The sequence below is a fragment of the Corynebacterium dentalis genome, from assembly GCF_900232865.1.
Lineage (GTDB): Bacteria > Actinomycetota > Actinomycetes > Mycobacteriales > Mycobacteriaceae > Corynebacterium > Corynebacterium dentalis.
Genome location: NZ_OCTS01000005.1, coordinates 173014 through 230684, shown reverse-complemented (window position 1 = coordinate 230684; position 57671 = coordinate 173014). Strand labels below are relative to the sequence as shown.

The 57671-nt window shown below is 60.2% G+C and carries 53 protein-coding genes and 1 tRNA gene (2 of these 54 only partly in view); 21 read left to right on the top strand and 33 right to left on the bottom strand.

The window, feature by feature from the left end:
* The 9 genes from tatC to CS919_RS06985 all read right to left on the bottom strand — a co-directional run.
* Positions 1-238, bottom strand: the 5' end (the start) of a protein-coding gene (gene tatC / locus CS919_RS07025) for a twin-arginine translocase subunit TatC (RefSeq protein ID WP_099298848.1). Its footprint begins 890 nt before the window's first position; 238 of the gene's 1128 nt are visible here — the first part of the coding sequence; it begins with the start codon at positions 236-238; the stop codon falls past the left edge of the window.
* A gap of 153 nt (positions 239-391) precedes the next feature.
* Positions 392-712, bottom strand: a complete 321-nt coding sequence (gene tatA, locus CS919_RS07020) for a Sec-independent protein translocase subunit TatA (protein ID WP_099298767.1) — start codon at positions 710-712, stop codon at positions 392-394.
* A gap of 78 nt (positions 713-790) precedes the next feature.
* Complete coding sequence (locus CS919_RS07015) at positions 791-1834, bottom strand: helix-turn-helix transcriptional regulator (RefSeq protein WP_099298766.1); 1044 nt, start codon at positions 1832-1834, stop codon at positions 791-793.
* Positions 1831-2826, bottom strand: a complete 996-nt coding sequence (locus CS919_RS07010) for a helix-turn-helix transcriptional regulator (protein ID WP_099298765.1) — start codon at positions 2824-2826, stop codon at positions 1831-1833. The genes CS919_RS07015 and CS919_RS07010 overlap by 4 nt, the downstream gene beginning before the upstream one ends.
* Positions 2827-2829: 3 nt before the next feature.
* Positions 2830-4245, bottom strand: coding sequence for a Pup--protein ligase (gene pafA, locus CS919_RS07005; protein WP_099298847.1), 1416 nt, complete (start codon positions 4243-4245; stop codon positions 2830-2832).
* Positions 4246-4310: 65 nt separating this feature from the next.
* Entirely contained in the window at positions 4311-4511 is a 201-nt protein-coding gene (locus CS919_RS07000) for a ubiquitin-like protein Pup (protein WP_099298764.1), read from the bottom strand.
* 54 nt (positions 4512-4565) lie between these two features.
* Positions 4566-6110, bottom strand: coding sequence for a depupylase/deamidase Dop (dop, locus tag CS919_RS06995; protein WP_099298763.1), 1545 nt, complete (start codon positions 6108-6110; stop codon positions 4566-4568).
* A gap of 68 nt (positions 6111-6178) precedes the next feature.
* Positions 6179-7777: a proteasome ATPase gene (gene arc, locus CS919_RS06990; protein WP_099298762.1), complete on the bottom strand. Its 1599-nt coding sequence runs from the start codon at positions 7775-7777 to the stop codon at positions 6179-6181.
* Positions 7778-7870: 93 nt separating this feature from the next.
* Positions 7871-8704 carry a tRNA (adenine-N1)-methyltransferase gene (locus CS919_RS06985; protein WP_099298761.1) on the bottom strand — a complete coding sequence of 278 codons (834 nt, stop codon included), beginning with the start codon at positions 8702-8704 and terminating at the stop codon, positions 7871-7873.
* 82 nt (positions 8705-8786) lie between these two features.
* Between CS919_RS06985 and CS919_RS06980 the strand changes: the two genes are divergently transcribed.
* Positions 8787-9605: a RecB family exonuclease gene (locus tag CS919_RS06980; protein ID WP_099298760.1), complete on the top strand. Its 819-nt coding sequence runs from the start codon at positions 8787-8789 to the stop codon at positions 9603-9605.
* 18 nt (positions 9606-9623) lie between these two features.
* Here the strand turns inward: CS919_RS06980 and aspA are convergent, their stop codons facing one another.
* The 4 genes from aspA to CS919_RS06960 all read right to left on the bottom strand — a co-directional run bounded on the left by aspA (position 9624) and on the right by CS919_RS06960 (position 13161).
* Positions 9624-11156: an aspartate ammonia-lyase gene (gene aspA / locus CS919_RS06975; protein ID WP_099298759.1), complete on the bottom strand. Its 1533-nt coding sequence runs from the start codon at positions 11154-11156 to the stop codon at positions 9624-9626.
* A 137-nt stretch (positions 11157-11293) separates the two neighbouring features.
* A complete protein-coding gene (hisG, locus tag CS919_RS06970; RefSeq protein ID WP_099298758.1) occupies positions 11294-12139 on the bottom strand; it encodes an ATP phosphoribosyltransferase in 846 nt (281 codons plus the stop codon).
* Positions 12140-12156: 17 nt separating this feature from the next.
* Positions 12157-12438: a phosphoribosyl-ATP diphosphatase gene (locus CS919_RS06965; protein ID WP_099298757.1), complete on the bottom strand. Its 282-nt coding sequence runs from the start codon at positions 12436-12438 to the stop codon at positions 12157-12159.
* A gap of 9 nt (positions 12439-12447) precedes the next feature.
* Complete coding sequence (locus tag CS919_RS06960; protein WP_099298756.1) at positions 12448-13161, bottom strand: HAD family hydrolase; 714 nt, start codon at positions 13159-13161, stop codon at positions 12448-12450.
* 78 nt (positions 13162-13239) lie between these two features.
* On the opposite strand from CS919_RS06960, the gene CS919_RS06955 reads away from it, so the two are divergent.
* Positions 13240-14148: a thioesterase family protein gene (locus tag CS919_RS06955; RefSeq protein WP_099298755.1), complete on the top strand. Its 909-nt coding sequence runs from the start codon at positions 13240-13242 to the stop codon at positions 14146-14148.
* 18 nt (positions 14149-14166) lie between these two features.
* Here the strand turns inward: CS919_RS06955 and metH are convergent, their stop codons facing one another.
* The 4 genes from metH to CS919_RS06935 are packed head-to-tail and all read right to left on the bottom strand — an operon-like array spanning position 14167 to position 20504.
* Entirely contained in the window at positions 14167-17799 is a 3633-nt protein-coding gene (gene metH, locus CS919_RS06950) for a methionine synthase (RefSeq protein ID WP_099298754.1), read from the bottom strand.
* Positions 17800-17840: 41 nt separating this feature from the next.
* Positions 17841-18308: a hypothetical protein gene (locus tag CS919_RS06945; protein WP_099298753.1), complete on the bottom strand. Its 468-nt coding sequence runs from the start codon at positions 18306-18308 to the stop codon at positions 17841-17843.
* A gap of 10 nt (positions 18309-18318) precedes the next feature.
* Positions 18319-19608, bottom strand: coding sequence for a cysteine--1-D-myo-inosityl 2-amino-2-deoxy-alpha-D-glucopyranoside ligase (gene mshC / locus CS919_RS06940; protein WP_099298752.1), 1290 nt, complete (start codon positions 19606-19608; stop codon positions 18319-18321).
* 59 nt (positions 19609-19667) lie between these two features.
* Complete coding sequence (locus CS919_RS06935; protein ID WP_099298751.1) at positions 19668-20504, bottom strand: undecaprenyl-diphosphate phosphatase; 837 nt, start codon at positions 20502-20504, stop codon at positions 19668-19670.
* Positions 20505-20639: 135 nt separating this feature from the next.
* On the opposite strand from CS919_RS06935, the gene CS919_RS06930 reads away from it, so the two are divergent.
* Together CS919_RS06930 and CS919_RS06925 are read left to right on the top strand one after the other, a co-directional pair.
* On the top strand, positions 20640-21752 hold the full coding sequence (locus CS919_RS06930) for a YncE family protein (RefSeq protein WP_099298750.1): 1113 nt from the start codon (positions 20640-20642) through the stop codon (positions 21750-21752).
* A gap of 70 nt (positions 21753-21822) precedes the next feature.
* On the top strand, positions 21823-22932 hold the full coding sequence (locus tag CS919_RS06925) for a quinone-dependent dihydroorotate dehydrogenase (RefSeq protein ID WP_099298749.1): 1110 nt from the start codon (positions 21823-21825) through the stop codon (positions 22930-22932).
* A gap of 25 nt (positions 22933-22957) precedes the next feature.
* Here the strand turns inward: CS919_RS06925 and CS919_RS06920 are convergent, their stop codons facing one another.
* Positions 22958-23509, bottom strand: a complete 552-nt coding sequence (locus tag CS919_RS06920; RefSeq protein WP_099298748.1) for a YbhB/YbcL family Raf kinase inhibitor-like protein — start codon at positions 23507-23509, stop codon at positions 22958-22960.
* Between the two features lie 152 nt (positions 23510-23661).
* Between CS919_RS06920 and CS919_RS06915 the strand changes: the two genes are divergently transcribed.
* The 3 genes from CS919_RS06915 to CS919_RS06905 all read left to right on the top strand — a co-directional run bounded on the left by CS919_RS06915 (position 23662) and on the right by CS919_RS06905 (position 25245).
* Positions 23662-23747, top strand: a tRNA-Leu gene (locus CS919_RS06915).
* A 4-nt stretch (positions 23748-23751) separates the two neighbouring features.
* Entirely contained in the window at positions 23752-24534 is a 783-nt protein-coding gene (locus CS919_RS06910) for a TVP38/TMEM64 family protein (protein WP_099298747.1), read from the top strand.
* Between the two features lie 6 nt (positions 24535-24540).
* Entirely contained in the window at positions 24541-25245 is a 705-nt protein-coding gene (locus CS919_RS06905; RefSeq protein WP_099298746.1) for a DNA-binding protein, read from the top strand.
* Here CS919_RS06905 and CS919_RS06900 read toward each other — a convergent pair.
* Genes CS919_RS06900 through CS919_RS06890 form a run of 3 tightly spaced genes read right to left on the bottom strand, consistent with a single transcriptional unit; the run spans position 25142 to position 27792 of the window.
* Entirely contained in the window at positions 25142-26461 is a 1320-nt protein-coding gene (locus CS919_RS06900) for an SPFH domain-containing protein (RefSeq protein WP_099298745.1), read from the bottom strand. The two genes, CS919_RS06905 and CS919_RS06900, sit on opposite strands and share 104 nt — an antisense overlap.
* 7 nt (positions 26462-26468) lie before the next feature.
* Positions 26469-26909 (bottom strand): NfeD family protein, encoded by a 441-nt coding sequence (locus CS919_RS06895; RefSeq protein WP_099298744.1) that lies wholly within the window; start codon positions 26907-26909, stop codon positions 26469-26471.
* Between the two features lie 28 nt (positions 26910-26937).
* Positions 26938-27792 carry a DUF3097 domain-containing protein gene (locus CS919_RS06890; RefSeq protein WP_099298743.1) on the bottom strand — a complete coding sequence of 285 codons (855 nt, stop codon included), beginning with the start codon at positions 27790-27792 and terminating at the stop codon, positions 26938-26940.
* Between the two features lie 82 nt (positions 27793-27874).
* On the opposite strand from CS919_RS06890, the gene CS919_RS06885 reads away from it, so the two are divergent.
* Entirely contained in the window at positions 27875-28729 is an 855-nt protein-coding gene (locus tag CS919_RS06885; RefSeq protein ID WP_099298742.1) for an Rv1486c family protein, read from the top strand.
* 21 nt (positions 28730-28750) lie between these two features.
* Here CS919_RS06885 and CS919_RS06880 read toward each other — a convergent pair whose 3' ends face one another.
* Both CS919_RS06880 and CS919_RS06875 read right to left on the bottom strand, forming a co-directional pair.
* Complete coding sequence (locus CS919_RS06880) at positions 28751-30601, bottom strand: DIP1281 family NlpC/P60 protein (protein WP_370551567.1); 1851 nt, start codon at positions 30599-30601, stop codon at positions 28751-28753.
* Positions 30602-31056: 455 nt separating this feature from the next.
* Entirely contained in the window at positions 31057-31572 is a 516-nt protein-coding gene (locus CS919_RS06875) for an Rv1476 family membrane protein (RefSeq protein ID WP_099298740.1), read from the bottom strand.
* A 285-nt stretch (positions 31573-31857) separates the two neighbouring features.
* Here CS919_RS06875 and CS919_RS06870 point away from each other — a divergent pair, with 285 nt between their 5' ends.
* Positions 31858-34665: an aconitate hydratase gene (locus tag CS919_RS06870; RefSeq protein ID WP_099298739.1), complete on the top strand. Its 2808-nt coding sequence runs from the start codon at positions 31858-31860 to the stop codon at positions 34663-34665.
* A gap of 192 nt (positions 34666-34857) precedes the next feature.
* Positions 34858-35427, top strand: a complete 570-nt coding sequence (locus CS919_RS06865; protein ID WP_370551573.1) for a TetR/AcrR family transcriptional regulator — start codon at positions 34858-34860, stop codon at positions 35425-35427.
* Here the strand turns inward: CS919_RS06865 and CS919_RS06860 are convergent.
* On the bottom strand, positions 35424-35960 hold the full coding sequence (locus CS919_RS06860; protein ID WP_099298738.1) for a DUF1990 domain-containing protein: 537 nt from the start codon (positions 35958-35960) through the stop codon (positions 35424-35426). The genes CS919_RS06865 and CS919_RS06860 overlap by 4 nt on opposite strands.
* Positions 35961-36019: 59 nt before the next feature.
* On the opposite strand from CS919_RS06860, the gene CS919_RS06855 reads away from it, so the two are divergent.
* From CS919_RS06855 to CS919_RS06835, 5 genes are all read left to right on the top strand, one after another.
* Positions 36020-36289, top strand: coding sequence for an ACT domain-containing protein (locus CS919_RS06855; protein WP_099298737.1), 270 nt, complete (start codon positions 36020-36022; stop codon positions 36287-36289).
* A 3-nt stretch (positions 36290-36292) separates the two neighbouring features.
* Positions 36293-37657 (top strand): PFL family protein, encoded by a 1365-nt coding sequence (locus CS919_RS06850; RefSeq protein WP_099298736.1) that lies wholly within the window; start codon positions 36293-36295, stop codon positions 37655-37657.
* 15 nt (positions 37658-37672) lie between these two features.
* Positions 37673-38506 carry a hypothetical protein gene (locus CS919_RS06845; RefSeq protein ID WP_228073523.1) on the top strand — a complete coding sequence of 278 codons (834 nt, stop codon included), beginning with the start codon at positions 37673-37675 and terminating at the stop codon, positions 38504-38506.
* A 50-nt stretch (positions 38507-38556) separates the two neighbouring features.
* Positions 38557-39291 carry a glutamine amidotransferase gene (locus CS919_RS06840; RefSeq protein ID WP_099298734.1) on the top strand — a complete coding sequence of 245 codons (735 nt, stop codon included), beginning with the start codon at positions 38557-38559 and terminating at the stop codon, positions 39289-39291.
* 85 nt (positions 39292-39376) lie between these two features.
* The gene (locus CS919_RS06835) at positions 39377-40324 is read left to right on the top strand and encodes a CE1 family esterase (protein WP_143341766.1); all 948 of its coding nucleotides are present in this window, start codon (positions 39377-39379) and stop codon (positions 40322-40324) included.
* A 27-nt stretch (positions 40325-40351) separates the two neighbouring features.
* On the opposite strand, the gene CS919_RS06830 is transcribed toward CS919_RS06835, so the two are convergent.
* Complete coding sequence (locus CS919_RS06830; protein WP_099298845.1) at positions 40352-41983, bottom strand: ABC-F family ATP-binding cassette domain-containing protein; 1632 nt, start codon at positions 41981-41983, stop codon at positions 40352-40354.
* A gap of 80 nt (positions 41984-42063) precedes the next feature.
* Here CS919_RS06830 and CS919_RS06825 point away from each other — a divergent pair, with 80 nt between their 5' ends.
* Entirely contained in the window at positions 42064-43260 is a 1197-nt protein-coding gene (locus CS919_RS06825; RefSeq protein WP_099298732.1) for a lycopene cyclase family protein, read from the top strand.
* A gap of 6 nt (positions 43261-43266) precedes the next feature.
* Here the strand turns inward: CS919_RS06825 and CS919_RS06820 are convergent, their stop codons facing one another.
* The 7 genes from CS919_RS06820 to CS919_RS06790 form a co-directional block, all read right to left on the bottom strand.
* On the bottom strand, positions 43267-43677 hold the full coding sequence (locus tag CS919_RS06820; protein ID WP_099298731.1) for a metal-sulfur cluster assembly factor: 411 nt from the start codon (positions 43675-43677) through the stop codon (positions 43267-43269).
* Between the two features lie 36 nt (positions 43678-43713).
* Entirely contained in the window at positions 43714-44172 is a 459-nt protein-coding gene (gene sufU, locus CS919_RS06815; RefSeq protein ID WP_099298730.1) for a Fe-S cluster assembly sulfur transfer protein SufU, read from the bottom strand.
* Between the two features lie 25 nt (positions 44173-44197).
* Positions 44198-45451, bottom strand: a complete 1254-nt coding sequence (locus CS919_RS06810) for a cysteine desulfurase (RefSeq protein ID WP_099298729.1) — start codon at positions 45449-45451, stop codon at positions 44198-44200.
* A gap of 37 nt (positions 45452-45488) precedes the next feature.
* The gene (sufC, locus tag CS919_RS06805; protein WP_099298728.1) at positions 45489-46244 is read right to left on the bottom strand and encodes a Fe-S cluster assembly ATPase SufC; all 756 of its coding nucleotides are present in this window, start codon (positions 46242-46244) and stop codon (positions 45489-45491) included.
* Positions 46245-46323: 79 nt separating this feature from the next.
* Positions 46324-47526 (bottom strand): Fe-S cluster assembly protein SufD, encoded by a 1203-nt coding sequence (gene sufD, locus CS919_RS06800; RefSeq protein ID WP_099298727.1) that lies wholly within the window; start codon positions 47524-47526, stop codon positions 46324-46326.
* Between the two features lie 5 nt (positions 47527-47531).
* Positions 47532-48962, bottom strand: coding sequence for a Fe-S cluster assembly protein SufB (sufB, locus tag CS919_RS06795; protein ID WP_099298726.1), 1431 nt, complete (start codon positions 48960-48962; stop codon positions 47532-47534).
* 3 nt (positions 48963-48965) lie between these two features.
* Positions 48966-49664: a helix-turn-helix transcriptional regulator gene (locus CS919_RS06790; RefSeq protein WP_099298844.1), complete on the bottom strand. Its 699-nt coding sequence runs from the start codon at positions 49662-49664 to the stop codon at positions 48966-48968.
* A gap of 322 nt (positions 49665-49986) precedes the next feature.
* Between CS919_RS06790 and mptB the strand changes: the two genes are divergently transcribed.
* The 4 genes from mptB (at position 49987) to CS919_RS06770 (ending at position 54761) form a co-directional block, all read left to right on the top strand.
* The gene (gene mptB / locus CS919_RS06785) at positions 49987-51735 is read left to right on the top strand and encodes a polyprenol phosphomannose-dependent alpha 1,6 mannosyltransferase MptB (protein ID WP_200818354.1); all 1749 of its coding nucleotides are present in this window, start codon (positions 49987-49989) and stop codon (positions 51733-51735) included.
* A 6-nt stretch (positions 51736-51741) separates the two neighbouring features.
* The gene (locus CS919_RS06780; protein WP_370737754.1) at positions 51742-52740 is read left to right on the top strand and encodes an ABC transporter ATP-binding protein; all 999 of its coding nucleotides are present in this window, start codon (positions 51742-51744) and stop codon (positions 52738-52740) included.
* Entirely contained in the window at positions 52740-53543 is an 804-nt protein-coding gene (locus CS919_RS06775) for an ABC transporter permease (protein WP_099298725.1), read from the top strand. Before CS919_RS06780 ends, CS919_RS06775 begins: the two co-directional genes overlap by 1 nt.
* Positions 53544-53687: 144 nt before the next feature.
* On the top strand, positions 53688-54761 hold the full coding sequence (locus CS919_RS06770; RefSeq protein WP_099298724.1) for a COX15/CtaA family protein: 1074 nt from the start codon (positions 53688-53690) through the stop codon (positions 54759-54761).
* A 120-nt stretch (positions 54762-54881) separates the two neighbouring features.
* Here the strand turns inward: CS919_RS06770 and CS919_RS06765 are convergent, their stop codons facing one another.
* A complete protein-coding gene (locus CS919_RS06765; protein WP_099298723.1) occupies positions 54882-55850 on the bottom strand; it encodes a heme o synthase in 969 nt (322 codons plus the stop codon).
* Positions 55851-56019: 169 nt separating this feature from the next.
* Between CS919_RS06765 and tkt the strand changes: the two genes are divergently transcribed.
* A protein-coding gene (gene tkt / locus CS919_RS06760; protein ID WP_099298722.1) for a transketolase crosses the window boundary here: on the top strand, positions 56020-57671 show its 5' portion. 433 nt of this gene lie beyond the right edge of the window; the window shows 1652 of its 2085 coding nt (coding positions 1-1652); it begins with the start codon at positions 56020-56022; its stop codon lies beyond the right edge, outside the window.

The following is a 57671-nucleotide window of genomic DNA, read 5'->3' as shown; positions in this document are numbered from 1 at the left end:
GAAGAAGGAACATCTCAAATGGGCCGGTGGCGAGAAGGCGACATTCTCCAGAAGAACCGCCGAATCGCTGATCAGCTGGCAAGGAACAGTATGGGGCTCTGAGGATCTCACCCAGTGACGGGATCGGTCCGATATTAGTTCCGTACCAGATGTAACCAATAATGGTTCCCGCAGCGATTGCTAGCACCGCGATGAGTACGCGACGTCGGAGCTCTTGAATGTGCTCGACGATGCTCATCGTTCCGTCGACGGACTTCTGCTTGCGCGGTTTCCGTGCTTTGAGTGAGCGTCGCTTCGCGGACTTCGCCGCGGGCTGCGCGGAGCCTGCAGCGGATGCGGAGTGAGGTGTGGTCATCGGCGATCTTCCCGGCCTGTGATCCTGCGTTGGTGCTTAGTTCTGCTGACCTGGGTTCTGCTGTGGCTGCTGAACTGGCTGAGCAACGCCCTGCTGCTGTGGCTGCTGAACCGGCTGCTCCTGCGGAGCCTGTCCGAAGTTCTGCACCTGGTTCTGCATCGGATCCTGCTGCTGGATTGCCTGCTGCTCCGTGTCAGCGTTCTTCCCACCCTTTTCGGTCTTCATTTCATCCATCTCGGACTTGAAGATGCGCATGGAACGACCCAAGGAACGTGCAGCGCTAGGAAGTCGGGTTGCTCCGAAGAGGAGGAACACAACGAGAGCGATGAGGAGAATTTCTGGCCAGCCGAGGTTCATGCGGCACCTTTCGTGTTTAGTCCAGCACCGTGTGCACGAGTTTCTGTGCGAACGATCGGTACTGGGTCCTGCGGGTATCTATTTATTGTAAGCCCGAAGCCCTCGTTGGGCTCGGTGACGCACTCTCTCCTGCAGCCCCTCTGGGTCCACGACGGAAATGTGCTGCCCATAAGCGATACAGAAGCGCTCGAGCCAAGCCCCCGTATCGGGGATGGTGACAAGCGGTGTCTCTTTATCTTCTACCAGCCACATTGGGTAGTACTCCAGCATCCAAACCAATTCTGGGGATAGTCGCAGGGTGCTCCAATATTCGGCGTTTTCGAATTGGAATGGGTCGTCTTCTTGCAGCTGTGGTGCCTGCGCTGCTCCGGGGGCACTCCCCGGTTCGCCGACCTGCACGTTGTCCATGCGCTCCAGGGCATAGGTGCGCTGTTCGCGTCCCTCTTCCCTGCCCCACAGGTAGGCCTGGCCGCTGACAATTGCCAGGTGATCCGGATTTATGGTTCGGCGGGTTGTGGAGTCGCTGCTCAGCGAGCGGTAGTCGGCGGTCACCAGTTGTCGCTCGCGCACAGCCATGTTGATCTGTTGTAGCAGCTCATTGGCCGCTTCTTCCTGTTCAGGCAGCGGGGTGTGTTGGGTTTCTTTTTCCGACGTCAACCCCGCGCCATCCAACTTTTCGTCCAGAGAGCTGCGATCCCGTGCCGTGGCGAGCAGGGCGCGAATCTTGTCTGACGCGGATCTCACAGGAGCTTGCTGGTCTGCAGGCAGGGTGCTGCGCAGCGCTTCCAAGTTGAACAGCAGCACCCCGGCTTCCATCGGAGTCAGCGCCAGTGGCCGGTCCAGGCCAGCGGAAAACCTCACCTGAGCCGAGGTTTTATCCAGTGAGACTTCCACGAGTGAGCCGGGGAAATAACCCGGTAGGCCGCACATCGATAGCTGGGTGAGCTCGTGCTTGATCTGTGCCACAGGAATACCCAGCTGCTCGGATGCCTGCATGAAAGTGCCCGTGGGATGCGCACGGAACCAGTTGAGCACGTTCATACTCTGCGCGAACTGCTCGCCCGCGCGGGTGCTGGCGGCTCCATCGTTGCTGATGGCCGCGGAATTCTGCGTGGGGTTCACTGGTCGGTGCCTCCTGGCTCGTTGGCTACTGCGTGGAGCAGGGAGATGATGTCGTCGACAAGATCCGAAGGTTCCTCAACGACCACCTCAGGCGCATACGCTGCCGCTGTGCGCAGCAACCAGCTCCGGTCCACTGGGCCGATCTGACCACTCGCATCGGTCAGGGCGCGCAGTTCCTCGGCGCCGGAATTCGAGGTAAAGCGCAGGCGCGCGGTGATGCGGGAACCAGCGGATTCCAGGCCGCGGAGGATCAACTGCTCGGCGGGTAGATTCGGCGCGGGGTGGGTGGTGAACTCCGGCAGGGCCTGCATGTCCGCGATGCGGGATAGGCGGAAGGTGCGCTGCTGCTCACGGTCGAGATCGAAGCCCGTGAGGTAGATCTTTCCGTCCACGGCGCCGTAGGCCCACGGCTCAACAGTGCGGCGCGTGGGCACGTGCAGCAGTGAGGGGTAGTAATCGAAGCTCAGGCGCAGGCTCTTGTCCAGCGCACGGAAGATGGCCTCCACGGAGGCTTGATCCAGTTCCGTATGGTCCGGGACGGAGGAAACCACTGATTCGCCCAACCCACGTTGCAGGCCCGCGGCCGCGAGCTTGTGATAGGCACTCTTCGCAGCTCCAGACAGCGATTCCGATTGGTTCCACCGGGCTGCTGCGGCCAGAGCGTCGGCTTCCTCTTGGCTCAAGTCCAGCTCCGGGAGGAACAGCTCTTGGGAATCCAGGCTCCACGCTTCCGTTGTTTGCGCGCCTGCAGCCTCGCCGGTGCTCTTGCGAAGAACCACCCCGAACGCCTGCAAAGAGGCGCGGTCGCGGTGGAAACGCTTGCGGTTGGTGGCAGATGAGCCTGCGTCATAACCTGCTACGTTCGCGATGATCCAGTCCACCGAACGCGGAGAGGACGAGTTGATCAGCGCGATCACCAGGTTGAACAGCCGGGAGGTGTTCTCATCCCAGCTGACGTCCACGGGTTGATTGCGGTGCGACGCTGCGGTCATGGCCTACACCAGACTTTCCATGAGCTCGAGCATGGAGTCCACGCGCTCGTCGACCTCGGAGAACGGATCCCCCAGCACGGTTTCCATCCCGAGCTCGCCGTTGATTTTCAGGCGCATCCAGTCCACGTTGATGGACAGATCGCGCTGGCGGGCGGCCACGAGGAACTTCCCGCGCAGGGCGGCGCGCGTGGTGGCGGGTGCGTGGAAACAAGCGTGCTCGATCTCCTCGGCCGTGACCAAAGACTTCGCGTATCCGCGCTGCTCCAGGACATTAAACAGTCCGCGCTGCGGGTGGATGTCGTGATAGGTCAAGTCCACCTGCGCTAAGCGAGGGTCATTCAGGCTCAAGTTGCCGCGCTGAGCCATGCGATCCATCAGCGTCTTCTTGATCACCCAGTCGATCTCTGTGGACACTGGTGAGAAATCGCCCGTGTCGAAGCAATCCAAGACCCTGCCCCACAATTCCACGACGGGCTCCAGCTGCTCCTTCGGAGTGCCGCGGTAGCCCTTCTCATCGCGGGCGGTTTCCGGTCGGCTGGCCTCCAGCCACTGCTTGGCCGCAGCGTGGAACGCACGTTGGATCTCCAGCGGCGAAGCCTGCTTACCACTGCGGAGCCGCAGTGGTACAGTGCCGGTGAAATCGCGGGCGATAGCGCGGATGGAACGAATCTCATTAGCGATCTCAAAGTCTGGCAGATCCCACCCGGCCTCGATGAGTTCCAGCACCAGCAGCGTAGACCCTACCTTCAGTGCCGTGGAAACTTCCGACATGTTGGAATCTCCCACGATGACGTGCAGGCGGCGATATTTCGTGGAGTCTGCGTGTGGCTCATCGCGCGTGTTGATGATCGGGCGCGAGCGCGTGGTCGCGCTGGATACGCCCTCCCATACGTGGTCAGCGCGCTGACTCATCACAAAGCCCGCCTCGAAGTTTTCATTCGGTGCGCCCGCCGTGGGGATGGAGATCTTGCCCGCGCCGCAAATGAGCTGACGAGTGACCAAGAACGGCAGCAGCTGCTTGCTCAGCGCCTTGAGGGGCACGTCGCGGCCGATGAGGTAGTTCTCGTGGCAGCCGTAGGAGTTGCCCAGTGAATCGGTGTTGTTCTTCAGCAGGTAGACCTGCCCGCCGATCCCCCTTCGAGCCAGGCGCTGTTCGGCATCTACGGCCATGTGGTGCAGGGTGACATCGCCGGCGCGGTCGTAGGCGATCAGCTGGTGCAGCGAATCGCACTCCGCCGTGGCAATCTCCGGGTGCGCGCCCACATCCAGGTACAAGCGGGAGGCATTGTCCGTGTAGATGTTGGAGCTGCGGAATTCCCGCGTGATGGGTTCAAACAGCTCGCGGGAGATCTCGTCTGGGCCGAGCCTGCGGGCGGAATCGAGCACGTTGGTGATGCCGTATTCGGTTTCCAAGCCCATGATTCTGCGGACGTTGACCTGCTCCGAGAGCCTGCGTGTGGATTCGCCGGTGGTTGCTGCAGGGGTCACTGTCCGCCCTTTTGCACGTAGGACTTCACAAATTCCTCCGCATTGGATTCCAGCAGGCCGTCGATCTCATCCAGCAGGTCATCCGTGCCGGTGACGTGTACCTGTTCCTGGCCGGATTGGGTGGGCTGTCCGTCGAAGTCGTTTGCCTCGTTATCGCCGCGTCCGCCGCCGGCGTTGATCTGTCCACCTGTGGTCATGGGGTTCCTCGATTCGTTGTTGATCTGTACTTTAACGTCTTTGTTTCGTCGTTTTTACCCGACGCCACCTACCGCGCCTGGGCTTATTTCCTCCAGTTTGCGGATGAGCTGCTCGAGGCTGAGTGCATCAGGTTGCTCTCCCCCGACTTCGCCGAGAACCTCGGCGCGGGTGAACTGGCTGGGCTCGTCCATGCGGATCCGGGTGGCTGCGTGCTCGTGATAAGGGACATCCAGGATGATGCTGTCCCAATTGGCAGCCAAGATCTTCTCCGAGTAATTGCTGACCAAGTGGCCACGCAGCCAGGCCCGAGTGTCCGCGGGTGCGCGCTGGGCTGCTTCCTGGATGTCTGCCGGATCGACGAGAGTGCGCATCCGGCCACGCTTGACGAGCGCGTGGTACAGACTGCGCTGCGGATCGATGTCCGTGTATTGGATATCCAGCACGGCCAAGCGAGGATCGGACCATTCGATGCCACGAGCACGGTAGCCGTTGATCAAGCTCAGTTTTGCGGTCCAATCCAGCCGATCCGCGGTGCTCAGCGGGTCCGTGGCCAGCGCGTCGAGGATGCTTGCCCATTCCGTCAGTACGCGTTGATCATCCGCAGAGAGAACGTTCGTGCCCTCGAGGGTGTTCACCACGCGCGTGCGGATTTCCTGCTGTACCTCAATGGCCGGGAGTTCGCGGTTACCGTAGAACCTCAGCTTCTTAGTGCAGCTCAGATCGCGGGAGACGTGGCGCACTGCCTGGACTGGCTCGAGCAGCTGCAGGTCGCTGAAGTCTGCGCCGTGCTCCACGGCTTTCAGTACCAACGCCGTGGTGCCAAACTTCAGGTAGTTCGCGGTCTCGCTCATGTTCGCATCACCAATGATCACGTGCAAGCGCCGCCACCGATCTGCCGTGGAGTGAGGCTCATCGCGCGTGTTGATGATTCCGCGGTTCAGCGTGGTCTCCAGGGAGATGGTGGTCTCGATGTAATCCGCACGCTGCGAGATCTGGAAACTGGGCTCCTGCCCGGTCTGCCCCAAGCCCACGCGGCCAGATCCGGTAAAGACTTGCCGGGTGACAAAGTGCGGAATCAGCGCCTGCTGTACGGCCTCAACGTCCAGCTGGCGCGGATACAAGTAATTCTCGTGCGTGCCGTAGCTAGCGCCTTTACCGTCCACGTTGTTCTTATAGATCTTTAGCTGTGGTTGGTCTTCCACCTCTCCGGAGGCCACGGCCGCCCGGTGCATGACCACGTCCCCAGCCTTGTCCCACACCAGCGCGTCCCAGGCAGACGTGGTTTCTGGAGAGGAATACTCCGGGTGCGCGTGATCCACGTAGAAGCGCGCGCCGGACGACGTGATGACGTTGGCTGCACCCAAGGCATTGGGATCGAGCGAGGGCGCAGAGCCCGAGCGATAGCGGCGCAGATCGAACCCGCGAATGTCGCGCAGCGGGGACTCGTTTTCATAGTCCCAGCGCGTGCGGCGGTTGATACCCAGCCCGCTGGCTTCTGCGTATGCGACGACTGCTTGCGTCGAGGTCACGATGGGACTGACCTCCGGGTCATCCACCGCAACGATGCCGTACTCGATCTCCGTGCCGATGATGTGCATGTCCAGTGTCCTCGTCTGTGGGTTGGAAGGGGGTCAGTGGCGATGGCGGCAGATGGCTGCCACGCGGGCTAGTGCACCGTGATGTCCACGACCCGCTTGTTGGTGTGACCGTAAATGCGGGCCCACTCGGATGGATTCGTGGTGTCTGGCAGATCCTCGTTGTCCCGCGCCTCCTCGGCTACCGCATCGGAAACGTGCTGCAAGGTCAGGCCTGAAGGCTGACCCGCCTCGGACTTCAGCGCATCCTTGATGGCCGCAGTCTTCGCGCGGTCAACAATGTTGGCCAACATTGCACCAGAGACGAAGTCAGACCAGTACAAGTCCTGGGTGGAGCCATCTCCGAAGTGCATGGTGACGTAGCGCTTGGAATCCTCCCGGGAGAAGATCTGCTCCACGATGTGGGCGCGCAAGGATGCCGCGGCTTGGTCCGCAGATCCGGCCTTCGCCACCAGCTCGGGATGCAGAGGAATGCTGCTGGCCAAGTACTTGGACAAGATATCGGCGCTGCCGGAGGCATCAGGGCGCTCCACGCGGATCTTCACGTCCAAGCGGCCGGGGCGCAGCACGGCGGGATCGATGAGTTCCTCGCGATTGGAGGCACCGATGACGATCACGTTTTCCACGGACTCCACACCGTCCAGCTCCGCCAGCAACTGCGGCACCACGGTGGATTCCATATCGCTGCTCACGCCGGTGCCGCGCGTACGGAAGATAGCCTCCATCTCGTCGAAGAAGACAATCACAGGCTTGCCGGAGCTGGCCACGCGGCGGGCTTGCTCGAAGATCTGGCGGATCTGGCGCTCGGTCTCACCCACGAACTTGTTTAGAAGCTCAGGCCCCTTGATGTTCAGGAAGTACGAGGTTGCCTTTTTTTGGGTTTCCCCATCTGTAGCGTTGTTCATCTGCTGCGCCAGCGAGTTCGCCACGGCCTTGGCGATCAGCGTCTTGCCGTTGCCCGGAGGGCCGTACAGCAGCACACCCTTGGGTGGGCGCAGGCCATACTCTTCGTAGACCTCGGGGTGCAGGAACGGCAGCTCCACCGCATCGCGGATCTGCTCGATCTGCCGGCTCAACCCACCGATATCGGCGTAGGACACATCGGGAACTTCTTCCAGCACCAAGTTGGAGACCTCGGTGCGAGGTACGGCCTCGAACGCCCAACCGGAGCGGCGATCCACAATGACCGAATCTCCTGGGGTGATGTCATTGGCCAGTACCGCCTCGCGCAGCGGCCCGGCAGCTTTGACCACGGTTTCTTCGCCCACCTTATCGGCGACGATGACGCGCTCCCCCACGATCTCCACAACCTGGGCAATGTCACCAGAATCCTCCACTCCGGTGACTTCCACGACCTGCTGCCCCTCGGCCAAACGAACTGTCGCGCCGGGCTGCATCGCGGAGCGATCCACCAGTGGGGACACCGGCACACGCATCCGGCGGTTGGCGGTGAACACCTCAGCCTCTAAGCCTTCGGCGCCCACTGCGAGCAAAGTGCCATAGGTGCTCGGTGGCTCCGCGAGAGCTTCGAGGCGACCGTTGATCTCCTCCAGCTTGTTGCGGCTGGCCTGAAGCATAGAAACCAACTTGGCATTACGTGCACCGAGAGTGCGGTTAGCTAACTGCAGCTCGCGGTAAGATTCCGTTCCGGATTCAGTATTGCCAGTCATGCCTTACAAGTTTACGCACCACCGCAGGCACTCTGGGTAAGGGGTGCCTTAGTCCGCGCATATGGCCGAGCTGGGCTCGGCAGTCGTCCCCGATTATCGTCGCGCGCGGCGCTGTGGACGAGGCGCCACCACGCCATCGGTGAGACGGCGAGCGGAGATAAGAAACGCGGTGTGCGCATTCATGCGGTGCTCCGGGCGGGTCGCCAGACCCTCCACCTTCCACTCGCGTACGAGGGATTCCCACGCCTTGGGCTCGGTAAAGGCCTTCGTCTCGCGAATGCCCTCCATCACCTTCATCAGCTGCGGAACCGTGGCCACGTAGGTGAGGAACACACCGCCGGGAAGCAGTACGTCCTTGACAGTGTCCAGCATCTCCCACGGAGAGAGCATGTCTAGTAGCACGCGGTCAACCATGCCGATCTCCTCCTTGCTGGCCTCGTTGAGGTCACCCAAGCGGAGATCCCAGTTGTCCGGGTGTCCGCCCATGTAATCAGCGACGTTATCCTGCGCGTACTCCAGGTGGTCTTCGCGGATTTCGTAGCTGATCAGCTTGCCCTGCTCCCCCACAGCGCGCAGCAGCCACATGCTCATGGCGCCGGAGCCAGCGCCGGCCTCCAGCACGGTCGCGCCGGGGAAAATATCGCCTTCGACCAGGATCTGCGCCGCATCCTTGGGATAGATCACCGCAGCACCACGTGGCATGGACAGAACGTGATCCACCAAAAGGTGACGGAAGATCAGGTACTCACCAGCGCCAGAGGACTTCACCACGATGCCCTCATCCTTGCCGATGATGTCATCGTGCTTAATCTCGCCCTTGTGCGTGAAGAAGCTCTTCCCGGACTCCAGCGTGATGGTGAAATGCCTGCGCTTCGCGTCCGTCAGTTGTACGCGGTCGCCAGCTGTGAAAGGTCCCGAATAAGCCATGCGTGAATACTAGCCGTTGTGCTTCGACTTCCCCACCGTAGGGCTTCTACACTGTAGACCTCGGACTATAAGAAAGGCTTCCGTGACCTCCTCTCCCGCACCCCTGAAACTGGCTCTGTCTCCCTCGCGCGCTGGTGATTACAAGCAGTGCCCTCTGCTGTATCGCTTCCGGGCGATCGACAAGCTGCCGGAGCCCAAGACCATCGCCCAGGTCAAGGGCACATTGGTGCATGCCGTGTTGGAGAACCTCCACAAGCTTGAGCGCACCGAACGGACGTATCCGCGCGCCGTGAAGATGCTCAAGCCAGAGTGGGAAAAGATGGTCGCCGAGGATGCGGAGCTGGGCGAGTTGGTGCCAGAGGAATCCACTATGGACTTCCTGGTGGAGTCCCGCGAGCTGGTCAAGAGCTATTTCACCATGGAAAACCCCGAGGGCTTCGACGCCCACAAATGCGAGATGTACGTGGATACCGTCCTGCCCAACGGCGTGCCCGTGCGTGGTTTCATCGACCGCGTGGATGTGGCACCCACCGGCGAGGTGCGCGTGGTGGATTACAAGACCGGCAAGAAGCCCATCCCCCGATTCTCCGAGCAGGCACGCTTCCAAATGCTGTTTTATGCGCTGGTGTGGTGGCGGATGTTTGATCACATCCCCGCGCAGTTGCGTTTGATGTACCTCAAAGTTGCCGACGACATGGTTCTGGCGCCCGGACCTAGTGAACTCAACTACTTTGAGCGGGATTTGGGTGAACTGTGGAGCAAAATCCTCCGCGACGTGCGCAGCGGGGATTTCCAGCCGCGCACCTCCAAGCTCTGCGATTGGTGCCAGCACCAGTCCATTTGCCCCGCCTTTGGCGGAACGCCCCCGGAGTATCCCCGGGAGCGCGTGGCTGGAATCTAGTGGGCAGGGCGCGAGCCGCTACTTGTGCAGCTCGCCCTGGAACGTCGGGTGCAGCAGGTTTTCTGCGGAGAGCACCTTGTCCACGGTCTCCTCATCCAGCAGCCCCTTTTCCAAGACCAAATCACGCACGGACTTACCGGTCTTCGCGGCTTCCTTGCCGATGAGGTCACCGTTGTGGTGGCCGATCAGCGGGTTCAAGTACGTGATGATGCCGATGGAGTTGTTCACATAGCCCTTGGTCACGTCCTCGTTGGCGGTGACGCCGACCACGCACAGCGTGCGCAACGTGCTACAGGCGCGAGCCAGGAATCGCACGGACTCAAAGACGCACTGAGCGATCACGGGTTCCATCACATTGAGCTGCAGCTGACCGGCTTCTGCGGCCATGGCAACGGTGACGTCGTTTCCAAAAACCTTGAAACAGATCTGGTTGACCACTTCAGGAATCACCGGGTTGACCTTGGCGGGCATGATCGAAGAACCGGCCTGACGAGGAGGCAAGTTGATCTCATTGAGGCCAGCGCGCGGGCCGGAGGACAGCAGGCGCAGATCGTTGCTGATCTTGGACAGCTTCATCGCAACGCGCTTAACCGCCGCGTGCGCTGTCACATAGGCACCACAGTCGCTGGTGGCTTCGATCAAGTCGCGGGCGGGCAGGATCTCCAATCCGGACACCTGGCTGAGCGCGCGGATGACAGCCTCCTGGTATCCGGGAGGGGTGTTCAAACCCGTGCCGATTGCCGTGCCTCCGATGTTAATCTCTCGCAGGGCATCCTGGGCGCGCTCCAGCTGGAGACGCTCCTCGGCGATGTTGTGGGCAAAGGCTGTGAACTCCTGTCCCAGGGACATCGGCACAGCGTCCTGCAGCTGCGTACGGCCCATCTTCAGGATATTCTTGAACTCCTTGCCCTTGGCCTCAAAGGCGCGCTCTAGGGCATCCAAGTGTTTGATCAGCTGATCCAGCGCGAAGTGCAGACCCAGACGGAATCCCGTGGGATAGGCATCATTGGTGGACTGGGACATGTTCACGTCATCGTTGGGGTTGATCACGTCATAGTGACCCTTGGGGTACCCCAACTTTTCCAACGCCAGGTTGGCGATGACCTCGTTGGCGTTCATGTTGGTCGAGGTCCCCGCACCACCCTGGAACACATCGATCGGGAACTGATCCATGGCCCGGTGATTGTTCAGCATTTCATCGCAGGCCCAGATGATGGCATCTGCCTTGTCCTGCTCCAAGGCACCGATCTCTGCATTGGCCAGAGCTGCGGCCTTCTTCACCATCACCAAGCCACGAATGAACTCCGGGATCTGGTTAATGCTGGTACGCGAGATTTGGAAGTTGTCCACTGCGCGCAGAGTGTGCACGCCGTAATAAGCATCTTGTGGAACTTCCATTACGCCCAGCAGGTCCTCTTCCTTACGGAAGCTGGACGCCTCGCGGGCGCGGAGGGAGTGAGTCTCGGCGTTAGTGATGATGTCCGTCGAGGTAACGACGTGACCAGTAGCTGCGGATTCTGACTGAGGGGACGGCTGGGGGGCGTTAACCATGGGTGATGGAACTTCCTTTAAGCATCGCGAAGGGTGTACGAGCATGACATGACGTCAACCCACCCTAACCAAAACCGCGAGAGGCAGCCGAGGATTTCAATTACGCTCCCCGAAGCGGGCCCAACTGCCTCGCTCAGTTAGATGCGAGCGATACGAATATCGCTGGCCAAGATGGCTTCCGCGCCCAGTGCAGACAAGCTATCCATCAGTGAGTTCGCATCCTTGCGTGGCACCATCGCGCGCACAGCCACCCAGCCCTCATTGGCCAAAGGAGACACAGTAGGCGCGGACAAACCAGGGGTCTGTGCGGCGCAGGCATCGAAGTTGTCCCGAGAGACGTTGTAATCCAGCATCACGTAGTTGCGGGCGTGCAGAATGCCCTCGATGCGCTTGATCAGAACCAACTGCTCCTGCGTGACCTCATGATCAACGCGGCCCACGATGACCGCCTCGGAAGAGATCAACGGCTCGCCAAAAGGTTCCAGCCCCTGCTGGCGCAGCGTGCGACCGGTGGAGACCACGTCTGCGATGGCGTCGGCTACTCCCAAACGAATCGAGATCTCCACCGCACCATCCAAACGAATCACCTCCGCATCGATGCCGCGCTGCTGCAAATCCCGACGCACCAGGTTGGGGTAACTGGTGGCAATCCGCTTGCCTTCAAGCGCCGCAATGGACCACTGCTGATCGTTCGGAGCGGCGTAGCGGAACGTGGAATCACCGAATCCCAGCTCTAGCAGCTCCTGGACCTGTTCCCGGGTATCCGCCGCGAGGTCGCGTCCCGTGATGCCCATATCCAGGTGACCAGAGGCCACGTAGATGGCGATGTCCTTGGGGCGCAGGAAATAAAACTCCACACCATTCGCTGAATCTCGCACCGTCAGTGACTTGGAGTCACCACGGGTGGCATAACCAGCTTCCTTAAGGATCTCGGTGGCGGTTTCAGACAGTGAACCCTTATTGGGTACGGCTACTCGGAGCATGGAAGTTGATCCTTTTCCTACAGGCGCTTGTAGATATCGTCCGGGGTGAGGCCACGGCCCACCATGACCACCTGCAGCCAATAAATCAGCTGGGAGATTTCTCCGGCCAGTTCGTCATCAGATTCGTACTCTGCGGCTAGCCAGACTTCGCCAGCTTCTTCGACGATCTTCTTACCTTGGTAATGCACACCGGCATCAAGGGCCTCGACGGTTCCAGAACCAGCAGGGCGCTGCTCGGCCTTCTGCTTCAGCTCGGCAAACAGGGAATCGAAATTCTTGGGCTCACTCACGTGGTTCATTATCTCACGTCAGCCCTCGTTCAGTGGACTCCGCCCCAGCTCTTTATAGAACTGCTGCATGTCCGCCAGGCTCATATGGTTCAAGTTGATGGTGTGCGGGCGAAGCGTGGATAGCGCGGTCACCTCCTCTGGAACCACCGTGCCGGATTCCACGGGGATGCCCAACACGCGGCAGCCAGCGGTGATGGCAGCTGTCATCCCCGCCGCGGAATCCTCCACCACCAGGCACTCATCGGGTTGCAGGCTCAGGCGGCGGGCGGCCTCTTCGTAGATATCGGGGGCGGGTTTACCCTCTGGAACCTCATCGCCACACAAGGTGAACTGAAACGCATCCTCGCCGATGGTGCGGTACATAGAACGCAGGGCGATATCGGTGAGGTGGCGAGTGGTGTTGGTGACCAAGGCCATGGGGATGTTGTTCTGCTTGGCCTCGGCGATGATATCCACCACGCCAGGACGGAAATCGAGATCGCCACTCAGGTAGTTCTCCATGGTGCGGATCATCCACCGCTTCCACGCGGCAATCATGTCCTCATTGACGGGGATTCCAGCGAAGTTCGCGCAGATGCGGATGGTGCCCGCCATCGTCCCGCCGATGGTGAGTGCGCGAACCTCTGGGGTGAGCTCACGTCCCATCGCCTCTGCCATCCCATATGTGGCGCGTCCCCACAGATGCTCGGTATTGACGAGAGTGCCATCCATATCCCACAGAATTGCTTTCATGATGTGGCTAACCCTAAGGCACCGAAACCATCCTCGCAGTGAAGCCCTCACCCGTACAGTGTGGGAAAGGAGGAAAGTATGACGCAGAACACATCTCGCCACAATGACAACGCGCAAGATTCGCCGGAAAGCTACTTCACGCTGGATCACGTGGAGACCGTAACCGAGGGGGACAACTCCACGAAGGAATACCGCTTCACGGCCACGGAGTTGACGGCGAGCCCATGGGGCCAGGGTTTCCAGCACGGCTCTCCCCCAGCCGCACTCATTGCCTACTTGCTGGAGGTGGGTGCCCACGATGCGGGGTTGAGTACGCACGACGGGCGTTATGCCCGCATGTCCGTCGACCTCCTCGGTGCGGTTCCTCTGAGAACCTTGTTCGGACGCATTACTGTGATTCGCCCCGGCAGGCGCATTAGCTTGCTGGAGGCCGTTGTCAGCGATGCTCAAGGTAGGCAATGCATTCGTGGCCGGGGCTGGTGGTTGACTGACAGAGACACTACTGAGGTGGAGCGATCCGTGGCGCGGCGTATCCCCGGACCCGAACAGGGCACTCCCGCCACACAATGGCTCCAGCACTGGAGCAGCGGATACATCGATTCGATCGACGCAATCCAAGTGGAGCTCCCAGACAACAGTTCACAAAAGCACGATGATTTCGCGCCGGGCAATGCCTATGCCTATTGGGCACGCAGCTCCTACCCCACTGTTGCTGGTAGTCCTGAGACCCCGTGGACGCAGCTGATGAAAGTGGTGGACATCGCCAACGGACTCAATCCCGAGCTGTTGAGCGTAAAGGAGTGGACCTACATGAACGTGGACATGTCTGTCTACCTACACCGCATGCCGGTGGGCGAATGGACGGGCATCCTCGCCGAGGCCAACTATGGGCCAGACGGCATCGGCACCACCGTCGCGCGGATCTACGACACCTCTGGACCCATCGGCTCGGTGAATCAAGCGATCATGCTGGCACCGGTTTTTTAAGGCGCCAGCCGCCTCCACCTAGACGTTGAAGTACTTCGCCTCTGGGTGGTAGAGCACGAACGCGTCCGTGGATTGCTCCGGGTGCAGCTGCAGCTCCTCGGATAGCTCCACACCAATGCGCTCTGGCTCCAGCAACTTCACCAGCTTGATGCGGTCTTCCATATCCGGGCAGGAACCATAGCCGAAGCTGAAACGCGCGCCACGGTACTTTAAGTCGAAGAATTCCTCCGTGTTGTCAGAATCCTCAGCGCTGACCTTCTGGCCCTTTGCGTCGCCCTCATCAAGAACCAATTCCGCACGCACACGCGCGTGCCAGTACTCCGCCAGCGCTTCCGTCAGCTGCACGCCCACGCCGTGCACCTCGAGGTACTCACGATAAGCATCCTTGGCAAACAGCTCGTTGGCATACTCGGCAATGGGATTGCCCATGGTGACCAGCTGGAACGGCAGCACGTCTACCTGTCCCTTTTTCACAGCTAGTTCGCGGGAACGAATGAAGTCCGCGATGTTCAGGAACCGGCCACGCTGCTGGCGCGGGAAGGTGAAACTCATCACCGGCTCAGCGGATGGATCCGGCTGCTCGCCAGGCTGTGGGGTGGGCAGAACGTGCACCGTGTCGCCCTCGGAGACAGCCGGGAAGTAGCCGTAAACCACTGCCGCGTGATCCAGCACGCCGCGTGCCTTCAGCGTATCCAGTAGCGCGCGCAGACGTGGGCGGCCTTCGGTTTCCACGAGCTCCTCGTACGTTGGTCCCTCGGCCCCGCGGGTGCCTTGCAAGCCCCACTGGCCGCGGAACAGTGCGCGCTCGTCGAGGGTCGGCAGGTAGTCCTGCAAGCTGATGCCCTTGACGATGCGCGAGCCCCAGAACGGCGGGGTGGCCACAGGCACGTCAGCAGCTACGTCCGAACGCTCGGGAACGTCCACCGGCTCTGCCTCGGACTTGCGCTTTTCCGCGATGGCCTTGGAACGCTCGCGGCGGGCACGGCGCTTCTCCCGCTTCTCTACGGCAGCTGCGGATTCCTCGGTGTGTTCGCCGCGGAGGCTGGCCATCACCACATCCAAGGTGGACAGTGCCTCGAAGGCGTCCTTGGAGTAGTACACATCGCCCTCATAGACCTCACTGAGGTCATCTTCCACATACGGCCTGGTCAGCGCCGCGCCGCCCAGCATCACCGGGATGTGGGACTTGCCCAAGCGGTTCATCTCCTGGAGGTTTTCCTTCATGACCACCGTGGATTTCACTAGAAGCCCGGACATGCCAATGACGTCCGCGTTATGCTCGTCGGCTGCGTCCAAAATGTTGCTGATCGGTTGCTTGATGCCGATGTTGACCACTTCGTAGCCGTTGTTAGACAGGATGATGTCCACGAGGTTTTTGCCGATATCGTGCACGTCGCCCTTGACCGTGGCGATGACCATCTTGCCCTTGGAGTTCGACGAACCGTCCGCCTGCGCTTCCATGTGTGGTTCCAGGTGAGCCACGGCAGCCTTCATCGTCTCTGCGGATTGCAGCACGAACGGCAGCTGCATTTGTCCGGAGCCGAACAGGTCGCCCACGGTCTTCATGCCGGCCAGCAGGTCCTGGTTGATGATGGCAACCGGGTCCTTTTCCTTCATCGCCTCGTCGAGGTCATCTGTCAGTCCGTTGCGGTCGCCGTCGATGATTCGTTGTGCCAGGCGTTCGAGCAACGGCATCGCCGCCAGCTTTTCTGCGCGCTCGTCCTTTGCCGACGCCGCGCTCACACCTTCGAACAGCTGCATGAAAGTCTGCAGCGGATCATAGCCTTCACGTCGACGGTCGTAGACCATGTCCAGTGCGACCTCACGCTGCTCATCATCGATCCGGTTCATCGGCACGATCTTCGAGCTGTGTGCGATGGCAGTGTCCAGCCCGGCCTCTACGCACTCGTTGAGGAACACGGAGTTCAGCACCTGACGAGCTGCCGGGTTCAGGCCGAAGGAGATGTTGGACAGCCCCAGCGTGGTGTGGATCTTCGGGTGGCGCCTCTTCAGCTCGCGGATGGCGTTGATGGTCTCGATGCCATCTCGGCGAGTCTCCTCCTGACCAGTAGAGATGGGGAAAGTGAGGCAGTCGACGATAATGTCTTCCTCGAGCACTCCCCAGCTGCCGGTGATGTCCTCGATGAGGCGCTCGGCGATCTCCACTTTCTTGTCCGCGGTGCGGGCCTGACCTTCTTCATCGATGGTCAGAGCCACCACGGCTGCGCCGTGTTCTTTCACCAGGCGCATGATGCGTTGGTAGCGGGAATCCGGGCCGTCACCATCTTCAAAGTTCACGGAGTTCACGGCACTGCGTCCGCCGAGGTGCTCCAGGCCGGTGCGAATCACGTCTGGCTCAGTGGAGTCGATCATCACCGGCAGCGTGGAGTTGGTGGCCATGAGTGCTGCGAGTTGAGCCATGTCCTCCACGCCGTCGCGGCCCACGTAGTCGATACACAGATCCACCAGGTGCGCGCCATCGCGTACCTGGTCCTTGGCGATCTCCAGACACTTTTCCAGGTCTCCAGCGAGCATCGCCTCGCGGAAGGCCTTAGAACCGTTGGCGTTCGTGCGCTCACCGATCATGGTGATGCCGGTTTCTTGGGTCAGCGGCATGGATTGGTACAGCGAGGCCACGTCATTGTTGTGCTGTGGATGGCGCTCGGCCTGGACGGCAGGTTCGAAATCATTGCCACCTAGTACGGCATCGCGAACTGCGGAAATGTGCTCTGGCGTGGTGCCACAGCAGCCGCCTACCATGGACAGTCCGTGCTCCTGCACAAAGCCGCGCAGCGCGATGCCCAGCTCTGGTGCCTGCAACGGGTATTCCGCGCCGTTGGCGCCCAGCACTGGCAGGCCAGCGTTTGGCATCACGGAAACAGGCAGCGTGGTGTTCTGCGAGAGGTAGCGCAGGTGCTCGTTCATCTCGTCTGGGCCGGTGGCACAGTTCATGCCGATCATGTCGATGCCCAGCGGCTCCAGCGCGGTCAGTGCCGCGCCGATCTCCGAGCCCATCAGCATGGTGCCCGTGGTTTCCACGGTGACGTGAACGATGATGGGAATTGCTGTGCCTAGCTGCTCAAAGGCCATCTTCGCGCCCAGCACGGCAGCCTTAACCTGCAGCAAGTCCTGACACGTCTCGATCAGCAACGCATCGGCACCGGCCTTGACCATGCCCAAGGCACATTCCACGTAGGCATCGCGCAGATCTTGGTAAGGCGCGTGCCCCAAGGACGGAAGCTTGGTACCTGGTCCGATCGAACCCACCACAAAGCGTGGCGTGCCATCTTCGGATGGTCCCATCTCGTCGGCGACCTCGCGGGCGATCTTGGTTCCCTTGTAGGCCAGCTCTTCGATGCGATCAGCGATGTCGTAATCCGCCAAGTTGGGCAGGTTACAACCAAACGTATTGGTCTCTACGAGGTCTGCCCCGGCTTCGAAGTAGCGACGATGAATGTCGCGCAGAACATCCGGGCGGGTGTCATTGAGGATCTCATTGCAACCCTCGAGGCCCAGAAAGTCCTCGTCGAGGTCCAGCTCGACATCCTGCAGCTGGGTGCCCATGGCGCCATCGCCGATGAGAACGCGACGGCGCATGGCCGCGAGGAATGGGTGATTAGCGGAAACCTGGGGCAAAGCGTGAGTAGTCATTAACTAGACAGCTTAGTACAGAGCTACTCGGGTCCGAGCCACTAGTTGCCGTAACTGTCCACGAGCTGATCGACGTGCGCCACCACAGCATCCTCATCAGCGCCGACCTTGCGGGACAGAGCGCGGATCAGCTCATTGAGATCAGAAACCTCTTCATCCTCCAGCATTGCGCCATCGTGCTTTTCAGACAGCGCAAGCAACGGATTGACGTGGCGATTAACCACGGAAATCATCGCGAGCGTTTCCACCGAGGTGATCGTGCCGGCATCCTCATCGCCAGCTTCTCCCCCGGTTTCAGCGGCCTGCTGGAAATCGTGAGGCGCCACGACAGACGCATTGTTGGCGTCGGAAATAAGATCATCCAAGATGAGGCGTGCCTCGCTGACTACGGACTCGGGGTACGGAGCTTCCCAAAATTCCTTGTCCTCCTCACGGAGGTAGCTTCCGGTGGCCATGGAGTGCAGATTGTCAAGGAAGTTATCGCGGGCTTGCGTGATCTCGTTGCTCATGGCCCCCATCCTAACGCGAGAGTCGAACGCCCAGCAGGGCGAACAAGGCATCTTCGATCGTCGACGCCACAGCCGTGGACTTCCCGGTGTTCACGCTATGTGCCCACGAATCCATCACCCGCAGCGCCTCTGGGGTGTCCAGATCCTGGGACAACGCAGTGCGTAGATCGAAGATCAGCTGCTCGGTGGTATCCGGCACGGCTGCGCCGGCTTCCGCAGACGCCTGCGGAGAACCACTGAGCGATTCCCATGCGGAACGCCACAGCTCCAAGCGCTGCTCCGCCTCGGCGAGGATCTGCTCAGACCAGTCGCGGTCATCGCGGTAGTGAGAAGCGAACAGGCCCACGCGGATTGCCGAAGGATCGTGACCCTGCTCCACCAACTTGTGAACAAAGACCAAGTTGCCCAGCGACTTGCTCATCTTGGTGCCATCCAGACCGATCATGCCGGAGTGCACATAATGATGAGCCATCCGTGGACAACCACTGGCGGCCTCCGCGTGCGCTGCAGAGAACTCATGGTGCGGGAAACGTAGGTCAGATCCGCCGCCCTGGATTGCAAAAGGCGTGCCCAGACGGTTTAAGGCGATGGCCGAACACTCGATATGCCAACCAGGGCGACCTGCGCCGAACGGTGCTTCCCACTCAGGTTCACCGTCCCGGTGCGCCCGCCACAGCAGCGCGTCGAGAGGATGGCGCTTGCCGGGGCGCTCGGGGTCTCCGCCACGCTCGGCGAATAGCTCGTCCATCGTCTCCTTGTCATACCGAGACTCGTAGCCAAACTGTGAAGTGAAGGTGTAATCCGCGTACACATCCGCGTATTCATCATCCTCCAGCTGATAAGCAGCGCCTACCTCCAGAAGACGAGTGACCAAGTCAACGACCTCATCGATGGACTCCATCGCGCCAATGTAATGCCGTGGCGGAACCACCGAGAGCTGTTCCATATCAGAGCGGAACAGATCCACCTGGCTAGTGCCCAGCTCACGCCAATCCACACCATCGCGCTCCGCCCGCTCGAACAGGGGATCATCCACATCGGTGATGTTCTGTACGTAGTGCACCCCGATTCCCCCGCTCATGAGATAGCGGTTGATCAGGTCAAACGTCAGATACGTGGCTGCATGGCCGAGGTGAGTGGAATCATAAGGCGTGATTCCACAAACATAAATCCCTACGTCCGCAGAAGGATCTGCGGGACGTTCAACGGGCTTAATGGAATCATCCGCCGTGTCGTACAGAGCGAGAGCGGGAACTTCGCCCTCGAGAACCGGGATGGAAGGGTTCGGCCATGAATGCATGATCCCTACTGTAACTATCTACCGGACTAGGCAAGTAGGTGAGGTATCCATCAAGCGGGTCAGGCCTGCAAGACACCCGCTGCCAGAAGCGCCATCACCAGCAAGCCCACGGGGATGCGCCAGGCCGCGAACCACGCGAACGAGTGGTGCGCCACAAAGCGGAGCAACCAGGCGATGGAGGCATAGCCCACCGCGAAGGCGATCGCAGTACCCACGAAAAGCTGCAGGCCGGAGGCAGCCTGGCCGGCTTCGGGGCTGAAGGCGTCGGGCAAAGAAAACAGACCGGAAGCCAACACGGCGGGGATCGCCAACAAGAAGGAAAAGCGAGTGGCGACCTCGCGGTCCAGCCCCAAGAACAAACCGGCAGAGACCGTGCCGCCAGAGCGGGACACACCAGGAATGAGCGCCAGACACTGCGCCAGACCCATCCACAGTGCATCGCGCATGGTCAGCTGGTCGAAACTACGCTCGCGGCGCCCCATGCGCTCCGCGATGATGAACACGAAAGAAAACAGCACCAGCATGGCTGCGGTGATCCACAGGTTGCGGAGATTCTCGCGGATGAAGTCCTTGCCCAAAAAGCCCAGTAGGCCCACCGGGATGGTTCCGAAAATAACCATCCACCCCATGCGGTAATCGAAGTTGCGCTTGGACTTATCTGCTAGACCTGCGAACCATGCCAGCAGAATCCGCCAGATGTCCTTAGCGAAGTAGACCAACACGGCGGCCTCAGTACCCAACTGCACCACCGCGGTGAATGACGCGCCGGCATCTTCGCCCCAGAAGAGCGTGGAAATGATGCGCAAATGGCCAGAGGAAGAAACGGGAAGAAACTCGGTCAAACCCTGAACCAGTGAGAGAACGATGACCTGTAGCCACGACATGTCTGTTGCCATGAAAAGTGACCATACACCCCACCACAGTGGATACTTTGATTCAAAACCGGGACTGGTAGCGTTGAATCTGTGAAAACGCTCGTGAATACCATTGCCACTCGGTCACCAAAAAACCCTCGCACGAGGAAATATGCAGTGGGCGCAGTACTGATTGCCAGCGGACTGATTTTGGCAGGATGTACACAGCAAATGCTGGGAAATTCCGAGGATGGCGCAGAAGAACAATCGGACCGTCCGCTCGCGGGTGACCCATCCCGGCCGGATGCCTCCCCCGCTGCCAAGGACAACCTGCCAGGAACTCAAAGCAGCACTCCCGGCGGCATCCTCGATGTGGCCTCCGTGGAGCTGAGTGGAGAGGAAAATTCCGTTGCTGTGCTGCGGGAGGGCTCGCTGCTGATCGGCACGGCCGAAGATGTTTCGGCCAACGGTGGCACCAAGGCGGACGTGGATCCGAGCTGCCACAACGTGAGCACCTCTGCAGATGGCGTGGCTGTGGCCTGTCAGGACAAGCTGCTGAACTATGGTCCAGATGGCAAGAAGCTGCGCGAAGTGGCCCTGGAGGGTCTGGTCAGCTCCGGCACGTTCGCTGCGTCCGGCACGGCCGTGGCGGGAGTGAAGGGCAGCGAGAAGGTCAACTTCTACAATGCGGACGGCTCCAAGACCGGTGATGCCGTGGTCACCTCCAACACGGATGAGACCCTGCTGATCAACCCCGGAGAGGGGCAGGATCAGCGCGCTGCCGTGATCGACCGCAGTCAGACCACCATCAGTGATGTCTCCCTCGCAGATGAAGCCAACAACGCTGCGCTGCGCATCGGCCAAGGTGTGGGCGAAGCAGCTCAGGGCAACGGGGATGACGGCGTGATCGTCGCCTCCGACCACCGGCAGCAGCAGGTACAGATCTTCACGATGCGCGACGTGGTTCGCCTGCACCAAGAGGCGCCCGTGGGTCCTTCCCCATGGGCGGTTCGTTGGGATGCGGATCGGCAGATCGCGTGGGTGTCCACCACTGGCGATAACAAGCTCACCGGTTTCCGTATTGATTCCGGCACCCCAGTTCCCGTGGCGCAGTTCGATACGATCGCCGATGTTCGTAACGTCATCGACGGAGCTGACGGGCAACTGCTGTTGATCAGCGAAGATGGCCAGTGGCAGAGCTTGACTTCCGAGGACGTGGACAAGGGGCTGCAGCAGGGCGTGGACGCGAAGGAGACCTTCGGCTCGGAAATCCTGGGCGGGCAGAACTAGCGCCCAGGCGCTCAACGCCCACTAAACAACTCGACAAAGCAGCACAGACTCAACACGAAAGAGCACGGCTATGAACGCTATTGATTCCTTCCGCAGCGCGGCCTACAACGTGGCGCTCAAGCAGATGTTCCGCATTCCCCCCGAGCGAATCCACGGCCTGATGTCCCGCGGGTTGGAGTGTGTCAGCAGCTCCGAAGCCGCGCAGGCCGTACTGCGCAAGCTATTCGTGGTGGACGAGCCCTCGCTGGCACAAGACATCGCCGGAATCCACTTCCCTCGCCCGCTGGGCCTAGCGGCTGGCTTCGATAAGGACGCCAAGGAGCTCAATGCCTGGGGTCCACTTGGGTTCGGCTATGCCGAGGTGGGCACTTTGACCTCCATTAACCAACCGGGTAACCCCACCCCGCGGCTGTTCCGCCTGCCTGCAGACCGCGCGATCCTCAACCGCATGGGCTTTAACAACGAGGGCATCACTGCCGCCACACAGCGCTTGCGCATCCGCACCACCCCGGAGCCCATAGGCGTGAACCTCGGCAAGTGGAAGCGCACGGATGCCGCGGTGGCACACAACGATTACCGCAACTCCGCGCAGACAGTCGGTGATGCCGCGGATTACCTGGTCATCAACGTTTCTTCCCCCAACACCCCGGGCTTGCGCGACCTCCAAGCAGTGGAGACTCTGCGCCCCATCGTCGAGTCCGTTCAGGCGGTCAACGATCGACCACTGTTCGTGAAGATTGCCCCCGATCTTTCCGACGCAGACATCCTCGCCGTCACCGATCTAGCCATCGAGCTGGGGATTACCGGCCTGATCGCGACCAACACCACTATCTCTCGGGACGGGTTGGCTACCGATTCCACGTACGTGGCTGCCCTGGGCGCGGGCGGAGTATCCGGCGCCCCGGTTGCCGCTCGTTCGCTGGAGGTGCTGCGGCTGATCGCTGAGCGCGCTGGGAACAAGCTGGTTTTGGTCAGCGTGGGAGGAATTGAAACCTCTGAGCAAGCGTGGGAGCGCATCACTGCTGGTGCGAGCCTCATTCAGGGCTACACGCCATTCATTTACGGTGGCCCGGACTGGGTGCGGGACATTCACCGAGGCATCGCAGGACAGCTGAAAGCCCACGGCCTCGCATCAATCAGCGAAGCCGTGGGCAGCAAGCTCGAGTGGAAGCGGAACTAGCTTTCCTAACTAGTTCCCATGTGGGCTAGTTCTCGGCCCAACCCCAGATGATGCCACGCGCAGTGGCTTTGAAGTTCAAGTTGAATCCGAGCACCGTGGCGGTGGAACGGTCGTCGATATCCAAGTTCTCGCTAACTGCGTGGACCGCGTACAGGTAACGGTGAGGCCCGTGTCCCTCTGGAGGCATCGCACCGTAGTAACCGCGGGAGCCGGAATCGCCGCGGAGCGCCGTGGCACCGTCAGGCAGGCCCGCAAGTTCCTTATCGCCTGCGCCGACCTTGAGTGAAGTCACGTCCGCAGGGATGTTGAACACTGCCCAGTGCCAGAAACCGGAAGCCGTAGGCGCATCTGGATCAAACACGGTGACGGCATAAGACTCGGTGCCCTCAGGGCCTGGCTCCCACGTCAACTCGGGAGAAACATCGTTGCCTCCCAGCTGATCCTCGGGCAGCTTATCGCCATCGGAAAAGGACTCGCTGGTCACCTTCAGCGGAGGTAGATCCGGCAGCGGCGCATAAGGGTCCGGTCCGGGAAAACGGTCATCAACGTACGTCGGTTGGTGATTGCTATTGCTCATGAGACCAACCTAGCGAAAAGCAGGATGGCCTGCACAGACATTTATGATGTTATAGCAGGTCGCTACCTGCGTGTTTGGAATTGCAGGACGCGAGCGCTAGAGTAATTTCTCGTGCATACGGTGCGGCATATGCTGCGCTGGATGTGCACCCTGTCCGGGTGGCGGAATGGCAGACGCGCTAGCTTGAGGTGCTAGTGTCCTATTAACGGACGTGGGGGTTCAAGTCCCCCTCCGGACACAAAATGTCACAGGCACACAGCCTTTCTTCCCGCGTGAAGCAGCGCTCCATCGCAGTATGGATTCGCCTCAACGCACTGAGCACCACGTCCAAGATCTTGGGCGCGGTGCTTTTCGCTGCGTTTGTCGCTTTTTTCCTGCTGGTACCCGTCCCCACCACTGGCCAGATCCGTGACTGGGTGCAATCCAGTGGACACTGGGCGCCCGCCACCTACCTGCTGCTCATGATCAGTTTCACCCAGCTTCCCATCCCCCGCACAGTGTGGACGATTGCCGCCGGAGTGCTTTTCGGGGCAGTTCAAGGAAGCGTCCTAGCACTCACCGGGCTGGCGATCTCGGCCTTGATTTCATTGACCTTGGTGCGCATCTTCGGAAGGCCGTGGGTGGAGAAAAAGAGCGAAGGCGATCCGCGTCTGGCTCTGCTGGGAAAGATCGTTGCTGAGCGAGGCTGGGTGGCAGTGCTGGGCATGCGGATGGTTCCCGCCATTCCGTATTCCCTGCTCAACTATGCGTGTGGCCTATCCACCATCCCAGTTCTCCCCTATCTTCTGGTGACCGTGGGCGGATCAGCACCGAATACCATTGCCACGGTCATGGCCACCGATGCCCTAGCCACAGGAAGTAATCCCTGGATTCTGCTGGTCTCCGTGGTCGTGGTGCTCAGCGGATTTGCTTTGTCCGCACGCGAATTCGCGCAATGGCGCAGCATGCTGAAAAAGACTGGACGCGCTCAAGACAACGGCACCGATGGGTCTGAATCAAAGCCATCCGGCGGAGAGGTAAGGTAAAACTTCATGTTTGCAATTCGCGCGTCCTACCGTGGCCGCTCACGCCGGCGGGGATCCTATGTGCGAGATGTCGCAGAAGCGCTAGGGAACTCCCCCGCCGTGCTCTCGGAAGAAGTTTTCGGCATTGAGGACTTCGTGTGCGTGGTGCCCGGACCAGAAGAGGCCGGCGGCGTGGTGATGAGCCTGCTCCAAGCAGGAGATTTCGCCATTGGAATTGGGGCGATCGCGGATCAGTCAGCGGTGGCGTCGGAAAAAGAAACAGGGCACACAAGACACGTCGCAAGCGCTCAAGAACTTGATCACGAGGATCTAGACGCAGATGTCTACAGCGCCGAAATACAAAAAGAATGCATGGGAGCCGCCAACCGTGCGCTGGGCGAAAAACAGCGCGCCAACATGGTCAGCGTGCGCATCGAAAAGCCCGGCCCCGGCGGCGTGATGGCACCAGGCAAGGCAGCGGAAATCGGCGAGGATATCGCCGCGGCATTCACCTTGCTGGCGCACGTGCTCTCCCGCCGCACCAAAGAAGGACGGGAGGCCACAGCCATGCTGCGTGCCGGTCACCTACAGTCCGAGGCGGCCGAGCTGGTGGGAATCACCAAGCAGGCTATGAGTCAGCGTTTGGCTGCTGCGGGTTGGCAGGCTGAGCAGGCTGGTTGGAACCTGGCTGTCCATATGCTCGCCCGTATTGATGAGCTGCCTGCTGAGTAATCTCCGGGGTGTGCTGCTCTAGGCCTGCGGGGGTGGCATCGGCTTGGGGCTCTTCAGCGCGAGTCGAGCTCGAGCGCTTTGCACCGGAGCGATTCATTCCAGAGCGATTCATGCCGGGATCTTCATCGTCAACAGGCTTCTGCGCCTGTGCGTTGGCCTCTGCAACTGCCCGAGCAATCTCCGGAGCGGACTGCGTGTTGAACCAATCCGAGGCATCTGTTTCCGTGGCCATCTGCTTGGTTTCCTCGTCCACGTCTGCCGGCTGGTAGCGGAACACACCGTCCGCATCCTGATTGCCCAGCGCCTTAGCGAAGCCCTCCAGGGAATCGCCAAACTGCATTGGGATGAGCCACGTCTTGTTGGACGAACCCTTGGCCATCTCCGGCAACTTCTCAAGGTACTGGTAGGCCAGCACATCTGGGGTGATCTGCGCGGCCTTGATGGCGGCGTTGATCTTCTGGATGGCCTTGGCATCACCCTGAGCCTCCAGGTACTTTGCCGCGCGCTCACCTTCGGCGCGCAGGATGGTGGCCTGACGCTCGGCCTCTGCGGCCAGAATCTGCGCGTGCTTGTCACCTTCCGCGGAAAGGATGCGAGCCTGCTTGGCACCTTCGGCAGTCTTGATATCTGATTCGCGGCGACCCTCCGCGGTCAAAATGGTGGCGCGCTTCTCGCGCTCTGCCTTCATCTGCAGCTCCATGGACTGCTGGATGGATGGTGGCGGATCGATGGCCTTCAGCTCCACGCGGGAAATGCGCAAGCCCCACTTGGTGGTGGCAGAATCCAATTCGCCTCGCAGGCGGCGATTAATCACGTCGCGGGAGGTCAGGCACTCCTCCAGCGTCATGCCACCCACCACGTCACGCAGCGTGGCCACAGAAATCTGCTCCACACCCACGATGTAGTTGTTCACGCCATAGATGGCACGGGCGGGATCATTGATTTGGAACGTCACCACAATATCGATGGCCACAGTCAGGTTGTCCTGCGTGATCACGGCCTGCGGTGGGAAGCTCACCACCTGTTCACGCGAATCAATGCGCTCGCGCACTTTATCGATGAACGGAACTAGCAGAGTGAGCTGTCCGGATACGGTGCGCTGCCAGCGCCCCAGTCGCTCGATGACTGCGGCTTCACCCTGCGGGATCAGGGCAACGGATTTGATGACCAGAATCACCACCAAAACCGCGAGAATTCCTAAGACTATAGCGGGCATTTGTGAGCTAGATTCCCTTCCACACCACTGCGGTGGCGCCTTCGATTTTCAACACTTGCACGGCATCTCCAGGAATGAATTTCTCTCCTGGGTATGCTGCCCGGGCGCTCCACAGCTCTCCGTCGATCTTGACCATTCCCCCGTCTGCGGAGCCGTTAGAAACTGGCTCGATGACCATGGCCGAGCGCCCCTCCAACTCCTTGGCGGAGAAGTCACTATCGCTGACGGACTTAGCCAGGGTTTTGCGGAGGATGGGGCGCAGCAGCGCCAGGCTGAGCATGGAGGAGACAGCGAACACCGCGACCTCCGCCCAGAGAGGGATGTCAGCAACAGTCACGCCTGCGGTGATAAGAGCGGCCAGCGCAAGCATGAGCAGGCTGAAGTCCATGATCGCGAATTCTGCGATCGCCAGACCTATGGCAATGGCTAACCAAATGAGAGCACCCATGGCTCCCACTCTATGGAAAAATCGGACGCTAGTCTTCCGGGGGCACGGTCACGAAGTCAATGAGGCGTTCCACCGCGCCAATCAAGGTGGAATCGATATCGCGGAATGAGTTCACGGAACGGTAGACGCGGCGCCATCCGTCTTGAGGCGTGCCCCATCCCAATCGCTGACACGTGCCTGTCTTCCAGTCTTCGCCGCGAGGCACGTGCGGCCAATGATCTATCTTGACGCTGGATGGCTTTACGGCTTCCCAAATATCGATGTACGGGTGGCCGGTAACCATCACGTGGGGCCCGAGGTTGGCGGTCATCCTTGCCTCTTTGGTTCCCTCCACGAGGTGGTCTGCCAGTACGCCGACTCGACGCTCCGCGGTGGGCTGGAATTCCCGGAGCTTGTCCTCCAGGTTGTCCAGCCCTTCCAGGTATTCCACCACCACGCCTTCCACGCGCAGATCGTGTCCCCACACCTTTTCCACGATGGCGGCATCATGCACGCCTTCTACCCAGATCCGGGACGGAGCTGCGACCTTTGCGGTGACTCCTTCGACGCGTCGCGATCCGGAGTTGGAGCGTTCTGGCTTGGCAGGCAGGATCCTGGGATCTATGTAGCGAGTCAAGGTAATACGCTTGCCTTCAAGCAAGAATCCTCCGGGCTTGAGCTTGAATAGTCGATCTTTGCCGTGGCGATCTTCTAACCGGATGAAGTCTCCGTCCGCCGTGCGCTCGCCGCCCACGATCGCTCCCGCGAAGTCATCAGCGAAGACTTCCACCACCATGTCTAGCTCCGGGCGCACCTTCAGAAAGGTTTGCGGTTGGTTGCGCTGATGGCCCTTGAGAATGTCGTTGCCATAGCGGGATCGGTAATCAAATTGTCCGGCACTCATAGGCAACTACCTTAAGGCACGCGTGCCGCGGTTCGGTGTACCTATGTCACGTGCATCCATGCGAGGCGCTAACTTGGGGCAAATGAGCTTTCCGGAACCTTCTTTGGTGCGTGATCAGCTGTGGTCGCCCGCGCAGAATTCAGCGCTGTGGCTGGGGTGGTGGGTCCACCAGGTCATCAGTACGGACCTGTTGGTGGACGCGTTTCGGGCCGTGCAGGGTCCTCTTCATCTTCTCGACGCAAACTCCGCAATCCACGCAGGTGTGGCATCGACCGAAGAGTTGAACCGTTGCGCGGGCACCCTCGGCGATCTCTTTCGTTTGGTTCGCCGCGTCACGGACGATGTGCCGACGAGCGTGGACTCGCGTCCGCTCGTGGGCCTGGTTCTGGCTGGTGCGGGAGACGCGCCGGCACTACCGGCGGGTTCGGCGGCGGCGCAGGCGGTACAGGCAGTGGGTGCGGGAATTGTGCTGGCGGATACTGATCCGCTGACTACGCACGTACTCGTTCCAGAGCTGCAGCACAGTGCGGAACACGAGCAGCCTGCGGTGATGTGGCGCTGGTTTACGGCCGCTGGACCGGTGGTGTATCCGCAGTTGTTCTCCCCTGGCGAGGCTGATCAGCAGCTGCGGGAGGCGATGGAGACTGCGGGGAGGTTGATTGAGCAATCAGGCCATATCCGCGTGCAGGGATCAGACGTGCGGGCCGAGGTGGGAACATTGGCGGATTCTTTTGGCCTGCCGGGCCTACCACCGGGAATCTCGCTCCGTGCGGCGCGCTTATTGGCTCGAGCTGACTACGTTTCGGCGATAGTCGAAAAGGCCCGCGCCAGTGACGCGGGCCTTGCCCTAGACCCGCTGTTGTTGCCAATGCTGCGCTCTATTCGCGCGGCCAGGATGACGGCTGTGGACTACGCGCTGCGGGAGTTGCTGCGTTAGCCGTCTGGCTATTCGAGGTGCTTACTCGATGAGGCGTACTGCCATTGGAGTCATGCCGCCGTAGCGCACAGGGCTAACGCGCACGGAAGATCCGGACTGTGGAGCTTCCAACATGGTGCCATCGCCCAAGTAGATGGACACGTGCTGGCTGCCGCCGGCTCCCCAGAAGAGTAGGTCGCCGCGCTTCATTTCGGAGGTCGGAACTTGGCGTCCGGCGTTGTACTGGCTGCCGGAGTAGTGATCCAGCTGAATGCCCACTGCAGCGAACGCATACAGTGTCAGGCCGGAGCAGTCGAAGCCGATCTTTGCGTAGTCGCCGTAGGTGTCCGCCACGCCGCCGTCGCGGATGCCCAAGGTTGGTCCGTACTGATTGCCGCCGCCCCAGGCATAGGTCACGCCAAGCTGCGACATGCCCCGTTCGATGACTCGTTCGATCTGCTCGGAAGCAGTGCCGGAGGTGTCTACGTCCGAATCTGCGGTTCCCGGAACACTCGGCAGAGATGGAATGGACGGGGTGGTGGGGGTATCTACGTCCTCACCAAGATCGCCCAGGTCTCCCGCGTCAATTGGGGAGGTGGGGTCCACCTCTGGCGTGGTGGGAGTGTCTTGTTGAGGATTGAGAGTCGCCTGAGCTTGGTCGTACTGCTCGCCTGCGGACTGACGGCCAGCTGAGATGGCAGCATTAACTGCATTGGTTTGATCGCCGTCTTGCGCGTAAGAATTGAATCCGGCCATTGCTGCGGCGCCACCGGCGGCCACGAGGCCGTTGATGGCTAGCTGTCGCTGCTGGTCGCCAGCGCTGGACTGGTTAAAGTCTGCGGTGTTGCCGGTGATTTCCGGTAGAGCGCTAGCATCGCCGGCATAGTCAGTGGTCGGTGCAGAAGGGCCTGCAGCAGCTGGCGCCTCGGTGTCCTTGGCTTCTTCGGCGTCAGGCGCAGAAGCATCTGGTGCGGTGCTTGCTGTAGGAGTGGAATCAGTGCCCTGTGGCGCATCGGACGCGGACTCGGCATCATTCTTCTGCTCGCCCTCGGCTGTGACTCCGTTAGTCAAGCCTTCCGCCTTGTTCGCAGCGGCTTCTGCAACGCGACGCTTTTCGAACGAGCTGGCCTGTGGATCCTTGTTGGATAGCGTATCCACCGCTGAGCGGGCGGCATCCAAACGCTTTTGAGCCAGGTCGCGATCCTTGACCAGGCGGTTGTACTCCGCAGTCTTGTCGCGCAACTGGACCTGTGCGTTGCTGAGAGCTTCGCGGGCCTGATTGTGCAGGCGGATGGCCTCGCTCACGGCGGAGTTAGCGGCATCGCGCCCGTCGCGAAGAGCGGCTTCTTCGTTGGCGGTCTGCGTACGCGCCAGATCCAGCTGATTGACCGTGTTCTGCTGACGCTCGGTCGCCAAGCGGATGTACGTGGAGCGATCCAAGGTGTCGGCCACGGCATCGCTGCCAGCCGCCAAAGTAACCGGGGAAGCATCTCCGCCGGAGTTGTAGGCGGAGCGAGCGATCTCGTCGAGGTCCTTTTGGGCATCCTCTACTGCCTCGTCGGATTGATCGAGGCGCCCGCGGGCATCCACCACATTGTTCTGCGCCTCTTGTGCGTCTTGGCGAGCGTGGTCAAGATCCACGCGAGCCTTGTTGGCACCTTCGCGCAGGCCGCCCATCTCGAGCTCGAAATCGTTAACTGCGTTCTTAGAGGTCGTTACTTCATTCACCAAGTTGGCGAGGAATGCCTCTGCGGTCACTGCCTCTTCTGCTTGAGAAGGCTGGATGGCCAATGGGAATGACAGTCCTGCGGTAACAGCGCAAGCCAACACAGCGCGTGACGATCGAGCGATCGGCAGCGCCTGAAGGCGACGGCTTGGTGAACTGTAAAGCACGGTGTTTCTCCTGGGTTGGTCGAATTGCAACGACGTGGCGCATTCGGTCCTGCTGTCCTCACTTCCCCATGAGGTCAGTACAGGTCCCGGGCTTATGCGGTTTCTATGTCGACGTTGCGCCCAGTTTGGGGCAATTGGGACATAAAAAAACTCATGCGAACCAAAAGATCACATTGAGATCATCTCGTTACAAATGATGACAAGGGAACCATAAGGCGCATGGGAAACGTTCGTGAACTCTTTTCACCCAAGTCACATGAATAACATCAGATACATTCGTCACGGCATCACGCTTGACCTGCGGAATCGCCAAAAAGACCCGTAAATGTGATTTATGTCACATTTACGGGTCTATGCGGCGCGTTGGGTTGAAACCTTGTGAGACAAGCCTATTTCCTTGAACCTTCAATTCATGGTAGGCAAGTCTCTAGACTTGACTGAATAATGGCTAGCATTTAAGCGCGGAGCTGTCGCGCTAGCCACATGCTCGCCGCAGTAATGGCGATGGCAGCAAAGACCAAGATCAAGAGTGTGGCGTTGACTAATCCGGCGTGGTGGTCGGCTGCGGCACTGTGCTCAATGAAATTCGTGGTGCTCTGCGGGTTTAAGGACCCTGCCATCTGCAATTGGTTGTTCTCGATGTTGTAGCGAGTCAGCGTGTCAGACACCACTCCGGGACTGCGGGTGGATTGGACTATGACGGTGTCTGCGTCGGTCCTCGTCTTTAATGCTTGGGCGACATCCCGGGAGTTTTCTAAAGTTAGGTCGGGATTGTCGAGCAGGACGAGCTTCGTCTCCCCTAGTTTGTCCGCGGCGCGTGGATCGTCCCCATTGTTTAGGGTCTGGCGGAACTCTTCGAGCTTTCCTTCAGCTTCGTCTCCCCATGTGGTCCGCACTCCATCATCGGCTGCGACGTTATCCGCTTGGAGCTGCCGTGCGAGGGCCTCGATATCGATTTCTTGGGGAATCATTGTGTTCGAAAGTCCTCGTAGTTATATCGTTGGCAGCTTTTCTCTTGGGTTTTTATCACCTCGTCCCTAAAGGGGGTGCCTGTGACACGCGTGAACACGCAAGATTGAAAAACAGGACACGCGTACTGTTAGCCTAAGGTGTGACGTTGCGGGGCAAATGCTGACACAATGGAGTTACGCCTCCCCGCAGATGCGTCCTTTGACGAATAGGACTAGCAGGCATCGCGTTGTCGATGTCCTGCGGTGGCCGCACAACGACTACGAGAAGAGACTCAGGAGCACACTGTGACTGAAAGCAAGAACTCTTTTGATGCCAAGGACACCTTGGAGGTCGGTGACAAGTCTTATGACTACTACCGTCTCTCCGCTGTTCCAGGCATGGAAAAGCTTCCTTACTCCCTGAAGGTATTGGGCGAGAACCTGCTGCGTAACGAGGACGGAAAGAACGTCACTCGCGAGCACATCGAGGCAGTGGCTCAGTGGGATCCTTCCGCTGACCCAAGCATCGAGATCCAGTTCACCCCTGCGCGCGTGATCATGCAGGACTTCACCGGCGTGGCCTGCATCGTTGACCTCGCTACCATTCGTGACGCAGTGGTTGCTCTCGGCGGAGAAGCCGATCAGGTCAACCCACTCAACCCAGCGGAAATGGTCATCGACCACTCCGTGATCATCGAAGCATTCGGCGATGACGATGCATTCGAGAAGAACGTTGAGATCGAGTACCAGCGCAACGACGAGCGCTACAAGTTCCTCCGTTGGGGAACCGGCGCATTCGATAACTTCCGCGTTGTTCCTCCAGGAACCGGTATTGTTCACCAGGTCAACATTGAGTACTTGGCTCGTTCCGTCTTCGAGAAGGACGGCGTGGCCTACCCAGATACCTGTGTTGGTACGGACTCCCACACCACCATGGAAAACGGCCTGGGCATCCTGGGCTGGGGCGTGGGCGGCATCGAGGCCGAGGCTGCAATGCTCGGCCAGCCAATCTCCATGCTTATCCCTCGCGTTGTTGGCTTCAAGCTCACCGGTGAGATCAACGCCGGCGTCACCGCAACCGACGTTGTGCTGACCATCACCGACATGCTGCGCCAGCACGGCGTGGTCGGCAAGTTTGTCGAGTTCTACGGCAAGGGTGTGGGCGAGCTGCCACTGGCAAACCGCGCCACCATCGGCAACATGTCCCCTGAGTTCGGTTCCACCGCGGCTATCTTCCCAATCGACGAAGAGACCGTGAAGTACCTGGAGCTGACCGGCCGCGACAAGGAGACCCTGGAGCGCGTCCAGGCTTACGCTAAGGCTCAGGGCATGTGGCTGGACCCAGAGGCTGAGACCGAGTACTCCGAGTACCTCGAGCTGGACCTGTCCACCGTTGTTCCTTCCATCGCCGGACCAAAGCGTCCTCAGGACCGCATCGAGCTGACCGATTCTAAGGCTCAGTTCCGCAAGGATCTGCACAACTACATCGCCACCCCAGTCGGTGAAGATGGCGGCAACTTCGACGCAGAAGGCCCAAGCACGGACGACACCTCCAAGGCCGAGGGCACCCCTGTCTCCTCTGCGGATGCCAAGGGCAACATCCCTTCCGCCGCTGCTGGCGCAGAGGGACGCCCATCCAACCCAACCACCGTGAACTACAACGGTCAGGACGTGGAGCTGGATCACGGTCTGGTTGCTATCGCATCCATCACCTCGTGTACCAACACCTCCAACCCATCCGTGATGATCGGTGCCGGCCTGCTCGCACGCAACGCCGCTGCCAAGGGCCTGAAGTCCGCACCATGGGTGAAGACCTCTATGGCTCCAGGCTCTCAGGTCGTCAATGGCTACTACGAGGCTGCAGGTCTGTGGAAGGATCTGGAGGCCATGGGCTTCTACCTCGTCGGTTACGGCTGCACCACCTGTATCGGTAACTCCGGCCCACTGCCAGAGGAGATCTCCGCAGGCATCAACGAGGGCGACCTCGCAGCCACCGCGGTTCTTTCCGGTAACCGTAACTTCGAGGGTCGCATCAACCCAGATGTGAAGATGAACTACCTCGCAAGCCCAATCCTGGTTATTGCTTACGCAATCGCCGGCACCATGGACTTCGACTTCGAGACCCAGCCACTGGGCCAGGACGAAGACGGCAACGACATCTTCCTGCGCGACATCTGGCCATCCACCGAAGAGATCGAAAAGGTCATCGCAGAGTCCATCACCAAGGAGCTCTACACCGAGGACTACGCCGATGTCTTCAAGGGTGACGAGCGCTGGCAGAGCCTCGAGGTTCCAACCGGCAAGACCTTCGATTGGGACGAGAACTCCACCTACATCCGTCGTGCGCCATACTTCGACGGCATGTCTCAGGAGCCAGCACCAGTCAACGACGTTGCAGGAGCACGCGTTCTGGCACTGCTCGGCGATTCCGTGACCACGGACCACATCTCCCCTGCATCCACCATCAAGCCAGGCTCCCCTGCTGCGCAGTACCTGGATGAGCACGGAGTGGCCCGCAAGGACTACAACTCCCTGGGTGCACGTCGTGGTAACCACGAGGTCATGGTTCGCGGTACTTTTGCGAACATCCGCCTGCAGAACCAGCTTCTGGACGGAGTCACCGGTGGCTACACCCGTGACTTCACCCAGGAGGGTGGCCCACAGGCTTACATCTACGATGCAGCCATGAACTACAAGGAGCAGGACACCCCACTGGTTGTCCTGGGTGGTAAGGAATACGGCACCGGCTCCTCCCGCGACTGGGCTGCTAAGGGCACCCTGCTGCTGGGCGTCAAGGCAGTCATCGCTGAGTCCTTCGAGCGTATCCACCGCTCCAACCTCATCGGTATGGGCGTGGTTCCACTGCAGTTCCCAGAAGGTGAGTCTTGGAAGTCCCTGGGCTTGGACGGAACTGAGACCTTCGATATCTCCGGTATCGAGGAGCTCAACAACGGCACCACCCCGAAGACCGTCAAGGTTGTCGCTACCAAGGAGAACGGCGAGAAGATCGAGTTCGATGCTCCTACCCGTATCGACACCCCAGGTGAGGCTGACTACTACCGCAACGGTGGCATCCTGCAGTTCGTGCTGCGCAACATGATGGCCAACAAGTAGTAAGCAGCTAAGCGCGAGCCACTCGCCTGATTTTTCGGCGGGCTGGCACACGCTGCGGGCGTGATCTATCACGCTGGCGGTAGGTGCTGAAAGTGGCTAGAACAAGCGGTGATTCCGGTTCAACCTCCGGATCACCGCTTTTGTTCACTCATGACGCTTGATAATCGATTCATGCATGATGCGGAGATGGGAATGTCCTCCACTACCCCGGAGCTGGACTTGAGCGAAAAGATGGAAAGTATCTTGGCGGATGCGCGCCGCTGCTTTACTGCCTTCGGGTACGAAGGCGCAACGGTTCGGAGGCTCGAGGAGGCGACGGGCAAATCGCGTGGGGCGATTTTCCATCATTTCCGCGATAAGGAAACGTTGTTTCTGACGCTGGCCCGCGAGGATGCCATCCGGCAGGCGGATTTGGTGGCTGACGAGGGTCTCATCGAGGTGATGCGTGATCTCCTTGCCCATCCGGAGCGCCACGATTGGCTTTCTACTCGCCTAGAGATCTCCAAGATGTTGCGCACGGATAGCGGATTCCGAGCACGCTGGGAAGCGCACCAGGCTGTTTTGGATTCCGCCGTCCGCACCCGTTTGGTGACGTTGTCCCAGGACGGCCGCATCCGTGATGACGTGGATCCGGCGATCATCCACCTGTTCTTGGAGACGTTGTTGGATGGTTTGATCACACGGTTGGCCTCGGGTGGGTCTGTTGATGGTCTCGACGCCATGCTCGACCTCGCCGAAAACGCCATTCGGAAGCAGAGCTAGTCCCGCTGTCTGCTCTGCGGGACCATCCCGCGCACGTACCTGCGCGTGATGGCCAGCTGCACCCCGCGGGCCACGGGTGCACCGAGTTTCGCTAGCCACCATGCGTGCTGGGAAAACGCCAGGCAGCGTCCTGTGACTTCCCCACTTTCGGACATCTCCACAATGAAGGCTTCTTCGCCGCGTTCCACATGCCCGGGCAGTGTGCCGTAGACCAGCGCGGCACGGCGGGCGGTCTGGCTGCGGTGCAGGATCAAGCATGGGTTGCTGGTCGGTCCGAAGTGGACGTTGACGATTTCGTGGGAGCCGACATTGTGCTGGGTCACGCCCACGCCGGCTTCCCAGTGGGCTCGCCAGGAGAACAGCCGATAGGCAGCCGCTCGGTAGCAGGCCTCGCCGTGGCCGAGCACCTCTGAGTACTCGGTGACATGCCAGGAGGGAGCGAGGTTGGCGTCGGAAAAAGAACCACCTCGCACCACATCCAGGGTGAGAAAGCGAAGCGAGCTGGGGTACGTGAGCTGCGGTTTCGGAGCCATGGCTCCACAGTAGAGCACGTGGGGCCGGGGGCTGTCTCGCGAGGGTTTAGGATGGACGCATGTTCGCCATTATGACTGTAACCGGCATCGACAGCACCGGAATTATTGCGTCTGTGTCTACTGCCCTCGCCGAGCTCGGCGTCAACATTGTGGATGTGTCTCAGACGTTGATGTCTGGCTACTTCACTATGATTCTGCGCGTGGAGTTCGATGACGCGCAGACCTCGCTGGCGGAGATCCGTGCCGCGTTGGAGCCGGTGGAAAAGTCCAAGCAGCAGGTGATTCGGATTCAGTCCGAGGATCTGTTTACCGCGATGAACGAGGTCTAGACGATGGGCGGAGTGTTTAATCCCAACCGGATTTTCGAGACCATCGAGATGATCGAGAAATACCGCCTGGATATCCGGACGGTGACCATGGGTATTTCGTTGCTGGGCTGTACTCGCCCCACAATGGCGGAGACCAGCCAGGCTATCTATGACCGGGTTTCGCAGCAGGCCTCGCAGCTGGTGGAGGTATGTGAGGGCATCGAGGCGGAGCTGGGCATCCCGATTGTGAATAAGCGCATTTCCGTCACGCCGGTGTCCTTGGTGGTCGCAGGTGTGGAGGGCAATCCTGTGGACGCGGCCCGTGCGCTGGATCGGGCGGCTAAGGAAGTGGGTGTCAATTTTGTGGGCGGCTACTCTGCGTTGGTGGAAAAGGGTGCTACTACCAGCGAAAAGCTTTTGATTCGTTCCATTCCGGAAGCGCTATCTGAAACCGATGTGGTTTGCAGCAGCGTGAATATCGCCTCCTCGCGCGCCGGTATCAACATGAATGCCGTGGCGCAGATGGGTCGCATCATCAAGGAAGCTGCGGAGCTGACCAGCGACCGCGATGCCATTGCCTGCGCCAAGCTGGTGGTCTTTGCCAACTCTGTGGGCGATAACCCCTTCATGGCTGGAGCTTTCCACGGTGTGGAGGAGCCGGACTGTGTGGTGTCCGTGGGCGTGTCCGGCCCGGGCGTGGTGGATCGCGCGATTGGTTCGATGGAGGGTGCCACGCTGGATCAGGTGGCAGAGGAAATTAAGAAGGCCGCGTTCAAGATCACCCGCGCCGGTCAGCTGGTGGGCAACATGGCCTCGGAGCGGTTGGGCGTGCCGTTCGGCATCATCGATTTGTCTCTTGCTCCTACCGCAGAGCTGGGTGATTCCGTGGCGCACATCTTGGAGCACATGGGCCTGGATCAGGTGGGCACGCACGGTACGACTGCCGCGTTGGCGCTGCTCAATGACGCTGTGAAGAAGGGCGGGATGATGGCCTGCTCTCGCGTGGGTGGCTTGTCCGGTTCTTTCATTCCGGTCTCCGAGGACAAGGGCATGATCGATGCCGTGCGCTCCGGCTCCATTTCTTTGGACAAATTGGAAGCCATGACGGCCATCTGCTCGGTGGGCTTTGACATGGTGGCGTTGCCGGGAGAGACCAGTGCCGAGACGATCGCCGGCATGATCGCCGATGAGGCTGCGATTGGCGTGATGAACCACAAGACCACGGCCGTGCGGGTAATCCCCGTGCCCGGGAAAAAGCCTGGTGACGAGGTCAATTTCGGTGGGCTGCTGGGCTACGCGCCAATCATCGACGTCAACTCCGTGGGCAATGCGCAGTTCATCGGCCGAGGTGGCTTCATCCCCGCTCCGGTTCACGGAATGCGCAACTAGGCGCGCGCTCCAGACATGACGTTCGAGAGAGGATGGTACAGAGAGGATGGCACTGAACTGATGGCGGACAACCTTCCCCTATTCCACTATGGGCGTTCTTCGGCGGTTATCGATGACCCCGACGGCGCAATCCGCAGGGGTGCGGAATCTGGCCAATTCGATACTCGGAATCCGCACGTGGCCAACTCCCCCGCTTTGATGGCTGCCCTGGAGTCCCACGGGCGGCTGCCTGTTGCTGGCTCTCGCGGCGGGATGTCCACCACGCAGATCGTGATTGGCGTCATCGGACTGGCTTTGTTGATTGGTGGTGTAGCTCTTTGCCTGATCCCCGGTCCCGCCCTGTTCGCCGGCCTGATCCTGGGGGCCATCGGGTTGCTCTTGGTGGTTGTCGATGTGATTTCTTTCCGACGCCGACGCGCCAATCTCACCATGATTTCCCAGGCCTTCAACAATGGCTGGCTGAGCTATGCCCCTGCTCGTGTTGGTGGCGTGTGGATTAGTAGCGTGCGTCAGCATTCTTCGCACAACAATGATCGCGAGGATCACGTCCGGAATAACGATGTCCGTTTCCGCTATCGGGCACTAGTGGAGGTCTTCCCCACTGATGGCTCGGAGCCTTTTCGCTTTACCTCCGGGGAATTCTCCGCTCCGGCCTCTCATCGGGGTGTGCCCCTGGACTTAAAGATGATGGACGGCCCGCTGGATCACGGCGAGCCGGAATTTAACAACGGATGGACCGTCGCCCGCTGGGTCAGCGGGAATCAGGAGTCTGCGACTATCTCCACGGATCTGGCAAAGGCACAGATCAGGGCTGCACTGAATGCGGTGGGTCCCCGACCGGGGATGTAACTACTCGGACGTTTCTTTGGTAGACCAAGCTGTCTGTTAATGTTGCTTGCGTGAAGTTCGTACTGCTTGCCCTCCGCGAAAATCGTCATATCGCCGATGCCGAATATGACGATTTCCTCGCCCTGTCCGGGCTCGGTACAGAAGAACTGGATATGCGCGTATTGGATCGGCCAGACAGTGAACTCGGCGATTTTTCGGACGTGGACGGGGTGTTCATTGGTGGCAGCGCGTTCACCATCACCAAGCCTTACGACGCTGTATGGCAGCCGGCAGTTTCGGAACGCCTCGTGGAGTTTGTTCAGAAAGCTCTGGAACACCAGCGCTTCCCCATCATCGCTACCTGCTACGGCGCGAGCCTGTTCGCCCACTACTTGGGAGGCCAAGTAGGCTCCGACTTCGCCGAGGAAGCGGGAGTCACCAAGATCGCGCTGACAGAACAGGCGGCAAATGATCCACTTTGTGCCCAGTTGCCACAGGAATTCCTCGGCTTCGGCGGACACAAGGATTCCGTGCTGCAGCTTCCGCAGAATGCGGTGCTCTTGGCCGGTGGCCCAACCTGTCCAGTGCACATGTACCGCATGGGATCCAACGTCTGGGCAACCCAATTCCATCCAGAGATGGACGGAGATCGCATCGCCCGCCGCCTGAGCTTCTACGAAGATGCCGGATACTTTTCCCCCGAGCGACAGAATGAGGTCTATGACGACCTCAGGGGACACGACACGTCGGCGTCGAATTCGATCCTCCGAGCCTTCGTGCAGCACGCCCGCGACCTGCGCTCATAAGGTGCAGTCAGGGGCTAGTCTCCTCATACCCCCATCGCCGCCAAAAACATCTGCTAAGGCCCGTGGCTTGGTTTAATATTCCTTCGTGCATCTAAAGAAAATCGCATCAGTGGCGGCCGCTACAGTTCTAGCATTCTCTGCATTCACTCCTGCGGCGAATGCTCAAACCACCCTGGGCAGCGTGGATCTGGGAAGTCTGGAGGTTATCGCCAGCATCCTCGATCAGCTCGGACAAGCTCCCTCCGTACCTTCCGTGCCGGGCCAAACCAACCTGACTCGTTCAGCAGTGGACGTGGCAGGACAGAGCAATCGGGAATACCTGATCGAGACTCCCGCGACCATGGATCCCACCAAGTCCTACCCCGTGCTGTTTGGCTTCGCCGGCTGGCAGCACGATGCCACCATGTATCGCGGTTACGCGGACCTGAACAACGTGGCTGGTCAAGAGGCCATCATCGTCTACCCAGAGGGAAAGGCTCAGGCGTGGGAAGGTCCCAAGTACGCCGAGACCAGCCGCGGGCAGGACGTCGCCTTTGTGCAGGCCATTCTGAGCAAGGTCAAGTCTCAGTACAAGGTTGATAGCTCCCGCGTGTACGCCACCGGGCTGTCCAACGGTGGTGGCATGGCTGTCTCCCTGGCATGCCAGGCACCAGGCGCATTTACTGCCGTGGCGTCCGTGGCTGGGGCGTACTACAACCCCACGCTGAGCAACTGTTTGGCCGGAGCGGTGGACACGCTACTCATCCACGGAACTGCCGATGATCACATGCTCTATGGCGGCGGATCCAACGCGCACGGCGGGGACTACTTCAGCGTTCCTCAAGCCGCGCAGCGCATCGGCACCCGCAACGGTTGCACCAGTACGGCGCTGACCAACCCCACCTCCAATGGCCGCACCGATATGTACACCCTCGGCGGATGCCCTACCGGCGGACAGACCCGGGTGTATTCAGTCAACGGTGGCGAGCACACGTGGTTCCCCTCCAACCCGGCTGCTGCCCAGGTGGTGTGGGACTTTCTCAAGACTCGCTAGACCCCCTAAGCCAGCGCCACCTGGGCGCTAGGCCAATTCCACGATCTCCATGTAGCTCTCGTTCCACAGGTCCTCTGTGCCATCTGGCAACACGATGACCCGTTCTGGATCGAGGGCTTTCACAGCTCCTGGGTCGTGCGTCACCAGCACCACGGCACCTTCGTAGGTGCGCAGCGCATCCAAAACCTGTTCGCGGGACTGTGGATCCAGGTTATTTGTCGGCTCGTCCAGCAGCAGCACGTTAGCTCGCGAGCTGACCAAGGTAGCCAGGGACAGTCGGGTCTTCTCGCCACCGGAGAGCGTGCCAGCAGGTTGATTCAGCTGATCTCCGGAGAACATGAACGCTCCCAGCACGCCACGCAGATCCTGCTCGCCGGCATCGGGGCAAGACTCGATGGCGTTTTGCCACACGCTCTTATCGCCGTCAATGTTGTCATGCTCCTGGGCAAAGTAACCCACCTTCAGGCCATAGCCGGAGACGATGCCACCTTCGCCATCCACGCGCTCCACACCGGCCAACAACTTCAGCAACGTGGTCTTACCAGCACCGTTGAATCCCAGCACCACCACGCGCGAGCCCTTATCGATGGCAAGATCCACGCCAGCGAAAACCTCCAACGAGCCATACATCTTGGTCAGCCCCTTGGCGTTCATCGGGGTCTTGCCACACGGCGCAGGCTCTGGGAAGGAAATGGTGGCCACACGATCGTCCACGCGCACCTCGTCCAACTCGCCCATCATGCGCTCTGCGCGTGCAGTCATCTGCTTGGCGGCGCGAGCCTTGGTAGCCTTGGCACCCAGCTTCGCAGCCTGCTCCTTCAAGGCCCCGGCCTTCTTCTCCGCATTGGCGCGCTCGCGGCGTCGACGCGCCTCGTCCGTAGCCCGGGCATCCAGGTACTTCTTCCAATCCATGTTGTAGACGTCCGCCTCGGAGCGCACGGCATCTAGGAACCAGACCTTGTTACACACGGCCTCCAGCAACTCGACATCGTGGCTGATCATGACCAGCCCGCCCTCGTGCTTTTTCAGGAAGTCGCGCAGCCAAGTAATGGAATCTGCGTCCAGGTGGTTGGTCGGCTCGTCCAGCAGCAGCGTGGTTTGGGAGCGCCCAGAGCCGGAGGTGGCGGCAAACAGAATCTGCGCCAGCTCCACACGACGACGCTGCCCACCGGAGAGCGTCTTGAGTTGCTGGTCCAGGACGCGCTCTTCCAAGCCCAGGGCGTCGCAGATACGTGCGGCCTCGCTGTCCGCCTCGTAGCCGCCCAGCGCGGAGTACTTCTCCTCCATGCGGGAGTACTTGGAAATCGCGGCGTCCCGTTCGGAGTCCTTGTCCGTGGTCTCCATGATCTCCTGCTGGCGATCCATGGTGCGGCGAATCTGATCCAGCCCGCGCGCGGAGAGTACGCGATCGCGGGCGGTCTGCTCGATATCGCCTTCCTTGGAATCCTGCGGAAGGTAGCCAAACTCGCCACTGCGGATCACTTTTCCGCCATAAGGTTCGCCCTCACCTGCGAGGATGCGCATCGTCGTGGTCTTGCCTGCACCGTTGCGGCCCACCAGCCCGATGCGGTCCCCCGGTTGTACGCGCAGCAGCTGTCCGGGTGCGTCCAGCAGGGTCCTGGCGCCCACCCGTACTTCAAGGTCTTCGGTCACAATCACAACGATCCACGCTATCATTGCCCCTGTTGTGAGCAGGCATCGTGCCTGCTTAAGCCGGGTCGAGGAACGGGAGCGGTCAGATGGTTGTGCTGCACATCGCTGGCCTGGGTCCGGCCGGCGCCATCGTTGCTCTTCGGGCCGCTGAACGCGGGTGGGACGTTACGGCTTGGGACCCTCGCGTGCGGACCGAGGGCAGATTACCGCGCTGGCCCGCGACGTATGGGGCGCTGATGGCCGAGGTGCCCGAGTGGGGGCAAAGGTTCTTCTCCCCCGCCTACGTGCCCCGCACCGTGACGCATCGCGAGCGCCCGCTGGCCTATTCCTACGCGATGCTGAACAAGGATTCTCTACGCCGCGAGGTGGAGGTGAGCACTGCGAAGATTCGCCGCGGGACCGTGCCTAGCGCAACCGGATCGCCGCATCGCGTGGTCATCGATTGCACCGGAGCGCCCACAGATACCGGCGTGTTCTGGCAGGTAGCGGTGGGTTATGTGCTCCCCCGTCATCTTTTTTCCGACGCCAACCTCGCCACCTTTATGGATTGGCAACAACCCACGCCCTCTCCCCCGAGTTTCCTGTACATCCAACCCACGGACGAGGGAATCTTGTGTGAGGAGACGGTCCTAGCCACCCGGACATCGCCGCGTCAGCTCATCGATGAGCTCACGCAGCGGCTGGAGGCACGTCTCGATGCGGAAGCGCCCGAGTGGCGCAAGGTTTTGCGCGAGCAATTCCAGCGCGGGGAATTCCACCGCGAAGTGGTGGTCATCCCCATGGGCACGCGGAAGGCGGGCGCGAGTCCCATGGACGCGTGCCCACCAGGCCAGCGCTACTATTTCGGCGCAGCAGCAGGCCTTATCAATCCCGCCACGGGCTACTCGGTGGGCGCCGCGTTGAACCAGGTAGACCAGCTACTTGATCGCATCGCGGAGGATCACGCCAGCCAGGAAGGCACGCATCAGCCGCGGAAGGCCCGGCTTTCCCGCAGGAATGCGCACCGGGTGGCTCGGCGGGCTAATGCGGAACTTGCGCGAGCATTGCGTCGGATAGGGGCAGAACTCATCAGCCAGGCCAGCCACACCACGCTGCGCGACTTCTTCGATGCGTTCTTCCAACTCGGCGCCCAACGGCAACTGACCTACCTCACCGGGCACGACGGCCTCGCCGTGGCCGCGACAATGTGGGCACTGCGCGGATTCACGGGATTTAACCACCCGTTCCTACAACCGATATGGAAACGACCCGGACACATGATCCGGGTCGCTGCAGGTAAATAGGTTGAGTTAGACGGAGAAGCCCAAGTAACGCAGCTGCTCGCGGCCTTCCTCGTTGATCATCTGTGGGCCCCAGGCAGGAGTCCATACCCAGTTGATACGCAGCTCGGAGATCTCCTGCAGCGTGCCCACCACGGCAGCATTGGCCTGATCCTCGATCATATCCGTCAAAGGACACGCAGGCGAGGTCAGAGTCATGTTCACCACGGCGGTGGAATCCTCCACCCACGTGTCATAGACCAAGCCGAGATCCACCACGTTGATGCCCAGCTCAGGGTCGATGACGTCCATCATGCAGTCCTCGATCTTGCCGGACATTTCCAGCTGCTCCTGAGTCTGCTCAGCAGGAGGCTGCGGAACCTCGTTGATCGGGTTGGGATCCATCTGCGGTGCGGAAGGGTTGCTGTTCGGTTCAGTCATTGTTTCACTCGTTTCTTCTGCTGTGGTGAGGAATTTCTAGTCTTGCTTGGCGGGCTGTGCGCCGGCATCGTAGGCTGCGGCCTCAAATGCCTTCCACCCCAGCAGCGCGCACTTCACGCGTGCCGGGTACTTGGACACACCGGCGAATGCGATGCCGTCTCCAATGATCTCGTCATCACCTTCGACCTTGCCGCGCGAGGTGACCATGCGCTCGAACTCGGCCAGCTTGGCAAACGCTTCGTCGACGGGCTTGCCCACCAACTCTTCCGCCATCACCGAGGTCGACGCCTGGCTGATGGAACATCCAGTGGCGTCATAAGAGACATCCTGAACGGTCTTGAGGTCATCGCTGAGCGTGACGCGCAGCGTGAGTTCATCGCCACACGAGGTGTTGACGTGGTGTACCTCGGCGTTAAACGGATCACGCAAGCCCGCGTGCTGCGGGTGCTTGTAGTGATCCAGGATGACTTCCTGGTACATCGATTCCAGCTTCATGACTGTTGCCTACTCGCCTATCGTCTTAGTCTTCTACGGTTCCGAAGAACTTCTGTGCGTGCACGATCGCCTCCGCCAGGGCATCTACTTCCTCGCGGGTGTTGTAGATATAAAAGCTGGCGCGCGCGGTGGCCTGCACGCCCATGCAGGTGTGCACAGGCCATGCGCAGTGGTGCCCCACGCGGATGCACACGCCACGATCGTCCAGCACCTGGCCCAGATCGTGCGGGTGAATGCCTTCCACCACGAAGCTTATCGACGCACCGCGATCCACGGCTTCTGCAGGGCCCACCAATCGCAGTCCCTCAATCGCAGTGATCTTTTCCAGGGCGTAGGCGGTCAGCTCATTTTCATGCGCCTTGACGTTGTCCATGCCCAGCTCGCGCAAGTAACGCACCGCTGCGGCCAACCCCACGACCTGGCTGGTCATCTGGGTTCCGGCTTCGAATCGCTGTGGAGCTTCGGTGAACGTGGTCTTTTCCATCGTCACCTTTTCCACCATGGAGCCACCGGTCAAAAACGGTGGCAAGGTCTTCAGGATGGACTCCTTGCCGTAGAGCACGCCCACGCCGTTGGGACCCAACATCTTGTGGCCGGAAAATGCTGCGAAGTCCACATCGAGAGCGTGGAAATCTACGGGCATGTGGGGAACGGACTGGCAGGCGTCGAGAACAAAAAGGGCACCCACGGCACGCGCGCGGCGCACGGCCTCATCCACATCGAGAACCGCACCGGTCACGTTGGACTGATGAGTCAAGGCCACGACCTTGGTGTTCTCGTTCAGATCCAAGCTGTCCAGATCAATGCGACCGTCCTCGGTTACGGAGTACCAACGCAGGGTTGCGCCCGTGCGCTGCGCCAGCTCCTGCCACGGCACCAGATTTGCATGGTGCTCCAGCTCTGAGATGACGATCTCATCGCCGGCAGTGACCGTGAACTCGCCGGAACGAGGATCGCCCAAGATGTAGGCCACCTCGTTCAGGGCTTCGGTGGCGTTCTTGGTGAACGCGATCTCATGATCTTCCGCGCCGACGAACGCTGCGATGTCCTCTCGGGCATCCTCGTAGGCGTCCGTGGCCTCTTCAGCGATTTCGTATGCCCCGCGGTGTACTGGGGCATTGTGGGTGATCAAGAAGTCGCGTTCCGCATCCAATACCTGCACCGGGCGCTGTGAGGTCGCACCGGAGTCTAGGTAGACGAGCGGGCGGCCATCACGGACGGTGCGGGACAGGATAGGGAAATCTTTCCTGACTTCGGCTGTGTCCAATGATGTGTTCATAACTGTGACTTCTTTCTGTCGTGGATTTTCGGGCAGCTTAGGCGAACTGCTCGTAGCCGGACTTCTCCAGCTCTTCTGCCAGCTCTGGGCCACCGGACTTTACGATGCGGCCGTTGGAGAAAACGTGCACCTGGTCTGGCTTCACGTAGTTCAGGATGCGCTGGTAGTGGGTGATCATCAGCACGCCGCCGTTCTCGCGCTCCTTGTAGCGGTTGATGCCGTCGGACACGATGCGCAGGGCATCCACGTCCAGGCCGGAGTCCGTCTCGTCGAGCACGGCGAACTTAGGCTTGAGCAGACCCAGCTGCAGCACCTCGTGGCGCTTCTTCTCGCCACCGGAGAAGCCTTCGTTGACGGAACGCTCGGAGAAGGATGGGTCGATGGACAGCTCTTCCATCGCACCGCGGGCTTCCTTGACCCACTCGCGGATCTTGGGAGCCTCGCCACGCACGGCGGATGCCGCGGAGCGCAGGAAGTTAGCCATGGATACGCCAGGCACCTCGGTGGGGTACTGCATGGCCAGGAACAGGCCAGCGCGAGCGCGCTCGTCAACTTCCATGTCCAGCAGGTTCACGCCGTCCAGCAGCACCTCGCCCTCGGTGATTTCGTAGCGTGGGTGGCCAGCGATGGCATAAGACAAGGTGGACTTGCCGGAACCGTTAGGGCCCATGATGGCGTGGGTCTCGCCGGAGTTAATGGTCAGGTTCACGCCGTGCAGGATGGGCTTTGGAGCCTCGTTCTCATCGGCTGGGACAACCTGTGCGTGCAGGTTCTTGATTTCCAGAGTGCTCATAGTTAGTAGGACTTTCCTTGTGAGTCTGTAAGTGGTGAAAAAGGGTTAGTGCGCGGGGTGAGCCGCGAGCATGAAGTGGTTAGAGAACCGTGTTCTCCAGCTCGCGCTCCACCTTTTCTTCCAGCGTCTCGCGGATGGATTCCAGCGGGATGCGCTTGATCACGTCGGTGAAGAAGCCGCGGACGATGAGCATTTTGGCAGCTGCGGCGGGGATGCCGCGGGACTGCATGTAGAACATCTGCTCGTCGTCGAAACGGCCCACAGTGGCTGCGTGGCCGGCGCCGACAATCTCACCAGTCTGGATCTCGAGGTTAGGAACGGAATCTGCGCGTGCACCTTCGGTAAGCAGCAGGTTGTTGTTCTTCTCGTAGGTGTCCGTGCCGGTTGCCTCCGGGCGGATCAGGACGTCGCCGATCCACGCGGTGCGTGCGTCGCGGGACTCGTGACCCTTGGAAGGCTCACCCTGCAGCGCGCCCTTGTAGAGCACGTTGGAGCGGCAGTTCTTGATGGAGTGGTCCACTAGCAGGCGCTGCTCGAAGTACTGGCCGGCATCGGCGAAGTACAGTCCCAGCAGTTCGGCGTCTCCACCTGGTGCGGTGTAGCGCACGTGAGGCACGGAGCGAGCAATTTCGCCACCGAAGGCCGCGTAGTAGTGGCGCACGGTTGCATCGCGACCCACCTGGATGTGGGAGTTGGACAGGTGCACGCCATCGCGTGCCCAATCCTCCATCACCACGGTGGTCAGTTTTGCCCCATCGCCGACGACAAACTCGATGTTGTCCGAGTGTGCGCCAGAGCCTTCGTAGCGAACGATCACCACTGCTTCTGCGTGGGTGTCCAACTCAATGACCAGCGTTCCGTAGGACACCTTGTCCTCGCCTGCACCGGTGACGGTGACCGTCACCGGCTTGTCCAGCACTGCGTCCTTTTCAATGTGGACGTAGTCCGCCACGTTCGTGTTGGTCCACGCCTGTGCAGCGGCGCGGTCCACCGGAGCACCAGCGCGACCCACGCGCTCGTCCGTGGGCTCCAGCTCGGAGTAGGTAGCGCCGGAATCTGGAAGATCCACGGATACCTGGGCGCGCTGGCCCTCCGCTGCGGTTCCGTCGTGTAAGCCACGCAGGCGGCGCAGAGGAGTGAACCGCCAGTCTTCGTCCTTGCCGCGTGGCACGGAGAAGTCGTTGATGTCGAAAGAGGAGAAACGATCGCCCTTGGTCTGGTGCTCAGTACCAGCCTTGACCGGGTTAATCGTGGCTTCTGTTTCAGTAAGTGGGGTGGTCATAGGTCTTAACCCACCGATCCTTCCATCTGCAGTTCAATCAGTCGGTTCAGTTCCAGGGCGTACTCCATTGGGAGCTCCTTGGCGATGGGCTCTACGAATCCACGCACGATCATCGCCATGGCCTCGTCTTCCTCGATGCCACGAGACATGAGGTAGAACAGCTGATCCTCGGAGACCTGAGACACCGTGGCCTCGTGACCCAGGGTCACGTGGTCATTGCGGATGTCGTTGTATGGGTATGTGTCCGAACGGGAGATGGAATCGACCAGCAAGGCGTCGCATTCCACGTTGGATGCGGAGTGGTGTGCGTCCTTGTTGACCTGCACCAGACCGCGGTATGCAGCGCGTCCGCCGGAGCGTGCCACAGACTTGGACACGATGTTGGAGGAGGTGTGCGGAGCCATGTGCACCATCTTGGCGCCGGTGTCCTGGAACTGTCCCTCGCCAGCGAATGCTACGGAGAGGACCTCGCCCTTGGCGTAGGGGCCGGTCATCCAGACAGCTGGGTACTTCATGGTGACCTTGGAGCCGATGTTGCCATCGACCCACTCCATCGTGGCGCCTTCTTCACACTTGGTGCGCTTGGTAACCAGGTTGTAAACGTTGTTAGACCAGTTCTGGATGGTCGTGTAGCGGCAACGGCCGCCCTTCTTGACCACAATCTCCACCACTGCGGAGTGCAGGGAGTCAGTCTTGTAGATCGGTGCGGTACAACCCTCGACGTAGTGCACGTAGGCATCTTCGTCGACGATGATCAGGGTGCGCTCAAACTGACCCATGTTTTCCGTGTTGATGCGGAAGTAAGCCTGCAGTGGGATGTCTACGTGCACGCCCTTGGGCACGTAGATGAAGGAGCCACCGGACCACACAGAGGTGTTCAGTGCGGAGAACTTGTTATCGCCTGCTGGAATGACCGAGCCGAAGTACTCCTCGAACAGCTCTGGGTACTCACGCAAGCCGGTATCGGTGTCCACGAAGATGACACCCTGGCTCTCCAGATCCTCGCGAATCTGGTGGTAGACCACCTCGGACTCGTACTGTGCGGCCACACCTGCGACCAAGCGCTGACGCTCCGCCTCGGGGATGCCCAGCTTGTCGTAGGTGTTTCGGATTTCCTCAGGGAGATCCTCCCAGGAAGCGGCCTGCTGCTCGGTGGAGCGCACGAAGTACTTGATGTTGTCGAAGTCAATACCGGAGAGGTCTGCGCCCCACGTTGGCATTGGCTTCTTGTCGAAGATCCCGAGCGCCTTGAGGCGACGGTTGAGCATCCACTCTGGCTCGTTCTTCTTGGCGGAAATATCCCGTACAACGTCCTCGTTCAGGCCGCGTCGTGCGGATGCGCCAGCGCTGTCGGAATCGTGCCAACCGTAGCCATAGGCTCCGATTGAGTTGATGATCTCTTCATCTGTCTGCGGTTGCTGTGCTGCTTGAGTCATTTCCTATCTTTCCTTCGTCGGGGAAGGGTGAATGGTTGTCAGCGGAATGTGGGTGGTGCAGATACCGTTGCCGTCAGCGATAGTTGCCAGCGGCTGAGTATGTTGCCCGAGTAGTTCCGCAACCACCCGGTGTTCCGCCGCGCACAGTTCAGGGAACTCTTGCGCGACATCCTGGATCGGACAATGATGGCGACAAATCTGCACGCCACCGGCTGAGTTATCCACCGTCGCGGCGTAGCCACGGTCAGTGAGTGCGTCAGCGATGGCGCGAGCCTTGCCCACGACATCGTCTTCTTCGTCTGAAGATTCAGCTCGCGTAGTGGCAGTGGAAGACGTTGCGTCCCCACTGTCGTTCGTCTCGAGCTGGCGCACTTGGTCAACGTCCAAGTCCTCGAGCAACTGATGGATACGCTGTGCGGCAAAGTTTTCTACCGCAGCTTCTCCACCGGTCTGTTTGAGGGCCCGGAGCGCCAAAAGCGCCAGGGTGTCGTAATCATGGCCGAAGTGCCTACGGCCGGCGTCGGTCAGGCGGAACATTTTGGCGGGACGACCGCGCTGGCCAGAACGAGACACCGTCACGATTTCCGCGTGGCCATCAGCCACGATGTTATCGAGATGGCGCCGCACGCCGGCTGCAGTAAGGCCAAATTCCTCGGCAATGTCCGTGGCACTAATCGGTCCGTGGCGAAGAACGTGGAGCATAATGCGGTGCCGAGTATCGTGATCGCTCACTGGACTGACACCTCGTTTCTCTACTGTTTCGTCAAGACGGCGAGAAGGAACGCTCGAAACACTGTGCTACTTTCGTGGGGTTGACCTTTTAAGGTTTCACCCGAAAGTCCCACACTGTCGGGACCGTTGCCGCTCATGATTAGACAACATGAATGTTACGTAAATAATTCCATGTGTCCACTAAGGGTAGCCTTTCCCTCCGGCGCATTTTCCTAAGAATTCGCCCGTGATTGCCGGGCTCGTTTAAGTCGCTAGGGACTCTTTGTCTTCTCACGAAGTAGACTCCTCATTCATGGCATCGAATCGGTCTCGGGCAGCAGCGCGCTCCATCCATCCGCTGCGCGCACTGAAATCGCAGCTCCCTCACGTGGGTCAAGCAGGTTCGCGCTCGGCGCAGTTGCACGAGGACCGGCCCAGCGGCTCGTCTTTTCCGTACCAGGGATCTTCGTGGCCGGTGGGCTCCACGCACCAGCTGCGATTGCGCATCGCCATGATCCTCGGCACCGTCGGTTCCCTCATGATTGCCGTGGGCGGTTGGGGCGCCGGCGCCTGGCCTGTCGTAGAAAACCTCGGGTGGAAAATCGGCATGGTGGTGTTTCTGAACCGCATGTTGCACTCCTCCACCGTGTTGGTGTTCTTCGGAATTGCGATGCTGGTTATTGCCTGGATACTTCTCGCCAGGTTCTGCGTAGAGACTTCGACGCGGGCCGCGGAGCTGATTCCGCTGCGAGTGCTGTGGCGCACCTTTGCTCTGTGGGTATTGCCGTTGATCTTCACGGCTCCCCTGTTCACCCAGGATATTTACTCTTACCTGGCACAGGGCTCCATCAGCGCGCGCGGATGGGATCCTTATTCGGCAGGTCCCGTGGATCTGCTGGGTGCACAAGATCCCCTCGCACGCTCCGTGCCTTTGATGTGGAGCCACTCCCCTTCGCCTTATGGTCCGATCGCCATGGGATACAGCGCGGTTATTTCCTGGATTACTCAGGACCAGATTCTTTGGGCAGTGTTGCTTCACCGAACCGTGGCAGTGCTCGGGCTGGCGCTTGCCAGCTGGGCTCTCGTGCGCTTGGCTAAGCGCTGCCGCGTCGCGCCCCAAACAGCCATGTGGCTGGGCATTCTCAATCCCCTGGCGATCCTGCACCTCGTGGGCGGAATCCATAATGAAGCGCTCATGCTGGGCCTCATGCTCGCCGGCTTGGAACTTGTGCTGCGCGGAGTGGATGAGCTGCCCCGCCCCGCCCTGAGCAGGTGGATACTGATCCTGGCAGGTCTGTCGGTCATCACGTGTGCGGGGCTCATTAAGGTCACGGCATTCCTCGCCCTAGGCTTCGCCGGTGTGGCCATCGCCCTCTGGTTGGGGGCAACCATCATCGATCTGCTGAAGGCCGCGGTACTTTCTGCGCTGATTGCCGTGAGCGTTTCGGTGCTTTTGTCCTTGCTCACCGGCGTAGGTTTCGGATGGGTGCTCTCCCAGGGTGGTGCTGCGGAAATCGTTTCGTGGATGTCCGTATCTACGGTCACTGGCTTGGCCTCGGCGCTACTCGGCATGTTGCTGGGCTTGGGCGACCACCAGGCAGTTGCCCTGTCCGTGTTCCGAGCGCTGGGCATTGTGGTGGGCCTGGCGTGGGTGAGCCGCATGCTGTGGGCCACGTTCAAGAGCCGCATTCACCCCACGGGCGGGCTCGGCGTGTCGATGTTCTGCCTAGTTATCTTCTTCCCCGTAGTCCACCCTTGGTACCTGCTTTGGGCGATCTTCCCGCTCGCAGCCTGGGCCAATAGGGATTTCTTTATATGGTTGGTCTCCGGATACTCCGTGGCGTTTAGCTTTTTTATCTTGCCCAAGGGTTTGAGCCTGCCACCGGGAACCGTGTTTTATATCTACGCCATGTTCGTGGGCATTTTCGCCGCGGTCGCTCTCCTAGCCTGGATTATCAGCAGGGCCAACCCGGAACTATCTGCTGCGCTGAAAACAGGACAATACTGGGAAGGCACCCAACTACGGGCATTGAAACGTCGTAAAGGCAACGCGGTAAGGTGATTCACCGTGACCGATGACAGCTCCCACAAGAACACGCGAAGCAGCGCGGAGGATTCCGCACTGGTCCTGAGCTTGCATTCCGTGGTCAAGCGATTTGGTGAGGAAACCGCCGTCGATGGCCTGGATCTCCACGTCAATCGCGGCGAGGTCTTGGCACTCCTTGGGCCCAACGGCGCGGGTAAGACCACCACCGTGGAATTGTGCGAAGGTTTCTTATCTCCCGACGCAGGCAGCGTCCGCGTTTTCGGTTTAGACCCTTGTGTTCACACTGATGAGGTTCGCGGCCGCATTGGCGTGATGCTCCAGGGTGGCGGAGCCTACCCGGGAGTTCGTGTCGGAGAGATGCTCCGCCTCGTGGCCTCGTATTCAGACAATCCTTTGGACGTGGATTGGCTGTTAGAGACGGTGGGCATGGCGTCGTACATCAAGACCCCGTACCGACGCCTGTCCGGCGGCCAACAACAACGTCTCTCCCTGGCCTGCGCTCTTGTCGGACGGCCAGAACTGATTTTCCTCGACGAACCCACGGCAGGTCTGGATGCCCAGTCGCGACTGGTGGTCTGGGATCTGGTGCGCTCGCTGCGAAGGGATGGCGTGACCGTAGTACTGACCACACACCTGATGGATGAGGCAGAGGCTCTGGCGGACCGGGTGGTCATCGTGGATCGCGGAACCGTGGTGGCGCAGGGAACTCCTGCGGAGCTGACCAGCAGTGCTGGACAAGGCGGCGCGGAATTACACCAGGTGATTCTGCAGACGGATTCACCCGTGGATGCTCAACAGCTGACGAACAAGCTCTCGCCACGCCTTCCTGGTTTCGCAGTGTCTGCGGAGGAGGAGGACCCCACTACCGTGCGCATTGAAGTGGCGGAGGTAACCCCTCGTGGCGTGGCAGAAATCGCCGCTGCTGTGGCAGAACAGGACGTGCTGATCCGGGATCTCAATGTGAACAAGCAAAGTTTGGAAGATATTTTCCTCTTCATTACGGGACGGGAGATCCGCTAATGAGCCAATCCACATCCGTACCTAGCCGCTTTGAGCCGGGCACCTTCACCCCAGATTCGCGGCCTGCCAAGCCCGCCAAAATTCTGCAGGCTCAGGCCACGATGGAATCCATTTTGTTTCTGCGTCACGGCGAGCAGCAATTGCTGTCCCTGGTGATTCCCTTGGTGATGCTCGTCGGCCTGTCTGTGCTGCCGGGTTTGATTCAAGATCGCAACGTGCAGGCTGTCTATCCGATGACGCTGGCCATTGCGCTGATGGGTGCTTCGTTTACTGGCCAGGCAATCGCTGTGGCTTTTGATCGCCGATATGGTGCGTTGAAGCGCATTGGCGCTTCCGGTGTCCCTACCTGGGCCTTGATCGGCGGAAAGGTGTGCGCGGTTGCTGTTGTGGTCTCCGTGCAAGTGGTGATCCTCAGTGTGGTGGCCGCTCTTTTGGGGTGGCGTCCAGACCTGACCGGCATCGTTTTTGCCGTGGTGGTGGGCGTATGCGGAGTGGCAGCATTCACTAGTTTCGGGTTGCTGCTGGGCGGAACACTGAGCTCTGAGATGGTGTTGGCGCTGGCGAACACCATCTGGTTCATCTTCCTTGGCGCGGCTGTATTTACCACTATGGCTGATGGTCTCAGCGATTCCGCTTCCCAACTGATGAAGATCATTCCGTCTGTTGCTTTGACCGATGGCTTCTCCGCAGCGCTCAATGAGGGACGCTTTGACGTGATTTCCGTGCTCATTTTGCTGGTCTGGTCTGTGGTGGGAATCGGCCTGACGTTCAAGCTGTTCAGCTTCACCATGGACACTGACTAATCTTCACGCCCACTTGTCTCGCTCATACTGATAGCGAAAAAGCCCAGCCGGGTTAGCGCATTCGCTACCTCCCCAGATTTCCCCTGAATGGGGAATTGGGTACCAGCCAGCATCGGCGATAGGCTAGGAAGCGTGGTTCAAACTATGCGAGAACGCGCGCAACTTCAGGAAAACCCGCTGGCACGGGGGCTCGATCGCTTTTATGCTCGGCTCCACGATCTGGATAACTCGTTTGGGTTTCCGCGCCCCGTGAAAATTCCGACGGTCCGTACCCAGCGGATCCTGGCCATCATCTTGTTGATCTGCCAAACCGGCATCACATTCACCGGTTCCCTGGTTCGCGTGACGGGCTCTGGCTTGGGGTGCAACACGTGGCCCGAGTGCCACCCGGGCTCCCTGTTCCCCACTGCTGGTGCCGCCCCGTGGATTCACCAAGCCATCGAGTTCGGCAACCGAATGCTGACCTTTGTGCTGATCATCGCAGCACTGGTGGCCTTCATCGCGGTGCTTCGCGCCGCGCGCAGGCTTTCCATCCTCAACATGGCCTTTGTGCAGGGCTTGGGCATCATCGCTCAGGCGGTCATCGGTGGCATCTCCGTGCGGATGGACCTGACGTGGTGGGTCGTGGCGCTGCACTTCCTGCCGTCCATGCTGTTGGTGTTCTTCGCGGCTGTCCTTGTGGTTCGCATTGGTGAGCCCGATGACGGTGAGCGCGTAGCACTGATGCCTGGCCCTCTAACCGCACTGGCTCACGGTTCTGCAGTCGCACTTGCGTTGGTTCTGATCACGGGCACGTTGGTCACGGGCGCCGGCCCGCACGCCGGCGACGAGGCCATCCTCCCCGAGCACCGTTTTCAGTTCCCGCTGATAGAGATTGCGCACATTCACGCCCATGGCATGTACCTCTACTTGGGTATCACTGTGGGCCTGCTGGCGGGTCTTTTCGCCCTCCAAGTGGGGCGCAACCTCAAGGTCACCGCCGTGTGGCTCGTGGGCGCCATCGTGCTGCAGGGTGCGATTGGCATCGTCCAGTACTGGCTGGGCGTGCCCACCTGGACGGTTCCCGTCCACGTCCTCGGTTCCGGCCTGACCACTTTGGTGACCGGGTTGTTGTGGGCGCAGCGTAGTCGTCTTCTGGGCGGCGATGCGGCGCATACAGGCTCTCCATTTGCCGACGCCAAGCTCCTCAATCGCGTCGATTATCACGCCAACAGCTAGGTTCTCAGTGACTCTGCGCTAGCCAGTGACTTAACTACGAAGCCCCTTCTCCCGGGCAAAGAATATTCCGGGTGGAAGGGGCTTTCGTGATGGGCCGCACTGTGCAGCCCTCCTTGGCTATTAAGAACCAGAAACGATGGTAAAGAAGTTGTCCCAGCCAAGCACGGCGTCGACAGAAAGGGCAACGAAGAGAACCGACAAGTAGTTGTTGGACAGGAAGAACAACTGCATCGGCTTGACCGGGGTGCCCTTCGTCACGCCGCTGTGCAGGCGCGTGGCCATGATGATGAACCACAAACCGCTGGCCACGGCAGCTGCCGCGTAAATCCAGCTGGCGGCGGGTACCAACAGCAGCGAGGTGATCACTGTGGCCCAGGTGTAAAGCAGGATCTGGCGGGTGACCTCGAGGGGTGGCTTGACGACGGGCATCATTGGTACGCCCGCGGCCTCGTAATCCTCGCGGTAACGCATGCCGAGAGCCCAGGTGTGCGGCGGAGTCCAGAAGAACACGATCATGAATAAGATCAGCGCCTGTGCCCAGGAATGCCAACCAGCAGACAGTGCACCACCGTTGTTATCCGTGATCACGGCCCAGCCAACAGCAACTGGCATGCAGCCTGCAGCGCCGCCCCAAATAACGTTCTGCCAGGTCCGGCGCTTCAGCCACTTGGTGTACACGTAAACGTAGAACCAGATGGTCAACAGGATGAAAAAGCCTGCGAGCAAGGAATGCGCCAGCAGCCACAGCCAGAGGAAACTGGCGATCATCAACACCCAGCCAAAGATGGTCGCGCTGCGTAAGGACACGGATTCCTTGGCCAACGGACGGCGCCTGGTGCGGCGCATCTTCTGGTCAATGTCATAATCCGCCACCATGTTGAAGGTGTTTGCGGATGCTGCGCCCATCCAGCCACCCACTAGGGTGAGCAGGATGAGCCCGAAGTTCACTTCGCCTCGTTCGGCCTGAAGCATCGTCGGGATTGCCGCGACTAGGAGCAATTCAATGACCCTAGGTTTCGTCAAAGCAACGTATGCCTTGACTGTGTCAGCGAACCTATTCACCGAGCGTCTCGCCTCACTTTTCTCCACTTTGCGCAACCTGCTCAATCGTCCTATCTACGCTACCCGAGGACAAGCGAGACAAGAAACAGGCCACCGTTGGCCACGATGAAGCTTAAGAGACTCTAAAATAGTTGGAGTAACAGCGTTTTCCACAACTTGACGGACTCTTGACTGTGTCTGCAGAAAGGCGAATTCAGTGACTCTCTCCCCTGAACTTGCAGCCCTCACCGTACGCAATTACCCCGAAGATTGGACCGAGACGGACACTCGTGCTGTCGACCTCACCCGCGTGCTGGCTGCAGATGCCGTGGAGCGGTGCGGATCCGGCCACCCAGGCACCGCAATGAGCCTGGCGCCTTTGGCTTACACCTTGTACCAGCGCGTTCTGCGCCACGACCCACGTGATCCGCACTGGGTGGGACGCGATCGCTTCGTCCTTTCCGCCGGACACTCTTCCCTGACGCAGTACATCCAGCTGTACTTGGGTGGTTTTGGCCTCGAGGTGGAAGACCTGCAGGCTCTGCGCACGTGGGGTTCTAAGACCCCTGGCCACCCTGAGGTGCACCACACCGACGGGGTGGAGATCACCACCGGGCCACTGGGACAGGGACTAGCTTCTGCGGTGGGCATGGCGATGGCTTCTCGCCGCGAGCGCGCACTGTTCGACCCAAACGCTGCTGAAGGTCAGTCCCCTTTCGATCACTACATCTACGTCATCGCTTCCGATGGCGATATGCAGGAAGGTGTGACGGGCGAGGCTAGCTCCATCGCCGGCACCCAGCAGTTGGGCAACCTCATCGTCTTCTGGGATGACAACGGCATCTCCATCGAGGACGAGACCACCATCGCCTTTAATGAGGACGTGGTGAAGCGCTACGAGGCGTACGGTTGGCAGACCCTTGAGGTGACCGGCGAGGATGTAGAGGGCATTCTCGATGCCGTGGAGAAGGCACAGGCCGAAACCTCTCGCCCCACGTTCATCCGCCTGCGCTCTGTGATCGCCTACCCTGCACCGAACGCCATGAACACGGGTGCATCCCACGGAGCGGCGCTGGGTGCCGAGGAGATCAGCGAGATCAAGCAGGAGCTGGGCTTCACAGACCAGCCATTCCCTGTTGAGGACAACGTCATCAACCATACCCGCGAGCTGCAGCAGCGCGGGTCTGATGCACACGCTGAGTGGAATGAGCAGTTTGACAAGTGGGCTGAGGCAAACCCAGAGAACAAGCAGCTCTTTGATCGTCTTTTCGCTCGCGAGCTGCCTGCTGATCTCACTGCGGACATTCCTACGTGGGAAGCTGGCGAGTCCATCGCCACCCGGAAGGCCTCCGAGGCCAGCTTGCAGGCCTTGGGTGCAGCTATGCCTGAGCTGTGGGGTGGCTCCGCCGATCTCGCCGGCTCCACCAACACCATCATCAAGGGTTCCTCATCCTTCGGCCCTGAGGCCATCACCACCCGCAAGTTCACTGCCGAGCCCGGCGGCCGCAACCTGCACTTCGGCATTCGCGAGCACGCGATGGCAGCGATCCTCAACGGCATCGCCTTGCACGGACCAACACGCCCCTACGGCGCGACGTTCCTGCAGTTTTCCGATTACGCCCGCGGTGCGGTTCGTTTGGGCGCGTTGATGAAGTCCGACGTCTACCACGTGTGGACCCACGACTCGATTGGTCTGGGCGAAGATGGCCCGACCCACCAGCCTGTTGAGCACCTCGCTGCCCTGCGAGCGATCCCTCACCTGTACGTCATCCGTCCGGCGGATGCGAATGAAACCGCTGCCGGTTGGGTGCAGGCGCTGAAGGCTCCTGAGTCACCGAAGGCCCTGGTGTTGACTCGCCAGAACGTACC

What these genes read in the sequence shown, in the direction of transcription:
- CS919_RS06825 (WP_099298732.1), top strand. Translation starts at nt 42,064, where the DNA reads ATGGTTGTGCTGCACATCGCTGGCCTGGGTCCGGCCGGCGCCATCGTT.
- CS919_RS06945 (WP_099298753.1), bottom strand. Translation starts at nt 18,308, where the DNA reads ATGAGCAACGAGATCACGCAAGCCCGCGATAACTTCCTTGACAATCTG.
- CS919_RS06920 (WP_099298748.1), bottom strand. Translation starts at nt 23,509, where the DNA reads ATGAGCAATAGCAATCACCAACCGACGTACGTTGATGACCGTTTTCCC.
- pafA (WP_099298847.1), bottom strand. Translation starts at nt 4,245, where the DNA reads ATGGGCTTGGAAACCGAATACGGCATCACCAACGTGCTCGATTCCGCC.
- CS919_RS06925 (WP_099298749.1), top strand. Translation starts at nt 21,823, where the DNA reads ATGAACGCTATTGATTCCTTCCGCAGCGCGGCCTACAACGTGGCGCTC.
- metH (WP_099298754.1), bottom strand. Translation starts at nt 17,799, where the DNA reads ATGACTACTCACGCTTTGCCCCAGGTTTCCGCTAATCACCCATTCCTC.
- mshC (WP_099298752.1), bottom strand. Translation starts at nt 19,608, where the DNA reads ATGCATTCATGGCCGAACCCTTCCATCCCGGTTCTCGAGGGCGAAGTT.
- CS919_RS06850 (WP_099298736.1), top strand. Translation starts at nt 36,293, where the DNA reads ATGGGCGGAGTGTTTAATCCCAACCGGATTTTCGAGACCATCGAGATG.
- CS919_RS06810 (WP_099298729.1), bottom strand. Translation starts at nt 45,451, where the DNA reads ATGAACACATCATTGGACACAGCCGAAGTCAGGAAAGATTTCCCTATC.
- hisG (WP_099298758.1), bottom strand. Translation starts at nt 12,139, where the DNA reads ATGCTCCGAGTAGCCGTACCCAATAAGGGTTCACTGTCTGAAACCGCC.
- CS919_RS06900 (WP_099298745.1), bottom strand. Translation starts at nt 26,461, where the DNA reads ATGCCCGCTATAGTCTTAGGAATTCTCGCGGTTTTGGTGGTGATTCTG.
- CS919_RS06845 (WP_228073523.1), top strand. Translation starts at nt 37,673, where the DNA reads ATGACGTTCGAGAGAGGATGGTACAGAGAGGATGGCACTGAACTGATG.
- aspA (WP_099298759.1), bottom strand. Translation starts at nt 11,156, where the DNA reads ATGGTTAACGCCCCCCAGCCGTCCCCTCAGTCAGAATCCGCAGCTACT.
- CS919_RS06860 (WP_099298738.1), bottom strand. Translation starts at nt 35,960, where the DNA reads ATGGCTCCGAAACCGCAGCTCACGTACCCCAGCTCGCTTCGCTTTCTC.
- CS919_RS06890 (WP_099298743.1), bottom strand. Translation starts at nt 27,792, where the DNA reads ATGAGTGCCGGACAATTTGATTACCGATCCCGCTATGGCAACGACATT.
- CS919_RS06820 (WP_099298731.1), bottom strand. Translation starts at nt 43,677, where the DNA reads ATGACTGAACCGAACAGCAACCCTTCCGCACCGCAGATGGATCCCAAC.
- arc (WP_099298762.1), bottom strand. Translation starts at nt 7,777, where the DNA reads ATGACTGGCAATACTGAATCCGGAACGGAATCTTACCGCGAGCTGCAG.
- dop (WP_099298763.1), bottom strand. Translation starts at nt 6,110, where the DNA reads ATGCACATCATCGGCACGGAGATCGAGTACGGCATCGTTGCGGTGGAT.
- CS919_RS06985 (WP_099298761.1), bottom strand. Translation starts at nt 8,704, where the DNA reads ATGGCTTATTCGGGACCTTTCACAGCTGGCGACCGCGTACAACTGACG.
- CS919_RS07000 (WP_099298764.1), bottom strand. Translation starts at nt 4,511, where the DNA reads ATGACCACAGGTGGACAGATCAACGCCGGCGGCGGACGCGGCGATAAC.
- CS919_RS06770 (WP_099298724.1), top strand. Translation starts at nt 53,688, where the DNA reads ATGCGAGAACGCGCGCAACTTCAGGAAAACCCGCTGGCACGGGGGCTC.
- tatA (WP_099298767.1), bottom strand. Translation starts at nt 712, where the DNA reads ATGAACCTCGGCTGGCCAGAAATTCTCCTCATCGCTCTCGTTGTGTTC.
- CS919_RS06910 (WP_099298747.1), top strand. Translation starts at nt 23,752, where the DNA reads ATGTCACAGGCACACAGCCTTTCTTCCCGCGTGAAGCAGCGCTCCATC.
- mptB (WP_200818354.1), top strand. Translation starts at nt 49,987, where the DNA reads ATGGCATCGAATCGGTCTCGGGCAGCAGCGCGCTCCATCCATCCGCTG.
- sufD (WP_099298727.1), bottom strand. Translation starts at nt 47,526, where the DNA reads ATGACCACCCCACTTACTGAAACAGAAGCCACGATTAACCCGGTCAAG.
- CS919_RS06955 (WP_099298755.1), top strand. Translation starts at nt 13,240, where the DNA reads ATGACGCAGAACACATCTCGCCACAATGACAACGCGCAAGATTCGCCG.
- sufU (WP_099298730.1), bottom strand. Translation starts at nt 44,172, where the DNA reads ATGAAGCTGGAATCGATGTACCAGGAAGTCATCCTGGATCACTACAAG.
- CS919_RS07010 (WP_099298765.1), bottom strand. Translation starts at nt 2,826, where the DNA reads ATGACCGCAGCGTCGCACCGCAATCAACCCGTGGACGTCAGCTGGGAT.
- sufC (WP_099298728.1), bottom strand. Translation starts at nt 46,244, where the DNA reads ATGAGCACTCTGGAAATCAAGAACCTGCACGCACAGGTTGTCCCAGCC.
- CS919_RS06965 (WP_099298757.1), bottom strand. Translation starts at nt 12,438, where the DNA reads ATGAACCACGTGAGTGAGCCCAAGAATTTCGATTCCCTGTTTGCCGAG.
- sufB (WP_099298726.1), bottom strand. Translation starts at nt 48,962, where the DNA reads ATGACTCAAGCAGCACAGCAACCGCAGACAGATGAAGAGATCATCAAC.
- CS919_RS06855 (WP_099298737.1), top strand. Translation starts at nt 36,020, where the DNA reads ATGTTCGCCATTATGACTGTAACCGGCATCGACAGCACCGGAATTATT.
- CS919_RS06960 (WP_099298756.1), bottom strand. Translation starts at nt 13,161, where the DNA reads ATGAAAGCAATTCTGTGGGATATGGATGGCACTCTCGTCAATACCGAG.
- CS919_RS06875 (WP_099298740.1), bottom strand. Translation starts at nt 31,572, where the DNA reads ATGATTCCCCAAGAAATCGATATCGAGGCCCTCGCACGGCAGCTCCAA.
- CS919_RS06865 (WP_370551573.1), top strand. Translation starts at nt 34,858, where the DNA reads ATGTCCTCCACTACCCCGGAGCTGGACTTGAGCGAAAAGATGGAAAGT.
- CS919_RS06790 (WP_099298844.1), bottom strand. Translation starts at nt 49,664, where the DNA reads ATGCTCCACGTTCTTCGCCACGGACCGATTAGTGCCACGGACATTGCC.
- CS919_RS06885 (WP_099298742.1), top strand. Translation starts at nt 27,875, where the DNA reads ATGAGCTTTCCGGAACCTTCTTTGGTGCGTGATCAGCTGTGGTCGCCC.
- CS919_RS06905 (WP_099298746.1), top strand. Translation starts at nt 24,541, where the DNA reads ATGTTTGCAATTCGCGCGTCCTACCGTGGCCGCTCACGCCGGCGGGGA.
- CS919_RS06935 (WP_099298751.1), bottom strand. Translation starts at nt 20,504, where the DNA reads ATGGCAACAGACATGTCGTGGCTACAGGTCATCGTTCTCTCACTGGTT.
- CS919_RS06895 (WP_099298744.1), bottom strand. Translation starts at nt 26,909, where the DNA reads ATGGGTGCTCTCATTTGGTTAGCCATTGCCATAGGTCTGGCGATCGCA.
- CS919_RS06775 (WP_099298725.1), top strand. Translation starts at nt 52,740, where the DNA reads ATGAGCCAATCCACATCCGTACCTAGCCGCTTTGAGCCGGGCACCTTC.